The 55,321-nt window shown below is 58.9% G+C and carries 61 protein-coding genes; 38 read left to right on the top strand and 23 right to left on the bottom strand.

Features of this window, described 5'->3' with window-relative positions:
• Positions 1–150: 150 nt before the first annotated feature.
• From PTE31013_RS19220 to PTE31013_RS19205, 4 genes are all read right to left on the bottom strand, one after another.
• Positions 151–450, bottom strand: coding sequence for a flagellar transcriptional regulator FlhD (locus tag PTE31013_RS19220; RefSeq protein WP_150609338.1), 300 nt, complete (start codon positions 448–450; stop codon positions 151–153).
• A gap of 154 nt (positions 451–604) precedes the next feature.
• Positions 605–1,285, bottom strand: coding sequence for a ribonuclease III (gene rnc / locus PTE31013_RS19215; RefSeq protein ID WP_150609336.1), 681 nt, complete (start codon positions 1,283–1,285; stop codon positions 605–607).
• Between the two features lie 93 nt (positions 1,286–1,378).
• Positions 1,379–2,245 (bottom strand): hypothetical protein, encoded by an 867-nt coding sequence (locus tag PTE31013_RS19210; RefSeq protein ID WP_150609334.1) that lies wholly within the window; start codon positions 2,243–2,245, stop codon positions 1,379–1,381.
• A 175-nt stretch (positions 2,246–2,420) separates the two neighbouring features.
• On the bottom strand, positions 2,421–2,714 hold the full coding sequence (locus PTE31013_RS19205) for a hypothetical protein (RefSeq protein WP_150609332.1): 294 nt from the start codon (positions 2,712–2,714) through the stop codon (positions 2,421–2,423).
• Positions 2,715–3,208: 494 nt separating this feature from the next.
• On the opposite strand from PTE31013_RS19205, the gene PTE31013_RS19200 reads away from it, so the two are divergent.
• Positions 3,209–3,529, top strand: coding sequence for a hypothetical protein (locus PTE31013_RS19200; protein ID WP_150609330.1), 321 nt, complete (start codon positions 3,209–3,211; stop codon positions 3,527–3,529).
• 36 nt (positions 3,530–3,565) lie between these two features.
• A complete protein-coding gene (locus PTE31013_RS19195) occupies positions 3,566–4,000 on the top strand; it encodes a hypothetical protein (protein WP_150609328.1) in 435 nt (144 codons plus the stop codon).
• Positions 4,001–4,160: 160 nt separating this feature from the next.
• Here the strand turns inward: PTE31013_RS19195 and PTE31013_RS19190 are convergent, their stop codons facing one another.
• The gene (locus tag PTE31013_RS19190; protein WP_150609326.1) at positions 4,161–4,643 is read right to left on the bottom strand and encodes a hypothetical protein; all 483 of its coding nucleotides are present in this window, start codon (positions 4,641–4,643) and stop codon (positions 4,161–4,163) included.
• A 627-nt stretch (positions 4,644–5,270) separates the two neighbouring features.
• On the opposite strand from PTE31013_RS19190, the gene PTE31013_RS19185 reads away from it, so the two are divergent.
• Positions 5,271–5,954, top strand: a complete 684-nt coding sequence (locus tag PTE31013_RS19185; protein ID WP_150609324.1) for a sigma-70 family RNA polymerase sigma factor — start codon at positions 5,271–5,273, stop codon at positions 5,952–5,954.
• Positions 5,955–6,174: 220 nt separating this feature from the next.
• Here PTE31013_RS19185 and PTE31013_RS19180 read toward each other — a convergent pair whose 3' ends face one another.
• The 5 genes from PTE31013_RS19180 to PTE31013_RS19165 all read right to left on the bottom strand — a co-directional run bounded on the left by PTE31013_RS19180 (position 6,175) and on the right by PTE31013_RS19165 (position 8,019).
• Positions 6,175–6,630 (bottom strand): hypothetical protein, encoded by a 456-nt coding sequence (locus PTE31013_RS19180; protein WP_150609322.1) that lies wholly within the window; start codon positions 6,628–6,630, stop codon positions 6,175–6,177.
• Positions 6,627–7,106: a hypothetical protein gene (locus tag PTE31013_RS19175; protein ID WP_150609320.1), complete on the bottom strand. Its 480-nt coding sequence runs from the start codon at positions 7,104–7,106 to the stop codon at positions 6,627–6,629. Before PTE31013_RS19175 ends, PTE31013_RS19180 begins: the two co-directional genes overlap by 4 nt.
• Positions 7,107–7,197: 91 nt before the next feature.
• Positions 7,198–7,512 carry a hypothetical protein gene (locus PTE31013_RS19170; RefSeq protein WP_150609318.1) on the bottom strand — a complete coding sequence of 105 codons (315 nt, stop codon included), beginning with the start codon at positions 7,510–7,512 and terminating at the stop codon, positions 7,198–7,200.
• A gap of 26 nt (positions 7,513–7,538) precedes the next feature.
• Positions 7,539–7,694: a hypothetical protein gene (locus tag PTE31013_RS24890; protein ID WP_174966673.1), complete on the bottom strand. Its 156-nt coding sequence runs from the start codon at positions 7,692–7,694 to the stop codon at positions 7,539–7,541.
• A 73-nt stretch (positions 7,695–7,767) separates the two neighbouring features.
• The gene (locus PTE31013_RS19165) at positions 7,768–8,019 is read right to left on the bottom strand and encodes a hypothetical protein (protein WP_150609316.1); all 252 of its coding nucleotides are present in this window, start codon (positions 8,017–8,019) and stop codon (positions 7,768–7,770) included.
• A gap of 333 nt (positions 8,020–8,352) precedes the next feature.
• Here PTE31013_RS19165 and PTE31013_RS19160 point away from each other — a divergent pair, with 333 nt between their 5' ends.
• The 6 genes from PTE31013_RS19160 to PTE31013_RS19130 all read left to right on the top strand — a co-directional run bounded on the left by PTE31013_RS19160 (position 8,353) and on the right by PTE31013_RS19130 (position 12,950).
• Positions 8,353–8,676, top strand: a complete 324-nt coding sequence (locus PTE31013_RS19160; RefSeq protein ID WP_150609314.1) for a hypothetical protein — start codon at positions 8,353–8,355, stop codon at positions 8,674–8,676.
• A gap of 143 nt (positions 8,677–8,819) precedes the next feature.
• Positions 8,820–9,470, top strand: a complete 651-nt coding sequence (locus tag PTE31013_RS19155) for an LPD29 domain-containing protein (RefSeq protein ID WP_174966672.1) — start codon at positions 8,820–8,822, stop codon at positions 9,468–9,470.
• 350 nt (positions 9,471–9,820) lie between these two features.
• Positions 9,821–10,153 (top strand): hypothetical protein, encoded by a 333-nt coding sequence (locus PTE31013_RS19150; protein ID WP_150609312.1) that lies wholly within the window; start codon positions 9,821–9,823, stop codon positions 10,151–10,153.
• 213 nt (positions 10,154–10,366) lie between these two features.
• Positions 10,367–10,777 (top strand): hypothetical protein, encoded by a 411-nt coding sequence (locus tag PTE31013_RS19145; RefSeq protein WP_150614341.1) that lies wholly within the window; start codon positions 10,367–10,369, stop codon positions 10,775–10,777.
• A 361-nt stretch (positions 10,778–11,138) separates the two neighbouring features.
• Positions 11,139–12,131: an IS5 family transposase gene (locus PTE31013_RS19135; protein ID WP_150614340.1), complete on the top strand. Its 993-nt coding sequence runs from the start codon at positions 11,139–11,141 to the stop codon at positions 12,129–12,131.
• Between the two features lie 351 nt (positions 12,132–12,482).
• Positions 12,483–12,950: a hypothetical protein gene (locus tag PTE31013_RS19130; RefSeq protein ID WP_150614339.1), complete on the top strand. Its 468-nt coding sequence runs from the start codon at positions 12,483–12,485 to the stop codon at positions 12,948–12,950.
• A gap of 184 nt (positions 12,951–13,134) precedes the next feature.
• Here the strand turns inward: PTE31013_RS19130 and PTE31013_RS19125 are convergent, their stop codons facing one another.
• A complete protein-coding gene (locus PTE31013_RS19125) occupies positions 13,135–13,560 on the bottom strand; it encodes a hypothetical protein (protein WP_150614338.1) in 426 nt (141 codons plus the stop codon).
• Positions 13,561–13,685: 125 nt separating this feature from the next.
• Here PTE31013_RS19125 and PTE31013_RS19120 point away from each other — a divergent pair.
• Positions 13,686–14,848 (top strand): IS3 family transposase gene (locus PTE31013_RS19120; protein WP_150609532.1). Its coding sequence is split into 2 segments (ribosomal slippage): positions 13,686–13,950 and positions 13,950–14,848, totalling 1,164 coding nucleotides; the frame shifts between segments, so codons are not numbered across the junction.
• Here the strand turns inward: PTE31013_RS19120 and PTE31013_RS19115 are convergent.
• The gene (locus PTE31013_RS19115; protein WP_150614337.1) at positions 14,841–15,179 is read right to left on the bottom strand and encodes a hypothetical protein; all 339 of its coding nucleotides are present in this window, start codon (positions 15,177–15,179) and stop codon (positions 14,841–14,843) included. The genes PTE31013_RS19120 and PTE31013_RS19115 overlap by 8 nt on opposite strands.
• Before the next feature lie 142 nt (positions 15,180–15,321).
• Here PTE31013_RS19115 and PTE31013_RS19110 point away from each other — a divergent pair, with 142 nt between their 5' ends.
• Positions 15,322–15,999 carry a thiol:disulfide interchange protein DsbA/DsbL gene (locus PTE31013_RS19110; RefSeq protein ID WP_150614336.1) on the top strand — a complete coding sequence of 226 codons (678 nt, stop codon included), beginning with the start codon at positions 15,322–15,324 and terminating at the stop codon, positions 15,997–15,999.
• Positions 16,000–16,003: 4 nt separating this feature from the next.
• On the opposite strand, the gene PTE31013_RS19105 is transcribed toward PTE31013_RS19110, so the two are convergent.
• Together PTE31013_RS19105 and PTE31013_RS19100 are read right to left on the bottom strand one after the other, a co-directional pair.
• The gene (locus PTE31013_RS19105; RefSeq protein ID WP_150609306.1) at positions 16,004–16,762 is read right to left on the bottom strand and encodes a hypothetical protein; all 759 of its coding nucleotides are present in this window, start codon (positions 16,760–16,762) and stop codon (positions 16,004–16,006) included.
• 66 nt (positions 16,763–16,828) lie between these two features.
• Positions 16,829–18,820, bottom strand: coding sequence for an ATP-binding protein (locus tag PTE31013_RS19100; RefSeq protein ID WP_150614335.1), 1,992 nt, complete (start codon positions 18,818–18,820; stop codon positions 16,829–16,831).
• A gap of 295 nt (positions 18,821–19,115) precedes the next feature.
• Here PTE31013_RS19100 and PTE31013_RS19095 point away from each other — a divergent pair, with 295 nt between their 5' ends.
• The 3 genes from PTE31013_RS19095 to PTE31013_RS19085 all read left to right on the top strand — a co-directional run bounded on the left by PTE31013_RS19095 (position 19,116) and on the right by PTE31013_RS19085 (position 21,010).
• A complete protein-coding gene (locus PTE31013_RS19095) occupies positions 19,116–19,580 on the top strand; it encodes a hypothetical protein (protein ID WP_150609302.1) in 465 nt (154 codons plus the stop codon).
• Between the two features lie 77 nt (positions 19,581–19,657).
• On the top strand, positions 19,658–19,906 hold the full coding sequence (locus PTE31013_RS19090; protein ID WP_150609300.1) for a hypothetical protein: 249 nt from the start codon (positions 19,658–19,660) through the stop codon (positions 19,904–19,906).
• Between the two features lie 120 nt (positions 19,907–20,026).
• Positions 20,027–21,010, top strand: a complete 984-nt coding sequence (locus PTE31013_RS19085) for a DUF932 domain-containing protein (RefSeq protein ID WP_150609298.1) — start codon at positions 20,027–20,029, stop codon at positions 21,008–21,010.
• 299 nt (positions 21,011–21,309) lie between these two features.
• Here PTE31013_RS19085 and PTE31013_RS19080 read toward each other — a convergent pair whose 3' ends face one another.
• The 6 genes from PTE31013_RS19080 to PTE31013_RS19055 form a co-directional block, all read right to left on the bottom strand.
• The gene (locus tag PTE31013_RS19080) at positions 21,310–22,329 is read right to left on the bottom strand and encodes a putative bifunctional diguanylate cyclase/phosphodiesterase (protein ID WP_150609296.1); all 1,020 of its coding nucleotides are present in this window, start codon (positions 22,327–22,329) and stop codon (positions 21,310–21,312) included.
• An 87-nt stretch (positions 22,330–22,416) separates the two neighbouring features.
• Positions 22,417–22,917 carry an AAA family ATPase gene (locus tag PTE31013_RS19075; protein WP_150609294.1) on the bottom strand — a complete coding sequence of 167 codons (501 nt, stop codon included), beginning with the start codon at positions 22,915–22,917 and terminating at the stop codon, positions 22,417–22,419.
• A 14-nt stretch (positions 22,918–22,931) separates the two neighbouring features.
• Positions 22,932–23,225: a hypothetical protein gene (locus tag PTE31013_RS19070; protein ID WP_150609292.1), complete on the bottom strand. Its 294-nt coding sequence runs from the start codon at positions 23,223–23,225 to the stop codon at positions 22,932–22,934.
• Positions 23,226–23,469: 244 nt separating this feature from the next.
• Positions 23,470–24,003 (bottom strand): polymer-forming cytoskeletal protein, encoded by a 534-nt coding sequence (locus PTE31013_RS19065; protein ID WP_150609290.1) that lies wholly within the window; start codon positions 24,001–24,003, stop codon positions 23,470–23,472.
• Between the two features lie 16 nt (positions 24,004–24,019).
• Entirely contained in the window at positions 24,020–25,420 is a 1,401-nt protein-coding gene (locus PTE31013_RS19060) for a hypothetical protein (protein WP_150609288.1), read from the bottom strand.
• 27 nt (positions 25,421–25,447) lie between these two features.
• Complete coding sequence (locus PTE31013_RS19055) at positions 25,448–26,605, bottom strand: carbon-nitrogen hydrolase family protein (protein WP_150609286.1); 1,158 nt, start codon at positions 26,603–26,605, stop codon at positions 25,448–25,450.
• Positions 26,606–26,889: 284 nt separating this feature from the next.
• On the opposite strand from PTE31013_RS19055, the gene PTE31013_RS19050 reads away from it, so the two are divergent.
• From PTE31013_RS19050 to PTE31013_RS19035, 4 genes are all read left to right on the top strand, one after another.
• Positions 26,890–27,189, top strand: a complete 300-nt coding sequence (locus PTE31013_RS19050; protein ID WP_150609284.1) for a hypothetical protein — start codon at positions 26,890–26,892, stop codon at positions 27,187–27,189.
• An 83-nt stretch (positions 27,190–27,272) separates the two neighbouring features.
• Entirely contained in the window at positions 27,273–28,160 is an 888-nt protein-coding gene (locus PTE31013_RS19045) for a hypothetical protein (RefSeq protein ID WP_150609282.1), read from the top strand.
• The gene (locus PTE31013_RS19040; RefSeq protein ID WP_150609280.1) at positions 28,157–30,049 is read left to right on the top strand and encodes an ATP-dependent helicase; all 1,893 of its coding nucleotides are present in this window, start codon (positions 28,157–28,159) and stop codon (positions 30,047–30,049) included. Before PTE31013_RS19045 ends, PTE31013_RS19040 begins: the two co-directional genes overlap by 4 nt.
• Positions 30,050–30,095: 46 nt before the next feature.
• Positions 30,096–30,542, top strand: coding sequence for a hypothetical protein (locus PTE31013_RS19035; RefSeq protein WP_150609277.1), 447 nt, complete (start codon positions 30,096–30,098; stop codon positions 30,540–30,542).
• 160 nt (positions 30,543–30,702) lie between these two features.
• Here PTE31013_RS19035 and PTE31013_RS19030 read toward each other — a convergent pair whose 3' ends face one another.
• Entirely contained in the window at positions 30,703–31,275 is a 573-nt protein-coding gene (locus PTE31013_RS19030; protein ID WP_150609275.1) for a hypothetical protein, read from the bottom strand.
• A 523-nt stretch (positions 31,276–31,798) separates the two neighbouring features.
• Between PTE31013_RS19030 and PTE31013_RS19025 the strand changes: the two genes are divergently transcribed.
• The 15 genes from PTE31013_RS19025 (at position 31,799) to PTE31013_RS18965 (ending at position 47,973) form a co-directional block, all read left to right on the top strand.
• Complete coding sequence (locus PTE31013_RS19025) at positions 31,799–32,227, top strand: ATP cone domain-containing protein (RefSeq protein ID WP_150609273.1); 429 nt, start codon at positions 31,799–31,801, stop codon at positions 32,225–32,227.
• 498 nt (positions 32,228–32,725) lie between these two features.
• Entirely contained in the window at positions 32,726–33,148 is a 423-nt protein-coding gene (locus PTE31013_RS19020) for a hypothetical protein (protein WP_150609271.1), read from the top strand.
• 149 nt (positions 33,149–33,297) lie between these two features.
• Positions 33,298–33,618 carry a hypothetical protein gene (locus PTE31013_RS19015; protein WP_150609269.1) on the top strand — a complete coding sequence of 107 codons (321 nt, stop codon included), beginning with the start codon at positions 33,298–33,300 and terminating at the stop codon, positions 33,616–33,618.
• A gap of 230 nt (positions 33,619–33,848) precedes the next feature.
• Positions 33,849–34,142 carry a hypothetical protein gene (locus PTE31013_RS19010; protein WP_150609267.1) on the top strand — a complete coding sequence of 98 codons (294 nt, stop codon included), beginning with the start codon at positions 33,849–33,851 and terminating at the stop codon, positions 34,140–34,142.
• 29 nt (positions 34,143–34,171) lie between these two features.
• On the top strand, positions 34,172–34,306 hold the full coding sequence (locus PTE31013_RS25285) for a hypothetical protein (protein ID WP_281351832.1): 135 nt from the start codon (positions 34,172–34,174) through the stop codon (positions 34,304–34,306).
• A 181-nt stretch (positions 34,307–34,487) separates the two neighbouring features.
• Positions 34,488–35,381 (top strand): hypothetical protein, encoded by an 894-nt coding sequence (locus tag PTE31013_RS19005; RefSeq protein WP_150614334.1) that lies wholly within the window; start codon positions 34,488–34,490, stop codon positions 35,379–35,381.
• A gap of 207 nt (positions 35,382–35,588) precedes the next feature.
• Positions 35,589–37,013, top strand: a complete 1,425-nt coding sequence (locus PTE31013_RS19000) for a recombination directionality factor (protein WP_150609263.1) — start codon at positions 35,589–35,591, stop codon at positions 37,011–37,013.
• 126 nt (positions 37,014–37,139) lie between these two features.
• On the top strand, positions 37,140–38,489 hold the full coding sequence (locus PTE31013_RS24885) for a metallophosphoesterase family protein (protein WP_174966671.1): 1,350 nt from the start codon (positions 37,140–37,142) through the stop codon (positions 38,487–38,489).
• Positions 38,374–39,048 (top strand): phospholipase D-like domain-containing protein, encoded by a 675-nt coding sequence (locus PTE31013_RS18995; protein WP_174978638.1) that lies wholly within the window; start codon positions 38,374–38,376, stop codon positions 39,046–39,048. The genes PTE31013_RS24885 and PTE31013_RS18995 overlap by 116 nt, the downstream gene beginning before the upstream one ends.
• 686 nt (positions 39,049–39,734) lie before the next feature.
• Positions 39,735–42,161 (top strand): AAA family ATPase, encoded by a 2,427-nt coding sequence (locus tag PTE31013_RS18990; RefSeq protein WP_150614332.1) that lies wholly within the window; start codon positions 39,735–39,737, stop codon positions 42,159–42,161.
• A gap of 110 nt (positions 42,162–42,271) precedes the next feature.
• Entirely contained in the window at positions 42,272–43,048 is a 777-nt protein-coding gene (locus PTE31013_RS18985) for a hypothetical protein (protein WP_150614331.1), read from the top strand.
• The gene (locus PTE31013_RS18980; protein ID WP_150614330.1) at positions 43,045–44,199 is read left to right on the top strand and encodes a hypothetical protein; all 1,155 of its coding nucleotides are present in this window, start codon (positions 43,045–43,047) and stop codon (positions 44,197–44,199) included. Before PTE31013_RS18985 ends, PTE31013_RS18980 begins: the two co-directional genes overlap by 4 nt.
• Before the next feature lie 103 nt (positions 44,200–44,302).
• Complete coding sequence (ssb, locus tag PTE31013_RS18975; protein ID WP_150609246.1) at positions 44,303–44,854, top strand: single-stranded DNA-binding protein; 552 nt, start codon at positions 44,303–44,305, stop codon at positions 44,852–44,854.
• A gap of 133 nt (positions 44,855–44,987) precedes the next feature.
• On the top strand, positions 44,988–46,148 hold the full coding sequence (locus PTE31013_RS18970; protein ID WP_150614329.1) for a DUF7146 domain-containing protein: 1,161 nt from the start codon (positions 44,988–44,990) through the stop codon (positions 46,146–46,148).
• Between the two features lie 766 nt (positions 46,149–46,914).
• Positions 46,915–47,973 carry a tyrosine-type recombinase/integrase gene (locus PTE31013_RS18965; RefSeq protein ID WP_150614328.1) on the top strand — a complete coding sequence of 353 codons (1,059 nt, stop codon included), beginning with the start codon at positions 46,915–46,917 and terminating at the stop codon, positions 47,971–47,973.
• A gap of 28 nt (positions 47,974–48,001) precedes the next feature.
• Here PTE31013_RS18965 and PTE31013_RS18960 read toward each other — a convergent pair whose 3' ends face one another.
• The gene (locus PTE31013_RS18960) at positions 48,002–48,793 is read right to left on the bottom strand and encodes a tetratricopeptide repeat protein (protein ID WP_150614327.1); all 792 of its coding nucleotides are present in this window, start codon (positions 48,791–48,793) and stop codon (positions 48,002–48,004) included.
• A gap of 430 nt (positions 48,794–49,223) precedes the next feature.
• On the opposite strand from PTE31013_RS18960, the gene PTE31013_RS24880 reads away from it, so the two are divergent.
• Positions 49,224–49,397: a hypothetical protein gene (locus PTE31013_RS24880; RefSeq protein WP_174978637.1), complete on the top strand. Its 174-nt coding sequence runs from the start codon at positions 49,224–49,226 to the stop codon at positions 49,395–49,397.
• A 20-nt stretch (positions 49,398–49,417) separates the two neighbouring features.
• On the opposite strand, the gene PTE31013_RS18950 is transcribed toward PTE31013_RS24880, so the two are convergent.
• Positions 49,418–50,229, bottom strand: a protein-coding gene (locus PTE31013_RS18950) for an IS5 family transposase (protein ID WP_150614326.1) whose coding sequence is annotated in 2 segments (ribosomal slippage) — positions 49,418–49,890 and positions 49,890–50,229 — 813 coding nt in all. Because the reading frame shifts where the segments join, the coding sequence is not laid out codon by codon here.
• Between the two features lie 188 nt (positions 50,230–50,417).
• Between PTE31013_RS18950 and PTE31013_RS24875 the strand changes: the two genes are divergently transcribed.
• The 4 genes from PTE31013_RS24875 (at position 50,418) to PTE31013_RS18930 (ending at position 55,281) form a co-directional block, all read left to right on the top strand.
• Positions 50,418–50,783, top strand: coding sequence for a hypothetical protein (locus PTE31013_RS24875; protein ID WP_174978636.1), 366 nt, complete (start codon positions 50,418–50,420; stop codon positions 50,781–50,783).
• A gap of 758 nt (positions 50,784–51,541) precedes the next feature.
• Positions 51,542–52,846 (top strand): O-antigen ligase family protein, encoded by a 1,305-nt coding sequence (locus PTE31013_RS18940; protein ID WP_174978635.1) that lies wholly within the window; start codon positions 51,542–51,544, stop codon positions 52,844–52,846.
• A 301-nt stretch (positions 52,847–53,147) separates the two neighbouring features.
• Positions 53,148–53,435 carry an H-NS histone family protein gene (locus PTE31013_RS18935; protein ID WP_150614324.1) on the top strand — a complete coding sequence of 96 codons (288 nt, stop codon included), beginning with the start codon at positions 53,148–53,150 and terminating at the stop codon, positions 53,433–53,435.
• Positions 53,436–53,541: 106 nt separating this feature from the next.
• Positions 53,542–55,281, top strand: a complete 1,740-nt coding sequence (locus tag PTE31013_RS18930; RefSeq protein WP_150614323.1) for an acyltransferase family protein — start codon at positions 53,542–53,544, stop codon at positions 55,279–55,281.
• The last annotated feature ends 40 nt before the right edge of the window (positions 55,282–55,321 follow it).

The raw sequence follows: 55,321 nt of genomic DNA, 5'->3' as shown, positions 1-55,321 counted from the left end.
GGCAGGTGGAGGCAAGCACCCTGCACAGCAATTCCAAAGAGTTAATTCGATAAGTTAAGTTTGTCCAAACAAACTTTTGACGGGAGGGCGTCAGCTATACGCCGCGCGGGGTGAATAGATCAAAACTATGAATAAATGGAACAGCAAGTGCTAGGCGGACGAGGCCTCTTCGGACTCGATCTTCTGCGCGATACCCGGTCCGACCTTCGCTGCGAGCGTGCGAAGGAACTGCACGTCGTTGAACCTGACGCGGAGAAGCAGTTGAGGGGTCCGCGCAAGCCTGGCGAGCTTGTCAGGCTTGCTATTCACTATTGCGGCTGCAATTTCTTCGGACAGTCCGAATGTGTCAACCGCCGTCGCGAAATCCGCCAGGAGGTTGCGGTGCAGCATCGTCAGGTACGCCAGATTCAGCCGGTAAATCTCGCCGAGTATCGTTGAATTTTGCAGCATGCTGGTTCCATCTACATGGTCATGACGGGAATCCACGGATCGTGACAAAGGGCGCGCAGGCCGCTAAATGAGGGGAAGGGTCCTTGCGATGAAGCGGTTGCGTGAGAATGCAAACCGGCGCGAGGAGGTTTTTTTGCGCGGGAGTGACCCGTTGTCAGGCCGCTGTGCGCGTCTCGAGAATGGAGAGCATACGGTGGGCTGCCTCGCGCTCGGCGACCCGGCGATTTGGGCCAATGCCGGTTGTGCGCAGACCGCGGGAGGTAATGACACACTCGCTCTCGTAGCGTCGAGGCTGTTCGTCGTCGAAGATCGCGACGATGCGGTACGTCGGTACAGGTACACGCTTCGCCTGCAGTAACTCCTGCAAGCGTGTTTTAGGATCCTTGCCGAAGTGGCGGATGTCGATCGTGTCGAGGACCGGCGTATAGATCCGGCGCACGAGACGCTCGGCTGGTGGAAATCCGCCGTCGAGGAACACACCGCCTAGCACTGCCTCGAAGGCATCTGCAAGGATCGAAGGACGTACAAGTCCGCCGGCACTGATCTCCGCGTCGCTCAATCGTAGCCACGAGCTGAGATTTAGCGCCACAGCGATCTCATGGAGCGTCGACTCTCGCACAAGATTCGAGCGGATGCGCGACAGCCCGCCTTCGGAAAGTCGTGGGAAGCGTTTGTAGAGAAGGGCGGTGACCGAACCACTGAGGATCGAGTCGCCCAGGAGCTCAAGGCGCTCGTTGTGATCCTCGGAAAAGGACCGATGCGTCAATGCCAGCTCGAAAAGCGAGCGATCGCTGAACGTATAGTCCAGAAGCTGTTCGAGGGCCGTGGGAGTCATGCGGCGAGTATAGAGGGCGGTCGATGCTAGTACCGCACGAATATGGCAGGGCGGGACCACAACATTTGGGTGCCGTGGTACCAAACCGCGCGCTCAATCCCGAGGGCCGGCAACCAGTGAGCCGAGCCAAGTTGCCATCGTGCCTACGGACGCGCGGATCACGCCTGCCTCAAGGAAATGCCAGAAGGCCGGGTCCTTCACCTGTATCAAGTCCCATTTGGCGTGGACGGCGCCATGATCGGCCGCCGACACAGGCCAGCAGATGGTGACGGCGGAGAGCTGCACGCCCATCTCCTTGGCGAGGTACTGTCGCACGGTGGCCGCGGTGTCGGGCATCACCACGAGCACATGCGCGAAGCCGGCCAGCTTGTCCGCGACTCTCTGCGCGTCGAGGTGCATAGAGTCCTGGATAAACCGGTTGAAGAGCAGAACAGGAAGGGTGCGTGTCGGGGAGGCGAGCAGGTCCAATACCGGCGCCACGTCTAATTTCGTCACCATGCGCGGTTTAGTCTGCACCTGCGTCTTGTCGTCGAGCAAGGCGCAGTTCCGCACGAGCGACGAGATCACTGACGAACGCCTCATCGGGACAACCATGTTGCGGCCCGGGGCGACGCTCACGCGCACGCCGATCACGTCACCTGAGCCGTCGTCCCCCACGAAGACTTCGTGCCGCCATATGCGGCCATCAATCTTCCGATCGAAGCTATCGCGACGCATCAGCCACAGGCCGGTGTCGATGCCCCGCAGCACAGACACCACCCCTCTCTGCAAATGAGCTGTGAATACGGCGCCAGCGGGCGCTGCTGGCGGGAGTGCGCGCCAATCGAAGGAACCATCAGATCGTCGCGGGAGCGTCCACCGCAGAGCGATTTCGCGGCACAGCGCGCGACTCTCAGCCCCGTGGCGGTGGCTACGGAAGCGAATCTGGTGGAGGGGGAAGAAATGTTCAGTATCGCCCATGAGCAGGATTCCTCTTCAATGAAAGGAGCCGGCGATCGCGCCAGCCAAAATCAGGCTATGGGAGCGTTAGTGAAATGCAAACGCAGGTCAGCGAAGCGGATATTCTGGCCTTCAAAACGACGGCGGGCAGCCGTTTGACGGGCTGCCCGAGCGATGTTGATGCGAGGATATGCGATTAGGTCGGATCTGCGTAGCGGCGATCAAGCGGCCCGTTCTCGCCGAAGTCGTCCGTGTGCTGAGGTCGCCTGCGTGCGATGTTCGGGTGACACACCTCACCATCAGCACAACCGCGCATCAGCATGTGCTCGGGGCGATCCTTGTGATCATCGTAGTAGCGGGACTCAGAGTGCTGAGCCAGCGAGGTGATTGAGTGAAGTGCATCATGGACGAGCATGTCCACGAGCGACGTGCGGAAAATGCTGCTGAAAAAGTATACCAGCAGGAACGTCAGGAACGAGAAGCGAAACATACGGACTCCGGAAAAGGACGGGGCATGTCCGTAGGCTATGGGGCCGGATAGATATTGCAAGTCGATAGGCGGCTTATGGCGCCGCGGGAGAATAGGTGATCATCCGGCGACTCTTTTGTCCACAAGCGTGGGAGGGCTCCGTGGCACTATCCTCCCCGGCTTGGGTCTTCTGGCATGTAGATCGGGCCTGATCAAGTGTCGTGGTTTTTCACGTCTTCAGCCATGCGTCCGCCCCGGCGCATGGTTTTTTTTTGCCGGTGTTCGGTCGTGACGCGACCGAAACTGGAAGCATCTGATCCTATGAAGTAATTTCATTCCCGAGTCGTCAATTTCGGAATCGTGCAAATTGCGGAGAATGGTTCAAGAGGTTGACCATGCGCGAATGCGTCTCCGTGACGGGGTGCTTTCTGATCGCGAGCTAGTCCATTTGCACAGAAAATTTCAACGTTCTGTCCCGGCCTCGAAGGGCTATCTCGAATTCTACGGAGTCACCCATGACGCGAGTTGGGCCGATCCGCGGTGCAATTATCATCGCTACCATACTGACCGCCGGCGCGGCGAGCGCCCAACAATTGCCCACGGCATCACCTGGCGGCACCTGCAGCACACCCGGGGTAGCCGCCACTTACGGACAGAACGGCATGCTGATTTGCAGCGCCTCGCTGACCTGGAAGCCCGCGATCACGGCCTCGACGCCATCCAACGACGGCGGCCTGGTATCGACCGTTGGTCAGCGAATGGGACGTGCCATGGCCACAATCGTCGACGGGACGGCCAAGTTCGTTCACGACATGCTCTCGCCGAGCTCGAACTGAGCTCGCACTGCTTTGCAAAACCACCGGAGACACTTCATGAATAAAGCCGTGACCGGCGTGTCGGACACTGCCGAGCGGAGTGAATCAGCCTCGCGCAAAGCGATCACCGAACTCGGTGTGTACTTTCACGGCAACCGGGGCAAGCTACGCGTCGCCAGATTCATCTGCCAGGTGCTCGTTGCCTCGACGATCGTGTTTGCCCTCATATCGTTGATCGACCTAGGCAGTCTCTTACTGGATGCAATCCTGCTCGTAGCGAACTCGCCGTCCGTAGGCGGCGACCACGCTCAGCGCTTTATGATGGACCTTCCGACCCGGAACTTCATCCTCTCCGCCTCCGATGTGTTTGTGCAGCATGTAACCTTCAACGCAATCGCCTCACTGCTCCTGACAGCCACGGCTGAGATCTACTGGACAATGCGTCGCGCGAGCCGTCTGATGCCGCCGGCTCGAGCTTTCAAGCGCAACTGACGGGGAGAGTAGGAGGGGAGGTTTTCAGGCCTGTTGGTCTGAGTGCGCGCCGTTTCACAACCCCCTCCCACTGCCTGCCGACAACATGTGCGGGCCCGCATCGAAACCTGCCGGGTCGGGTTCAATGGTTCGACTTGGGCGGTGGCGACTCGGCCAAGAATCACTTTAGCGTCAGCCAAAAAATGCCGCGCGCGTTGCTCGAGGCGGCATAGAGGTCCAGTTCGTGGCGAAGCCAGTCGGCGTGACGGCTGACTGTCGCGATCGAGAACGGGCGACCCCGCTCGCCGAGGTGCTGCATGATCGTACGCCAAGCGTTCGGGTCAAAGCTTCGTGGACCGATGAATTTCAGTGCGTGGGTTCCCTCCAAATCCTCCAACGAAGGCGAATATGTCGTCTTTCCTCCCCCCGGATTTGCATTCGGGCCTAAAGTTTTTCCAGAAATAAGCGTTAATACCGTATTCGCCCCAGAGTCAGGCGTGCCGGTTACAACAACGTTTCGGCCCAGTTTGATTGCTCTGCGGGCAACGAGCGCACAGAAAATCAAACTTGCCCAAGACAGCAGGGCAAAGCGTCCTTTCTTGTGACCGTAACCGGAACGAGAAATGTCATTTTTGCGCAGGGGCAGGTTGTTCCAGTTGGACATAGCGCTAATAGTGGTAGAGATGCGATCCGGAACCGGCGAGGACGTGCACCGCCGACTTGTATGCCAAAAACAACACAACCGTAGCGACCAGGGTACGGAGGATGCGGACGCGCAAGCGGCGGCGGCCACCGTAGTAGTGGTGGTGGTGGACAGTTTTGTGGGATGAATTTTTGCGCCGCATGGTGCCTCGAATTTCCCTTCGGGACTGCGAAATGCAAACGTTAGTATCAACGACAGCGTTCTGGTCGGTGAGAGAGTGTGTTTTGGATGGCGAAACGTATGGCGTTTTCTCAAATCGAATTGTGCGGCCTTTGCATCAGATTCTCGAATTCAATTAACCCCGAATTAACGTAATTTTTTAGTTGCGAGCCTATTTGCAAGCATCGGAAAATTGATAAGATAAGCAAGTACTTCAAACCTCCTCGTGCAGACGAGGTTGTGTCAGGTCCCTCTAGCGGGGAGAGGATCGCATAAGAGGAGGGTGAAGCGCTTGTGATTGACGAGCATTTCGGTGTAGTCCGGTGAGCACTGAACTGACTCGTCAACCAAGCCGAGTTCGGCTGCCACGTATGGCGATGCAATGAGAACAATGAAATAAGCAGTTAGACCACGACGAGCCAAAGAAGAATGGATCACCGAGTTTCAGATTTGAGCAAGGCACAGCTCTGTAGCCTGTTTGCGGACAAAATTCCGCGGATGGTGAAGCGGCTTTGCGGCGGGTTTGGCCAGACCCTCGACGACCGCATGCAATCGGCATGGACCGAATTGATCCAATACGCCCAGACCAACCAGGATTTGGAGGTTCAGGTATTCATCCCGCGGGCCATGTCCCGCATCCGTGGCGCCGTAATCGACGAGATGCGCGCGGATGATCCACTCTCTCGCACACAGCGCGTTCAGGCGAAGAAGATTAGCGCCGCAGCCAGCGCGGTGTCGGGGCGCACAGGTAGAAAACCGACAGCGAAGGAAATTGCACAGGAGTTGGGGCTGACGGTCAGCGACGTGCACGACATGATCCACCGCCTGCAGACTGACGTCATCATCTACTCCTGCGAGGAGATCGAGGAAGCCAACATCGAGAGCTTCACGGACACAGCCCTAGACAACCTCATCCTCGAACAAAGCATCCAGAAGCTGCTGGACGCAATCGAAACACTCTCGGCACGTGACCGGGAAGTCATCGAACTTCGCTACTACCATGGCCTCACGAACCGCGAGATCGCCAAGCGACTCAACATCGGCGATAGCCGCGCAACTGCACTGCATCAGCGTGGCGTAGAGAAGCTGCGCAAATTCCTCGTTCCCGCCTAGGGCTGTTGCCGGCCGCTGGCGTAAGCCTCGGCCGGCCTACATCACTTCGCCTTTGACTTCAGCGACGCGATTGCGCGGTGCTCCAACGCCCTGGCTGCTGTGAACTTCTGCGTGCGGCACGGACGGCGATGCCGAACGAACCGAAGCTGACCTGAACCGAGTTGCCGCCCCCGATGGCGGCCAAGATCGTCTCACGCGCCCCCTAGATCGCGCAGGGTAACTAGGGGAGTGGGACACGAGCCTGGAGGCAGGCCTGCGTAGGCGTCATGGCCAGATCCAGCGGATGCTGCAAGGCAAGCGCGGCTGCATAAAGCTCGCCAGCATATATGGCGGGGTTCGACGCGATCGTGCGTTCGAGCGCGGCGACTGCACCGTCGAGATCGGAGACACCGGCTTCGGCCAGCTGCCCACGAAAGCAGATCTCGGCGATGCCAGCGCGTTGGGTCATCCCCTGATCGTATTGTTGCGTTTGAGCCGTCGCCAACCACAACTCGCCGGCAGTCCGTGCGTATGTCATCGCGGCCGCGGCGAGGGGTGTTCCATTTCCGTACTGCTGTACCACGTAGTCGATCACGCGCTGTCGGTACACTTCCTCGTCGTCCCGCTGGCCCGCTCGCGCGGACGACAGGACCGCGAGACCCGCCAGGGTGACCGCGGCCAGGAATGAGTACTTCATTCGCCGCCGCGAAGAGACTGCTCCGTCGGCGCCCACCGGAAGGCGCTCGCGGCATCGAGCATTTCGTCGATACGATCCGGGTCAGGCGAGAAGGCCTGGCACAAGACGGGGTAGGCATCGTCGGCATCGTCACGCAGCCAGATCTCGGTTTGCGTGGTGTGAAGTGAACGCAGCTTAGCGGTCCGCGCACCATGGACCGCCAAGCGCCACGACGAGCGTTGCATGAACTCGCCTAGCATCGGGGTTTCCGGATGGACCGGCAAACGCTCACCGCGATAATCGGAGAGGGCCTGCGTGAGCAGATCCTTCACACGGGTAGGATCGAGGCGCTTCTCGCTCATCATCACCAGTACCACGCGATTGGACTCTTCCTCCTCAAGTTCCCCCACGCACGGCGCGAGGGTGAGATTGAGCGCCAGCGCCCACAGGCGGGGCGATTGTTCGAGGCGAGGAAGCTGGAAAGCATCCGTGATCATGCAAAGTTCCTGGTCTGGGTCTGTGGATCGGTTGGCGCAATGTCGTCCCATCAATCCCACATTACGGCAGAAACGATGATAGTTTTTCCCCTTAAAACAAAAAAAATTTGGCTCTATTCGTGTCGGTTGGGCCAGAGTGGAAGCACATGACCTTGAAGGCGTCGTGCGGCACGTGCATCAACTGGCCGTTGGGCAGGATGACGGCCACCTCGCCATTCGACTCCACGAAGCACGGGTAACGTGTGCCGATGTAGGCGATCGGATAATGCTGAGGCTCGACGCACAAAGGAGCCTCTGGCACACACGTGCGCAGCATCAGCACCGTAGAGGGGACCTTTTCGCCGAACGGGTAGGCGGCAGAACGAGTTTCGAGGGCAGGGCTGTCGGTCGGGGCAATGGCGAACAAGCGGTGAAGCTCCGGTAGAGGCTAGGTCACTCGAGAACTTTGCGGACGGCGTGGACGGCGCACGCTGCAGCCAGCAGAGAGCCGCCTCCCAGCAAGATCAGCACCTCGTCGGACCAGTTCGCGAAAAGTGCGTCGAGCACGGTCGGGGTGTTGGAAGCACGCCAGAATACTGCAAGCGACATTATGAACGCCGCCGCGACAATAGTCGTGCATGCAATCACGGCAAGCATTCGCACAAGCAGACTGTACGACGGTTCAGATGCGTCGCAGCGCGTTCGCTGGCGCCAGCGGGAAAATCTCGCGGATCGAATGGGCAATTGACCTCCGGAAATGGGAAGCGAGTCGTCGAAACTCTACCACCCAAAGCGCGGTCAGCAATACGCTGGCCGAATGTTCGGGTGAAAGCGAATTCAACTGCATAGAGTCTGACGCCCGCTCCAACAAACGCAAATTCGAGGCGATTGCATTGCCCGAAATCCCATGATAATGTCCGTTCCAGCCGTTCACTCGGCATCTCTTCACTGGTGCGGCCTCAGGGCTCTAACGCACCGCGGGGCTACTCTCAGGCCCAAGAAATCTCCCAATCTTGTCCTCGGCAGGGCACATCCATGCCTCGCACGCCTTCGCTATTTACTCGGCTGCCTGCCCCTAAAACGCGTCGCGGCTCCTTCAATGCCGGTAGCCAATCTCTGGCTGTTCAACCACCCACTTGGCGCACGCTTGAGCAACCAGATGGACGCCTCCCTCCTCACGGAGGGCTCACCTGAGTATCTCGCTCAGGTGAGCTCGGAAACGACTCGATCTTTTCTCAACGCCGATGCCGGTAGAAAAGGACGAACGATGAAAAGCAACGAAAAGGCGGCGCTGACCGCTTCCCTCATATCGGGCAATCTCGTCTGGTCGGTGCAAATGCACCCGATATACGACGCGGTCGCCGAGGTCCGCTTGATGGGGGATGGTCGATACCAGATCTGGCATCACTATGGTGAGGGTTCGATCGCCTGGGCCGATGATATCGCCGCCCCTACTGCACGATTGGATCAAGCAATCGAGATCGTGAAGGGCTACCAGAAAGTATTCGCCTGCAACCTTGGGCACGCCGCGGCAGCACGCGCAGAGAGCATCAACCAGTCCGCGGGCGGCATGCGTATGTCCCTCAATTAATCAGGAACCATAGCAGACGTCGTCCAACGGGACGCGTCTGCCCCCCCCACGTCTGCCCATACTCCGCGCATCGGCAGGTGATCGAAATGATCGGTCACGGCTCCTGTTTCACCACCGCCGGCATTCCGGCATAGGAGCCAACCATGAACAGCAACCTCTCCGTAGCTTCCGCGTCGAGCCTCCCGGCAACCTCGAATCGACGCGACCTGAGCTGTACCGAAACGGCCAAGATCCTGCGGCAAAGTCTGAAGGAGGCCTTCCCTGGGATCAAATTCAGCGTCCGCAGCAGTAAGTACTCTGGCGGCGCGTGTATCGACGTCAACTGGGAAGATGGTCCGAGCGAGGCGCAGGTCGATCCGATCGTGGACCGATTCCGCGGTGCGTACTTCGACGGGATGGAGGACTACAAGGGCAGTCGCTTTGCGATGATGACGACCGGGGCCGGCCTCGAGCAGGTTTCATTCGGCGCCGACTTCGTCAAACTTAGTCGCTACCACAGCGATCAGGCTCTCCAGCGCGCGATCGGTGCGGTATTCCGCCGTTATCGTACGAACTTCCGCGAAGCTAGCATAGAGATGCCGGCCGTTCGGGAATACCGCGACGGCAGCCTCTACAACGTTCGCCTGCGGGGTGTCCACGGCCAGCATGGTGGCGACTCGCTGCAGGACTCGATCCGTCTCGCCGCCGGAAAGCACACCTTCGTGCTCAAAGTCGAGAAAAGCAAGACTGCCGCCTCGATCTTCGTGACGCATACGGACGGGCGCCCCCACGCGCCTCCCGTGTTGAACGATTAAACGCAACCGAACGCCGCCCGCCCCGAAGGTTTGGGGGGGGCGGCGCTGTTGTTCCTCTCGGCGAATTTGCGGTATAGTCGGTGCACGCCTGGCTGCAGGCATCCGCTTTATAAACGCGCTTTCGTGCGCCGTGTCCGGCCCCTTCGAAATCATCGCTCGCTCGAGCGCCCGCAATTCTCCAGTACGCATCGGGTTGTGCCGTGAAGGTATTCACGCCACAGTCTGCTTTCTTTTGCGATCGCGCGTGCCGATTTACCCGCCAGATCTCTGGCACAACTCTTTAATCATGAACCCACGCGGGGCACGTCTCCGTCGAGGGGCTGCTCCGTCATTCGAAAGGAGCTGGAGAAATGAATACCCAAGCAATCGAACATGTCGAAGCAGCATCCGCCAATGTCGAAGCCGGTGTTACTGTTTCCGTCATCGCGTGGATGTCCGCAGCAGGCTGGAGCTTCGAATGGTTCTACTCGTCCTTCAAGGCCGAGGAACTGTTCGGCCAGGCCAAAGTTGACTGCGAAGATCGTAATGAGTGCGGCACCCGCGTGGTGCTTTGCGATGTGGAAGTGTCCTCGTACGAAACTGCGTCGGAGGAAATCGAGGCTCACCTCGACCAAATCCTCGCGGGAGCGAGTACGTATCCGGCGCCGGACGCACGTCTGAAGGCGGACCGCACGCTGCATTAAGCGAAACCGGACGCGCGGCCACACGAAAGTGTGCGCCGCGCCCCACCATTACGCATTCCATGGTCTGCGACCACGGCATGCGGTACGCGACGGCTGCCAGATGGCGGCGCTGGTGCGAACTACTCCAGATTTTCACCGCCGATACCGGCATTTTTTCAACCCTGTGTGGGCACTCCCACCAGGGCGTGCTCCACGTTGAATCTGGAGCATGTCATGACATCGCAAACGATTGGCCTCGAAACGAAGATCCTCGCGGATTTCCGTCGATACCTTGGCCAGACCGTTCGTGTGAGCCGCATCATGGTGGAAGAGAGAGGCTACTCAATCTACCGGACTCTCTCGCGACCCGCGCTGGTCAAAGTGATGCCGACGGATCGCGCAAAGATCCTTCACTATTCCACCGCTGATCGGATCACCCCGGAATGGAACGTCCGGCTCGTCGAGCGGCACGAAGAGATTCCACCAGGGGCTTCCCTGCAGGTCTTCGGCACGACTCGGCAGGCGGATAGCGAATCGTTCCTCGGCGACGTTGAACTCGTCACGATGACTGCCTCGCTGATGACAAAGATGGCGATGCGTTCGGCACGCAGCTTCGTTGGCGTGTACCGCAAGATGTTTGCATAAACATCAACCACAGCAACACCGGGGCGCAGTCCCCGGTGTCCCTCCCAACTAACGTTTGAGTGATCTGGCCGCGGCGCCCCACCGCGTATTCAGTACCAACGACCTGGCGATCACGAGGCCAATCGCGAAGATCTCGCCGAGCACCTTTCCTCGAAAGGGATGACGCCGCGATCATCGTGGACTAGGCTGAAGTAGTGGCTGCCTATGTGTCTGGTCTCATTGGGGATGAACACGGCCCTAACTTCACCCCACCAGGGGAAATTAAAACACCTAGGGAAACACTGATTTATTCAGCTCGGTGGTCATCGCTGCCCCTGCCGAGGGCGTTGTAGAAGATAGTTCACGGAATGGACCCACGACGATGAAGCGGCAGATGAGCTTTGCGGAAGCGGAAAGCGCTGGCAAGAGGCGCCTGACCAGGCGCCAGCGTTTTCTGGACGAGATGGAGAAGCTTGTGCCGTGGTCGCGGTTGCTGACGGCCATCGAGCCGCACTACCCGAAGGGGGAGCGCGGCCGCCCACCGATAGGTCTGGAGCGGATGCTTCGAATCTACTTCCTGCAGCAGTGGTACAGCCTGTCGGACGAAGGGCTGGAGGACGCGCTGTACGACAGCATCGCGATGCGGGCCTTCGCCGGGATTGATCTGGCCGTCGAGAACGTGCCGGATGCGACCACGCTGCTGAAATTCCGGCGCCTGCTGCTCGAGCATGACCTGACGCGCAAGCTGTTCGACGAGATTGGTATCTCGCTGTGCGAACGCGGGCTGATGATGAAGGAAGGCACGCTGGTCGATGCGACGATCATCGAAGCCCCGCCGTCGACCAAGAACGCGGAGAAGCGTCGCGATCCGGATATGAATCAAACGAAGAAAGGCAACGAGTGGCACTTCGGCATGAAGGCGCACATCGGTGTCGATGCCGATTCGGGGCTGGTTCACAGCGTGGTCGGCACGTCCGCCAACGTGTCGGATGTTTCGCAAGCGCACGCGCTGTTGCACGGCCACGAACAGGAAGCGTTCGGCGACGCGGGCTATATCGGCGTAGACAAGCGCGATGAAATGAAAGGCCGGTCGGTAAAGTGGCGCATGGCGGCCAAACGCGGCAAGATCAAGGCGATGCAGGACGGTCCGCTGAAGGATCTGGTGATCGAACTCGAGCGAACCAAGGCGCAAATCCGCGCGCGGGTTGAGCATCCGTTTCATGTCATCAAGAACCTGTTCGGTCATCGCAAGGTGCGCTACAAGGGGCTGCTCAAGAACACGGCGCAACTGTTCAGTCTGTTCGCCCTGGCGAACCTGGTGATCGCGCGAAACCGGCTGCGGTCGATTCATGGGAGCAATCCGTCATGCGTGTGAAAGATGCGGGAAATGACGCGCATCCTCGGTTCAAACTTCTCCGAATGAGTGCCGCTTTACTTCGGCATCCGGAAATTCCGCGCCAGCGTCGTCGACGACATCGCGCGAACGCCTTTTAATCAGCGATTCCCTAGGCGCCAGTGCAATCGTATCCGCTTGCAAATCCGCGCGGCGGCGCCACATCGCAAGACACGAGAAAGCCAGCAACCATGCGGGTTCCCGTCAAATTCGGCCCGCTCGCGCAAGCGCCTCTTTATGTTCCACTAGGAAGCCTGGTGGCGTGGTCCCGACCGGCACCAACGGTGGCGCCGGCCGGCGACGCAACAAAAAACTTACAAGAACTCCACACCGATGCAACACCGTGCAACGTTTTCTCTACATAAAACCTACATGGGGGATGCAGTCTGGATGCAAAGCCGCCAAGCCGTATTACAAATCCCGGCCAAAGCCTATCCTGCCTCGGGCAGGCACAATCTCGGGAAGCTTGGAAGTACCAAGCCGGTCAGCGCCGAACTGCGCCGACCGGCTTGTAATACGAATAGTGGCGAAAACCTATCCTGCTTTAGATCAGTGCAGGCGCGAAGTCTTGGAAATACCAAGAAGATTCACGCCACGAACACAATCGAAGCCCCGATGCTACGGGCAAAACTTGTCGTGTACCGCCTTGTCGATGACGATCTCGAAATGGTCTTTGTCGCGCTTGACTACCGGGGACACGGACCGAATCAATTTGACGTCAATGAGCTTCCCGCAGACCTTGATTTTCTGGCGGTCGAATACCGCCAACTTCTTTTCGTCACTGCCATTGGCAACATGTGACATGAAGATTTGGCGATCACTCTGCCCGCTCTGGACGACATGAGGACAGGTCTCAGCTTCAAAGTCCTCGCAGTAGGCTATTGGCGCCGTTAGCTTGTTTTCAATACGCAGTTCATATGGAAAATCCTGTTCCATGTTCTGCGCCAGCGAACAGCCGGACAACGCCGCCAGTAGACCCAGCGCCTTAATGGCGTTTAGAGATATAGATAAGATTTTTGACATCGCTCTCACTCGCAATAGATCGGGCATATCTCATGTTGACTGACGCGTCCTCGTAGTACTTCATCAGATTCATTTCGCCAGTCTTTGGCACCGGGGCATACGTGCCGTTATCACCACCAAGGGTTCCAGAAGTACCTTCATGGCTCCAAGAGTATTCACGGCCGGCAGCCAACGTAAGGATCGGGTGTCCGATTTCGTGCGCCGAGACAAGTTGGTAGTCCTTGTCAGCCCAGTCCAAATTCCCGCCGCTGAAACCTTGCTGGTAATTGATGGTGGCGCCTGGAACAGAGAATGGGAAGCCAGCGCCGTTCGTATTGAACGAGCGCACATACTCCTTCCCGTTGTCGATCTTAAGTCGAACGGGCATGCCTTTTTCGTCTTCGCTCACGTTGACATTAACGGCATAGGTATCGCCATTCAGGTCAATGGATCGGCTCCAGAACTGAGACTGTAGTGGTCTAATCTCCCCGGACACCAATTTAGGCGAGAATACTCGCCATGAAGAGGTGTCTGATGAGCAAGCAACGTCGTACGTTTTCCCCTGAGTTCAAGCGCAGTGCTGCATCTCTAGTCCTCGACCAGAGCTATAGCCACGTCGATGCCAGCCGGTCGGTCGGCGTCGCGGAGTCGGTTCTGCGCCGTTGGGTTCAACAACTGCACCAGGAGCGCCGCGGCATCACGCCTCAGAGTCCTGCAATGACGCCAGAGCAGCAGCGCATCCAGGAGCTGGAAGCGCGGATTGAACGCCTCGAGAGGGAGAAGATCATTTTAAAAAAAGCTACCGCGCTACTGATGTCGGAAGGGATAGAACGTACGAAATAATCGACCAGGTCGGCGACGGCGTTCCGGTAGCCATGTTGTGTGAGTTGTTCGATATACCTCGGTCGTGCTTTTACGCATACAGAAATCGTCGAGCGCGAGTTGATGCGGCACGAATGGCACTGCGCAGTCGCGTGCACGAGTTGTTTGTCGAGAGCCGAAGCTCAGCAGGCAGCCGCAGCATCATGGGCATGCTGCGCGAGCAAGGCACGACGATTGGGCGCTTTAAGGTCAGCCGTCTGATGGACGAGCTCGGCTTGATTTGCAAGCAACCTGGCAACCACGCATATAAGCGCGCTACGGTGGAGCGCATCGACATTCCGAACGTCTTGAATCGCGAGTTCGATGTGGCGGCACCGAATCAAGTCTGGTGCGGCGACATCACGTATTTATGGGCACAGGGGCGCTGGCATTATTTGGCCGTGGTGTTGGACCTTTTCACTCGCCGCGTTGTCGGCTGGTCATTCTCGACGAGCCCCGATGCCGACCTGGTGGTGAAGGCATTAGACATGGCATTCGAGCAACGCGGTCGGCCTACGGACTTGATGTTCCACAGCGACCAGGGCGGTCAATATGTCAGCCGGAAATTCCGTCAGAGACTATGGCGCTATCGAATCAAGCAGAGCATGAGTCGGCGTGGAAATTGTTGGGATAACAGCCCGATGGAACGCCTGTTCCGAAGCTTGAAAACGGAATGGGTGCCGAGCACTGGATACATGAGTGCCGGAGAAGCCCATCGAGACATCAGCCATTACCTGATGCAGCGGTACAACTGGATTCGACCGCATCAATTCAATAACGGTGTGGCGCCGGCAGTCGCAGAAGAAAAACTTAACGCAGTGTCCGGGATCAGTTGACCACTACAGACACCCCATCTTGGGTTAAGGACATCAACCTAGTCGCCTGAGCACCCGTCAACGTACTGGTATCGTACTTCACGTTGACGTTGACCGAAATCGTCTTGTTGACTGGATCAATCGTGGAATCGAACCAATCCGACGGCTTTGCCTTCCCGAGCAGAACCTGATTATCTGTGAGGCCAATGTCGTTCACTTTTGGCTTGGCTGGGCCGGTTGATCCAACGCCAGTCACGGAACTGGACGAACTTGCCGCAGCACCGCTGGCATCTGGTGCCAAGGCAGCTTCGGAATAGGCTCCAACGTAATCCTGGCCACTGCCGGACTGCATCGGACGTGCCCATTCAGGAACGCTATTCTTCCGCTCCTCCCTAGCGGCGGATAATCTCCCCTCAGTTCCCCCCTCATTCGGGCTTCCAATCCCCAAGCTCTCGGGCACACTCAATCCATCCCAATCCCATTTGAGGTCAATCTTGATCCACTGGACCAAAGGCTGGAAAGTGCCGGCTATCTCGGCGTCTGTAGGAGCGCTGATAGCCGTAGGCGTAGCTGGCTGGATGCACCCAAACGGTGACTACAAGCGCACCGACACAGGCTACGATCTCGCGCAAACCCGGTCCGTTCTTGCCACTGCGACCGCTTCCGAGCGCAACGTCGTGGTGGACTATTTCTACTACGGCTGCCCGCATTGCCGCGCGTTCGAGCCCATGCTTGAGGTATGGGCAAAGCAGCTGGGGCCGACCGTCATCCTGAAGCGCGTCCCGGTCACTGGCGGCCGTCCGGAGCTGGCCCGCGAGGCCGCGCTCTTCAACGCGCTCGACAGCCTCGGCGCGATTCCGCGCTTGCAGGAGGCCGCCTTCCAGGCCGTCGCGCGTAAGGCCGACTTCCCGGCGTCGGACCATGATCTGGCCGAGTGGGCAAGGGAGGAGGGCATTGAGGCTCAGCGACTGGTGGACGCGTATCACGCCCCCGACATGCTGGAGCGGATCGATGCTGGCGACAAGGCATTCCGCGCGATGGACCTTTCTGCAGTTCCCGCGATAGCGGTACGCGGCCGCTGGATTGTCACGCCCGCCACGGCCGGCAGTATCGAGGGCATGGTCGGCGCCATGACTGGAGCCCTGGGCGCGGCGGAAAGTCCTGGGTCCTGATCTCTCAGACGGCCACTTCCACCTCACGCGGGAAGCTGGCGGGGTCGATGACCTGCATGCGAAGACGGACGTGCTGGACACTCAGGGGATCCCGCCCGCGCGGGTCGAAGTGGAACCGCTGGTGGTCCAGCATTCCTAAGGCACTGTCCACCAACGCACGGAGAAAAACCGTTTCGATGGACACGCCGGCCTTCTTGGACAGTACCTTGGCCAACTCCAACGTTGGCCGGCTCATCACGACCGGATGTTGCTGTGCCGCGTCGAGGCGCAGCAGACGCGTGACCTGGTCGACGTCCTTTCGCAGCAACTTGTAGCCGAGCGACGCAGCCAAGTTGCCGATGCTCGCGCGCGTGAGTGGCCAACCTGCGCTCTTGGCCCGCAGGTCAGCCAACACTTCGTCCGTAATCGTGGTCGTTTTTCTGTCAACCACATGCAGATATACCCCGATCCGCTGGCGGTATGTCAGAGACAACCCAAGCTCGTCCGCGACGAGCCGTATATTCGGCTTCGTCGGCTTACGCTCGCCGAGCTGCGCCCGCACTTGAGCAAGCAGTTCGGCGGACGGCGCGATGGGAGTCCGTCGCAAAGCCAGCGCGAGCTTGTCGAAATCGCCGGCACGAAGTACAACCCCTATGTCGCGCAGCTTAGCGCGGATCTGGCTGTCAGGAAATCCCGCATTCGGGTTGTTACGGTCGCGGAACCGCTTGAGGAGAAGCGGCACTAGTACGTCGAGATCAACGGCTTCGGATTGGTCAATGGACATATCGAAAAGATCAAACAATAGGCGAGCAAAGGCCAAGGAGAGGGCGACGCCTGACCCCGGTCACGATCACATCGAACCTGCGGGAGCACGCAGCACAGCCTTCACGGCCTGCCCCACGTCCGATTCCCGAATGTCGGTGGTGTTTTCGCGCAGGCGGCGAACCGCGGCGGCGTCGATCGCCTTCTGGATCACCGCGTCGGCATCAGCAATCGAGTGGCCGAGGAGGTGCTCGCAGAGCAGCAATTCGACCGATGCTTCGACCGTCCAGTCGCTGAGGCGATCCAGCTTGGCGCGGATATACGCTTGCATATCCTCGATTTCAGGCACGTCGAAAACGATCTTCTCCTCAAAGCGCCCCCCGCGCACCGCCGCGCTGTCGATCCGGTCGTAGTAGTTCGTCGCGGCGATGAACAGCAGGTCGCGCACTCGGCCACCCGCGCCGTCGATGGTGGTTAGGATCTTCTCGGTCAGCATGCCGTAGCCGGAATACTGACGGTCGCGCAGAATTCCGTCCGCTTCGTCTAGGAACACGATTGCCGGGCGAATGTCGCACGCCGTCTTATACAGTTTGTCCCATGCTTCGGGCTTTGCCGCGATTTCCGAGCCGATGATCTTGAGAAAGGCCCAATCTGCTTGCTTGGCGAGCGCCATCGCGGCCTGGGTCTTGCCCGTACCCGGCGGGCCAACGAAGATCAGACCAGTCGGCAAGCGGCTACCCATCTTTTCGAGCGAATACACGTTCGCCATCTTGAAGGCCATGTCCTTGAGGACATTACGCGACTCTTCCGGCATCAGAATCTCGTCGATGCTCTTCACCGTCTCCGGAAGCTTCCCCTTGCGGCCTTGAACCAGACGCAACGCACGCATGCCTATCTCGAAACTGAGTTTGCCAGCGAATTCGCCGCTACGGCGCATTTCGCCGATCTGCTCGCCTACAGCGGTCAGACGTGCCGCGCTGTAACCCGCCCAACGCTCTGCCAGCGTCGTGATCACGGCAGGCTCGGCCACATCGTAACCAGCAGTGCCACCGATCGCACGACGCAAGATGGCTTGGCGAGCCTCCTGATCCGGCGCCGGGATTTCCACCTTGAAGTCGAAGCGCTTTTCGCGAACACCGGCACTGTCGAGGTCGTCCAGGTGGTTCGTCGCCGCGACCAGCACGATCTTCGTGCCGCGCAGATTCACGATCTCGGTCAACATCGTGTTGGTCAGATCGCGGTCCATGTGGTGCGAGCCATTGCCGCTACGCTCCTTTAAGAACGAGTCAATCTCGTCGATGAAGAACACACCGAAGCCCGTCTTGCGGGCCGCCGCGAATGCTGCCTTCACCTTCTGCACTGACTCGTTAACCCACATAGAAGCGATGTCGCCGTAAGCGATCGAGAAGAAAGGCACGTTAAGTTCGCCAGCAAGCGCCTCGGCAAACAACGTTTTCCCGTTCCCTGGATCACCGAACAGGAGGATGCCGTTGCGTGGTGTCGCGCGCGCGGCGATCACATCCTTCGCTGCGGCGAGCAGGCGCTCCTTCGTCTCGGCCATACCGACCACGTCCGCGAACTTGTAGCGCGGAGTGCTCATACTGTCCGAAAAGTCATAACTCGGTGCAGGCGGTTGCGGCGGCTGATTCTGAATACCATGGCGGGCCTGGCGCGGCGCTGAGGTGGCAGCCTGAGCCGGATTCATCGGCTGAGACGCACCTCCGTTAAGCCGCGCCCGAAAATTTAGGAGCGCCGGGCGGATCCGCGGGTGTGCAAAGAGTAGAAACGTCCAGATGCCCAGTACCGTCAGCACAGTTGACCATCCCGTGTGCGCCAGTCTGACAACAGTGATGGCGCCGGCCGCTACCAAGGCGTAGGCCAGCAAGAACTTCCAGGCCTTGTAGAAGTCTGGGAGCACGATCAGAACCGGCACGACGATCGTCGCGAACATGAGTTTGTCGATGTCCGTCGGCGTGACCAGGCCACCATGCGAGACGTGCGAGAAGGCGACCGCCCAGACGCACATCCCGATGATGCGGATCAGCCACCCAACTGCGACCAAGGGCATAAGTGGATTCATAACCACCTCGTTCATCACGGCAGGCCCGATTGCCACACCGTCTTCATACGTTAATTGTCTCGCCATTCTACGGAATGCAAATGAACGTGGAAATGGTAGTTTCGCGAATGGATAGTGCATACCCCCGAACTGGATTTGAGAGTTTGCCGAATGCCTGGAACGAGCAACCAGCTTGAAGCATGTGTGTTTTCACCAGCAAGTTCTTGGGGTATGATCCGTACATCCATCCAACGGATGGCGTCCTCTTTCTCAGCAGCCGCGCTGGCGGCATCAGGTGAAAAAAAGGGAGGACGAAATGGAAATTCCCGTTCCTGACATAGGGAACCGCTCCTACGAGCGAATCCTGAAAGTCATTCAAGTGAAAGAGGTCGTAGGTCCGGGCCAAGTCACGAAGTTTGTGGCCCCGAGACATCGGTACTCCGATCCGATCAATGCCCCCGGTCAGCTCCTAGACGTCGGGCAACTGCAACAGCGCGACCTTCGCGAGATTCGAACACAGCACGAGTTTGAATATCCTGACTTCATCGCGCGCACTATCCTCAAATCTCCACAGTTCGATTACGACGAAGCGCGTGTATTCCAGTTTCACCGGAAGACGTCAAACTCGCAGTTCGTCTACGGCACTGTCATCACAGACAGTAGCCTGAACCTGATCGACTACTGCATCGGTGGCCCGCGTCTTGAGCAACGTCGCACGGTGCTTCATCCGCTGCTGCGTGCCCTGTGCACTCCCGGATCTCTCGAGGTCCGGCTGCACTGAAACGTCACCCTTCAAGCAACCTTCCATCGCAACACCCGGCTCCGTTCTGGTCCGGCGCTCACCCAGGAAGTTTCATCATGGCAAAAGCTAGCAGGATCGTCGAAACGATCCGGGAAGCGGACGCGAGCGGGGGCGGATTCCTGCTCCGCGTCCGGCTTCATTCCGGAGAGGCCATCCGCGGTGCGGTCATGGGCCATTCGCTCGACGACATGGAGCAAACGATGACGGTCGACCTCGATCTGTGGCATCTGGATCGAGGCGGCCCCATAAATGCGAAGCGTCTCGTGCGCTTCGACGAGATCGCGAACTTGGAAGTTGAGTGGTAATTCACAGAGTCCCACCGGGACTCACCGCAGCAAGCAATCAACAAGGCAGCCATCGGAAACGATGGGCTGCCTTTTTTTCATTATCAAGGGCGCAATCCCGCGCAACAATGGAGAACAGCAATGCATCAACTCACCATCAACGAACTTGGTCGCGCGGAAATGGCTTGGACCGGTGACAAGCCTTGGCACGGTCTGGGCCAGCAAGTCCAGCGAGGAGCTTCGATCGAGGAGTGGCGTCAAGCCGCCGGCCTGGAGTGGTCGATCTTGCGACGGCCGGTGCGCTTCAATTCCTCGGAAGAGGAGGGTGGCGACACGCTAAAGCTCGACGGCCACGACGTACTCGTGCGAAGCGACAACCTGAAGGGCCTGTCGGTCGTGACGAAGAAGTACCGCGTCGTCCAGCCGGACTCGGTTCTCGAGTTCTTCCGCGATCTGACTCGGAGCGCCGGCTTCCAGATCGAAACGGCCGGATCGATGCGAGAAGGCCGGACGATCTGGGTTCTCGCGAACACAGGTCTGAAGCAAGACATCGTTCCGGGTGACAATGTGAAGGGCTACTTGCTCCTCGCGACGTCATACGACAGTGCGATTGCGACGACGGCGATGTACACGAGCACGCGTGTGGTGTGTAACAACACCCTGCGTTTCGCGCTGAACCGGGACGTCGAGAGCCAAGTGCGTATTCGTCACGACGCGGAGTTCGATCCGGACGTGGTGAAGAGCCAACTCGGCATCCTGGCCGGCGAGTCGTGGAGCACCTTCGTCACCCGAATGAAGTCGTTCTCGAGGACGTCGATGGGTAGCACCGAAGCTGGCATGGTGCTGGCAGGCGTGCTCGCAGCGCAACAAGCTGAAAACGTCGCGACTATCGTGACCGAAACGCGGGGCTACAAAAAGATCATGGAGCTCTTCAACGGTTCGGGCCGCGGATCGGAAATGAGCGGTGTGCGCAACACTGCCTGGGGTCTGGTGAACGCAGTCACGCAGTACGTGGACTTCGAGCGCCAGGCGCGCAACAACGAGACCCGCCTCAACAGCGCGTGGTTTGGTCCAGGGGCTCGCCTCAAAGACCAGATCGTTTCGCAGTTGCTCGAACTCGTGTAACCCCTGAAGAAATTATCCCTCCCGCCGCAAGGCGCGGAGGGATGTCCCTCACGCAGTGCCGGCCAGCGCCGCCCCGCCGAGATATCTTGCGCCCCATTTTAGCCGCTCATAGCAAGCTGCGGCCAAAGCGTCGTGCGGCCACATTTACCGAATGGCGATCGCGGGCAATGACGCCCGGAGAGTTACTCGAGTCGATATTGCGATGTGCCGATGCTGAGATGTACAGGATCAAGCAGGCGAGACGCAATTCCTTCCAAATCGCGGGAGCGATTCTAGGCGGCGAGAGGCGGCCTCAGCCGTCAAGCCGCGATCGCCACGAGCGGCTTCTTCGTGGCCAGACGCCCCTCGTCAAACTCACGCTTCAGGGCAGCAGCCGGCAGTGCAGGGCTTATCAGCCACCCCTGAATGAAATTGCAGCCAAGCTTGACGAGCGCTTCCTTCTGGTCCTGTGTCTCAACGCCTTCCGCAATTAGGTCCATACCCAACTGGCGAGTGAGCTGGGAGATCGCCTTGATGATTTCCAGATCAGTGCGGGAGGAAGGTAGCTTCGACACGAACTGCCTATCCATCTTGATGGCCGAGAACGGCAGGTTCTGCAGGTACGTCAGGCTCGAGAAGCCCGTTCCGAAGTCGTCGATCATGATCCGGACGCCGCGATCACGCAGCTCACGAAATGTCTTCTCGACGGCGTAGCTGTTGTGCAAGAGGTTAAGGCTCTCGGTCACTTCAAGCACCAAACGCGACGGAGTCAGGCCGCTGATGATCAGCGCCTCGTCGAGATAGGCGAGGAATGCTTCGCGATTGAGCTGGAGCGGCGAGACGTTCACCGACAGATATGGGATGGACAGGCCTTCCCGATCCCACGCGACCATCTGCTCGCAGCCCTTCAAGAGAATCCAGCGACCCAATGCGTGGATGGAGCCGGCGCGCTCGGCGGCCGGGATGAACACGACTGGCGAGATGCTGCCTCGCTTCGGATGGGCCCACCGCGCGAGTGCTTCAACGCCCACGACCGCGTGCGAGGCAAGTTCGCAGACTGGCTGGTAGTCGACTGAAAAGTGACCTTCGTACAGGCCCGTCAGAAGCTCATGCTGGAGTTCAGGCCAAGGCGAATCGATGTGGGGTGGCTGCTTGTCTGATCCGCTGGCACTGGGCGCCATTTCCCGCAGGTAGTCACGCGCGAAACTGATGGCTTCCCAGCATGATCCATCCCGCGGCTCCGCGGACGAGGCGGCATACAGGATCGCATACTCCAGAAGGGTCTCGATCAGCTTAGTGCTGCTGCGGATATCCTGCTCTACGGGGAGGGAAGGCGTCACAGAAGTTGGCTCTCGATGTAGGTGGGATCGTGAAGACCTTCGACTTGCGGAGGTGTGCCTTCGCCCATAATTACATAATCGAGCGTGTCAACCGTTCAAATGTCGAAGGAGTTGGCCGTTCGATCGTAAATGCCAGCATAGCGAGGGAAGAAGGCTATCGCGGACCGATTTAAGACCGGGAGACCAGCCTCGCTTCGTGGTCTCTGCGCGTGCCCTGAGCCGTTGTTCCCGAATCTGACGGGGCGTCAGCACGTATACGAACTTCCACCGCTCGATGTCGTTTAGAAGGGCGAGGTGTTCGACGTGGGCTGGGAAGCCATCGATCACGACCCGATCGAGACTGCGAGCGTAGTCGAGGATTTCGGTAGCGGCGCGCGGATCGAGCGCTTCACCCGGCACATGGCGTGCCATCACCTGAAGCACGCGCACTGGTAGGTCGGCCGGGCGAGCGCCACGGCGAGCGAGACGGCCAATCAGGCCAATGCTCAAGTGGACGTATCCCTGCGCAGCTAGATGGCGTCCAATGGTGCTTTTGCCGCAACCATGCGGGCCCAGCAGGAAGACGTGGGAGCCGACATTCATGTTCATCGTATGGGAGTCGATCACGCTTCGACCGACGGAACACCGAAAAGGAAGTTCGGTTGCGGCCAAGCGCTCCGCACCTCGGGCGTGTGCGATACGTAGAAATCGGAGCGGTCTTGTTCGACGAGTTTAATAGCCTCCTGGATCAATGCGATGCGCTGTTCCAGATTCGCCTTCACGTCAACCGCCGGGGTGCCCCGGGCTGTACCCGGCACCGCGTGTTGCACCTCCTTGCGAAGGGTACGAACTGCTTCACGCAGGCAATCGGTCACGTCGCCGAGGTTCGCGTAGACACTTTCCCAGTTGCGACTCATTTTTGCCTCTGCTGATTGGATTGCGGATCGGTCTGGGAGCAGATAGCGGCTGCACTCGCTCCGTTCGTGATTGCGCACTTGATTCCGGAAATCACGCGGGGCAAGCCGGCCTGTTCAGCAACCTCATGAAACAAGTCACGGTGATGCCACGAAAGGACTGCCCACCAGACCAGCACAGCCATGGTCGCCGCGCGGCGCGACCATGGCGAGAAGAGGCCCGGGAAGAGCATACGGAGAACGGTGATCAGTTCGCGATCTGCTCGACCATGCCTTCGATGCGGCCAAACGATTCGAGAGCGCCATACATGTACTCGCCCTTGATCACGCCCATGTTGATGAGCGTACCCTGCACGGTGGCCTTGCCCGAGTGCTTACCTAGCACGATCAGCGTTTCACATTCGATATCGATTGCGATATCCGCATCGACGTCGATGACCACCGTACCGGCTGACTTGATCAGCGAATCCGAGCTTTGCAGCGAGCCCTTGAAGATCGCGCCCGCGCGTGTCTTGATCATGCCCTGCAGTTCGAAGTCGCCCGAGAACGTCGAACGGATATTGTGCTTTTCATGGTCAAGGTAGAAGACGCCGTCATTGTCGCGGCCGAAGATGTTGATCAGGCGATCGAACATCGTACGCAGGTTCGGCAGCGCGGTACGTGACCGAGGGATTGCCTGCTGTTGTTCGGCTTGAACCGGTTCCGGCGAGCGAAACTTGTCGAGATAGGAAACAGCTGCTGCGCCGTCAATAACCTCGTTGTGCTGTGCTGCGTTCTGCATGGAATACTCCTAGTCTTCAGTAGGCGACATAGTTGCCGCGGGAGGTAGAGAAGCCGCCGCCGCTCTGTTGGACGGTAAGCAGCGTCGAACCGTCGGGCAGGGTCTGTCCGACAGAAATCTGTTTCATCTGGCCGTGATCCATAACGACCAGTGCGTCACCGTTCTTCGTGACGACATTGAATTTGGGCGTGGCAGGGACGTCTGCCGAAGTGGTCTGATGCTGTGGTTCGCTGGCGTCGCTTTGGCGCGGCGTCACAGTCGGTGCGGCCTGCGTCACAGTCGGTGCGGCCTGCGTCGCAGTTGGCATAAGCTGCACGTTGACCGTGTCGCGGCTCTGCTGCTGCGGTTGCTGCTGAACTGGTTCAAGGTGGGGTTGCGGCGTCGGATGATTGACCGCGCGTGGCGTGACTGGCTCACGAGCAGAGTGCACCGCTAGGACGCGAGGCCCATGCACCTTCTTCGGAGCGATATGTCCCGAATCGGGTCGAGGCGGCGCAGCCACGGGGGTGGGAGTTGCTCCGAGCAGCGCCACTGCATCGCCGCTATCCTCCCCATCGCCATAAGCGTCAGGAGAGGTGAACGTCGGCGGGTGGATCGTGAGGTTGATCGGTCCCTTCTGGCCGTCGTCACCATAGGCTGGCATGTTCATGGGGAAAGGGCCACCGCCCGGCAGCGGAATCCAGCCCTTGGCCGCGTCACGGACGATGTGATCCTTATCTCGTACCTGAGGCGAGTTGTCGCCAGATGGGGGTGTCGAGAAGGTGCGTGGCGTGATGCTCGGGTAGTACGGAATTGCGGAGTATCCGTTCGGTTGCCCATGCAACGCCCTGTCGACGGGATCGTTTGCTTCACGCCAAGGCGTAAGAAAGTGCGGAATGCCGAAATGGACCGATTGAAAGACGGTTTGTGCGTCGACATGCACGAACCGAGTGACGCCCATCAGCGCCATGAATCCGAGAAAGACGATCAGAGAACTTCGACCGACGGCAATAGAGACCGCCACCACGCTGGCACGCATGCGGCCCCTGTACTTGGCTCGCGCCGCAGCGCGCGGGCGCGATGCGGCCGGCCTGGCGGAAGTGCCGTTGTGGGCCGTAGGCAAGGATGCAAACGAGAACTTCATCGGAGGGACATACCACGTTGCCCGACGCGAAATGAGCCATTGGTTGATGCGATAGCGAAGCCGATCCGCGATAGACAGAATCGGCATCTCGTCCGGGTGCTTGGGGTACACGAGGACATATTTCCCGTCCGTAAACTCCAGGAAGGGCTTGCCGGGTGCCAAGTGGCGAACAACGAACGGCCCAGCCTTTACCATCGTGATGGTGGGCTGTAGTTTCGCTGCGCCGTGCGGAAGGATCGCGTCACTCATGATGAGTGTGACGATAAGTGAGAAGTCCTCGAGCGCGGCGCTCAAATACCTATGGAATTACGGAGCCTTTCCCTAAAGTGGAAAACCGCGTGCAATCGCGATTGGATCGTTGAAGAGACGGGCCCACGCGCGTGCGAGAGATACCTCGATATCCATGATTCCGCTGCGGTCCCACCAACCGTTGCCGAGCAGCAGGACCGGTGTTCGGTAGTGCAGATGATAAAGGGGAAGAGATGTGACTGCCTCGAAACACACGAGCAGCGAATAACGTTCATCCCCTATCTTCGCCGTGCGCCCGATAGCGCTCCAGTGCGGCTTGAGTCCGTCCTCAATAACAGGAATCGGCTGAATAGCGGGGTAGAACACACGATCCGGCAAAACCCACACGCCTTTTTGAAGATGCTCCGCCCACGGGACTGCTCCCGATCCGCCCGCGATTAGCCGGACGGCCGACGGCAATTGGAGTGCGTCGACTAGCCCCGGCGAGACAGGGCCAAGCACGTTTTCCGGAAGCATGACAATCGGAGTCGGCGCACCGGACGCGATAGGCACCGCAGCGGCCCCCCGCACGATCGGTCCGTACGACAGTGCGGCACGGATTGACTCGTCGAAGTCCACAGGTGGCTTACCAACCGGCAGGCTCATGGCGATTACACGGGACTGCATGGCCGGTACGAGAACAGCGTAGACGTTCAATAGTACGGCGCAGAACGTCGGAACGAAGAGCGGTCGCCACGACGGGCGCTTGACCGCCTCAAGCACGGCCGCCGCGGTCCAGATCGTGAACAGTACACCCAGTACGCTAGTCGACGGGAACCACCAGCCAGCCGCTGCGGCAGGCGGCAAAGGGGCAACCAGGGCCAGGGGGGGCAGCGACAGCGGGATGAATACCCATGCCGAACGCTCGACCGGCGTCGCCCGGCGGCTGAAGGCCGGCGCCGTGAAGAGAGTCGAGAGCAGGGCGAGCGCGAGCCAAATCGTAAGGGCCATCGGGCGGCCGGCGCCCACGTCGAGCACTCCGATCGCCACGCTACTGAGTGCGCCAAGGAACCATCCGAGCAAGTACAAGAGGGACGTCTTGCCGAGCTCGCGCAGACACCAAAGAGCCGCGGGCAGCGCGACGTAGCCCGCTGCCGCAGCCGGCGGCCGGGCGCATAGTACGCCGCAGAAGAATAGGCAGGCGAAAATGAGGATCGGACGAATGATTCGGAAGCGAGATACGTGAGCCATGCCGGGAGAGTAGGGAGCGAAGCAAGTTCTCCCGAGCCAAATGACTTGGCCACATTCGGCAATATTCGACCTCCCTCGCATTCATGAATATGCGATCACTGCCAATTATTGAGCGTTGGGAATGAAAAAAGCACATTACGTCAATGGTGTGCAATCCCGGCGGCGTCCGCCCCGAACGCCTGGTAACCATACATTCCCCATACACCTCGCCCGATATTCGACTCGACGGACGCTCCTCGTCCGGCTAAGGTTCTGACATCGTCCTCATTTTGAGCAATGCCCTCGTGAGCCTAGAGTTCAGTGTAAAAGAGATGGTGGTTGCCCTGGGCTTCCGCCACAGGAACAAGCCAGTCGAATTGCGCGCACTCGGTAATGCTATCGACACGATGCGCCGCCGAGCCACCTTCCGTTTTGCAGTGCGTTGGGCAAAGGCTCCATCGGCCGCGCTGCTTGACGACATGCGGGTTGGCATGAGCCCCCAACGCCCCACCACGCAGGCATACGCCGGCGATGTAGACTTCATCGACATCCGACTCGAGTTGGCACCGAACCAGGTTCCTCAGCGTACCGGCGTCGCTGAATAAAGATGCAGACGGTCTGATATTCCATTCTGGTTGTGATGCGGTCGGGGCGAAGCTATCGGGACTTCCAACAGAGTGAGGTCAGTATGAGCGCCGATAACATCGTAGCCGGTAGTATCAGCAAGATTGTGTCCGCCGGACTCGGCGGTCAGGACAACGTAGGCGACACGGCTCTCCAGCCGAAGAGTGCCGCAGAGCTCGAAGCGGAGGCGGCTCTCCGCGATCTGGATGCGGCAGTCGAGATGTCCATGGCCGACGGCAACAAGAGCGGCCGTACGAAGGCTCCGACTCCCGCCGACGACGAAAGTCCGGAAGCCACGCGCGCCCGCCTGATGAAGAAGGCGGCCAGTCAGCGTGAGAAAGGCCGCAAGGCGCTCACGACCCCGGAAGCCGGCATCGTGATGGCCTCGCAACAGGTCGTCGTGAAAGATCGTGTCGTTGGCTCGGCGCTGGAGCGCTATCTCGGCGCAATCGACTACTGCTCGCACAACCTTCAGCGCTACGGCGAGATGGTGCTCGGCAAGAAGTGTCAAGAAGTCGTCGAGCAGCTGCACACCCTGGTCGAGGAGTTCTACACCGACGCCGATAAGGAACTCGGCCGCGTTACGATGCTGGTGACGGAAGGGAAGATCCAAGTGGAGGCCGAAGGAATGCCGTGGATCAAGCCGGAAGTCCTGTCGCCGGCCGTCGACATGAAGGCGCTGTTCCGCTCGCGTCTCGGCATCAAGATGCTGAGGGGCGTGATGAAATACGACCAGTCGCTGGAGCTGATGGCTGGCCTCGAGTGGAACGAACTCATTGGCCACGGCGAAACCGAAAAGCGCCAACTGCTCGCCAAACAGGCTCTCGGCAAGATCTACGGGTTCGCGTCACACGTGAATCAGTCGCTGCGCGGCCGCGCCTTAGCGAAGGGGAAGCCGGTGGGCGCAAAACCCCTCCAAGCGGCTCACACTGAAGAAGCCGTGGCGGCATGAATGACGCGATTGCGCGAATCCTCGCGCCCCTGAACGACGAGCAGATGGCCGTAGCCAACTGCGAAGGTAACTGCCTCGTCATCGCGGGCCCGGGGTCTGGGAAGACCAACACTATCTCGCGCAAGATCGCGGCGACTCTGCAAAATCGCTCTGAGCGCATCGCCGCGGTCACGTTCACGCGAGAAGCTGCTCTCGAACTTCGAGCCCGTACCATCGCACTCGCTGGCAAGCAAGCCGCTTCCCGGATCCTGGTCGGCACCTTCCACTCGGTCATGAACCTAATGTCGTTCCCGGATCTGGCGACCGACAACGGGCGGGAGGTCGTATTCGGTCGAGACATCATCGCCGGCCGGCCATGGCCGTTCGGAAAAACTAAGTGGAAGATCGTTAAGGAAGGGATGCGCCGTAGCTTTATCCTGCGCGCGCTATCGGAGCTCGCGATCGAAGACCTAACGCTCGAAGAGGCAAGCCGAATCATCGAGCAAGTGAAGTCGGGCCGGCCGGCGGCGGAGCTCCGCCATGAGCAGATGACCCAAATCTACACGGACATCATGAGCCGGCAGAAGGTTATCGACTTCCAGGACATCCTTCTGAAGACTAACGCTGGTCTCGAATCGGGCGCGGTGCCGCCGCTCAACGTCACACGCCTCTTTATCGACGAGTACCAGGACACCGATAAACCACAGTTCGACATGGCGGCCGCGCACCATCGCGCAAATGTCATTTTGACCGGCGTGGGTGACGACGACCAGTCGATTTACGGCTTTCGGAACGCGCTCGGCTACGAGGGCATGCAGATGTTCGAGCGCAGCTTCAACGCCGAGCGCCTGATGCTGGGCAACAACTACCGAAGCCATGCCGAAATCGTTAGCTCGGCCACGAGGGTCATCAACCACAACCTCGACCGTGTCGACAAGAACCTCGTCGCTATGAAGGGGCCGGGCGGCAAGACGGCATGGAAGACCTTCAAGACACAAGAGGAGGAAGCTCACGCGGCCGCGCGTTACGCCGCTGACGCACTCCGCTTTGGCAGCGATGTGGCCATCTTCGCGCGAAATAACCGTCGTCTTGATGAAGTCGAGGCCCGACTCCAGTCGCTAGGCATTCCGTACCGCCGCCCGCCAGGCGAGTCGATCCTGAATAGTGTTGAGGTAATGATCTTCTGCGCGGCAATACAGGCTGTAGTGAAGCCGGAGAAGAAGGTAATAGACCAACTGTTGTCCTGGTGCCGTGTCGACGAACAGAGCATCGTCAAACTCGAGAAGCTATTTCGCGGCGCATTCCTGCTCGGTCAGTCGGAGGACTTCGCCAGGGCGAAGATCGAAGACTCGGTTAAGGAGAAGTGGCGCGGTTTTGTGAAGCTCTTCACGGGCTGGCAGTCGTCGCTGGTGATCGGCGCGGACACGCTGCTCATCTACGGCATCAGCGACTGGCTTTCCTCCTACGCTCCGGACAAACGCAGCCAAAACGTCATTCAGATCGCGCGAGACATGTTCATGCCGCGCCGCGCGGACCCGGAACGGGGGATTTTGGCTCAGACCGTTCAAGACCGCCTGACGGCCATCAAGATGGCGCAGAGCAAGCGCGACGAGAAGAAGCCCGAGGGCGCAGACGCACCGAAGGTCGTCGAGTTGATGACGGCCCACGGGTCAAAGGGACTCGAGTTCGATCATGTCTGGGTTGTTGGCGCCGAAGATGATGTTTTCCCGGCGAAGGATGGAACGCTCGAAGAAGAGCGCCGCCTGATGTTCGTCGCAATGACGCGAGCGCGTAAGGACCTGATGTTGTCTACTGGCGGTGGGAAGCCTCCCAGCATGTTCCTCAAGGAAAGTGGAATCGAGCGGATCGTGGATCAGGACAACGCCTACGCGAACCTCGTGGATGCGTAACATGGCCGGGACCTGACCAAGCAGGATAATCAATGAGGAGTGGACGATGGTCGAATTGACCGAGAAGCAGACGCAGGCCTTGCACATTACTCAAGCTGCCCTGGTCCAGATTCGGTGCTTGGCGAGGCAACCCCTTACCCCGACGACTATCGCCGCCATCCATGACCTGGCTGACGCGCTGCACAACGTCCCTCGCTGGCTTACGTGGCGTCCGAAGGGTTTGAATCCCGAGAATGTCTTTGATGAGGAACTGAATCGGGACCTCGAGACTGCGGTTGGCGTATTCGAGCGAGAGGGATTTCCGATGTTCGCTTTTCCACCAAACATTCAGCCGCGCGACGTGAATATCAGTGCCTACGTGGCGTCAGGTGCCCGCTTCTGGATCCCGCCGGGAATCGCGAACCAGTATGCAACGTCTGCAGACGCGGGGTCGCGTAGGGGTGGTGCAATCACTTTGGCCTTGACGCAGTTCTTCCGACGCCTCTTCAGCTAGCGAGAACGCGAGTCGCGTGGGAGCAAGACGAAGTCCGCGGGGAGCCTTGGCCGGGCTGGGAGGGACTGCAAGGCTCTCCTTAATGGCTGCATTTGCGCGGCACGGCGCGCTCACGAATACGCCACTAATGACGCCGGAACACGGGCGAACAGTTGGGGTGTCAGCTGATCTGCAGTTCTTCCGCAAGCTCAGCCATCGTCTTGGGCACAATGCCCATAGCATGCTGCTTGATTGCGACGAGCGCCAGGTGCAGCGGTTGAAGCATGGCTTCGCGCTGCTCGTAGGTGATCTGCTTGTTGTACTCGGACATGTACAGCTGAGCGATGGCCAGATCCGCCCGCTGCAGTTCGCGGTAGAGCGTCGAAAGCATCGGCAAGAGGAGAATCAGATCGAACCGCGTCTTGCGAAAGATGGCCTCGTTCAACTCACCGTCGTAAGCCTCGGCGTCCACCTGGAGGCCCAGCGTCGCATACTTGAGGTCCTTGACCAGCCCGGGCAGTGCATTGCCAGTTGCCGTGCGCGTCTTCAGTCCGCGGCTGCGGATAAACAGTCGCTCGGAGACGAAGTAGAAATCGCGATCCACCCAGCGGCGAATGAGCGGGGAGTAGACTCGCATCTCGGTGCGCGATACGACGTTCGTCCGGATCGCCTCGACTCGGTCGAGGTTCTTGGGGATTGTGAAGGGCACGTCGGCCCAGGAATCCTCCTGTTGGGACTGCTCGGCGGTATTCAAGGCTAGTGGTCCGTTTGGTGAGCTTGCTGCACGCGACGCGCGCCCAAAGTATCTTTCCGGATTCTCCCCGCAGGGATCAGGCGGGTCGGAATGAATGCCGGTGTTTTCCAGCAAATTTTCGCAATTCGCCGCTTCCGGGAAGTTCGACTATTATCGATACACGCCGAGTCGTCGGCATCGCCGCTCCAATCGGTCCATATTATTGGCCGCCACAGCAACCAGAGCACCGGTTCGCCTCCGTAATACCGCGCCCATCCGGGTGTCGTGATTTCCCATTTCCGAAATCGGTAAAGAACGTCCGCCAGAGGACACGAGGCAGCGTAATGCGCGTTCGTGCGCCAGCCCCATTCAGACCGATTTTTCAAACGCGCTCGGAAGAACGTGGCCACCGGAGAAATCCGGCTCCCCGTCTGCGAGCGTTCCAGCGTGCTCTTACCCTGCAGGTCATCCCTGCCGAGTAACAACGCCTGTTACGACCTTCCCGCTTTTCAACGACGCAAAGCGTCATCAATAGGAGAAGTTCATGAAATCGGAAAAAATCATCAACAAGACCGTCGTAAAGCGTAACGGGGAAGCGGTCGCCTTCGATCCGTCGAAGATCCGTGCCGCGATCCTCTTGAACGCGCTGGATGTCAGAGGGGTGAAGGAAAAGGGCGAAGGAGAGCTGTCGCAAGCTGACCGCGATCTGGTCGACTCGGTCGCAGATGCGGTGGTGGAGCGTATCGCGCGAAAGCTGGAAGCAAGCATCCCGATCGAGGACATCCAAGATCTGGTCGAACTGTCGCTCATGCGCGTCGATCACGCTCTGGCTCGCGCCTACGTTTTGTATCGCGAGAAGCGCACGGGACTGCGTAATCTCAATGCTGTCCCGATTGAGGAAGAGCCGCTCGGCCTCGTGTGCACGCGCCGCCCCGGTGATGAGGGCGACCAGCCATGCGACGCTTGTCAGTGAGTTGAGTTGGGGGGGGGGAGGGCCGAAAGGCCCGCCTCCCCAAATTTTCGGTTTGCAGGAACCGATAGATATACGTAGAATGAGTTACGCCGCATTGGCGGCAGCACGCGCAGATCAGTAGGCGCCTTGGCAATTTCTGCAATCTTTCGGGTTGCAAAAGTAGCCAAACCAGTGCCGTTCCAGTATTTCGCGCCTTCCTGGCACGACTGGAAAATCATCAACAGCAATCTGAATCCACGTCTCTCGCCCCGTCGCCGCTGTCCGTGATTTCGGTCCGAATAGCCGTCCGGTACGCCAGAGATTGGACCCACGTGATCTTGATCACGCCGGCCTCAACGTCAATCGCGACCAAGGAAGACTCGTCCGAGTCTTCCTCCCTCCCTCTGTAATTTAACGGAGTCCTTCCTCGACAGCTTGTCCGGAAAGGGCGGGGCGATTTTCGCCCCCAGATCCGCTCTCCAGGTTTCTACGCGCCGATACGGCAAAGGAGAGTTAATCATGAACGTGAAATCGATCTACGCTACTCCGTCGAACCTCGACCGAGTCATCGCCGCTTTCGACTCCGCCGTGTCTGAGTTTTGCTGCGGCGTATGGATTCCCTTCGCAGTTTGCTGGCTCGCGGGGATCGTCGTTTGGTTCATCGGTATTGCTCAGGAAACACAGGGTTGGGCAGAACTTTTCCAGATCGGTGGCCAAGCCGCTCTGGATGGTTACTTCGCTACGGTTCACGCCGAGCGTCTGACCATGCTTACGATGATGTCCGATGCATTGGCGGGACACTCGGTCGTGATCGGGGGCGTCCTGCGAGGGTGGGGCATCTTCATAGCCGTTGGGATCGTGCCGCCGGCATTCATTTTGAGCCTGGCGGGCGCAACGATCTCGGCTTACCTCAAGTCGGGCGATGGCTACCGTCGTCGATAATCGCAACCAGGAAATCCGCTCTCCTTAAGGGGACGCGGATTTTCACTTCATACGGTTCTCTGCTGCGGGTGTCGCATCCGCACCAGGCACACCATGAGCCAGGACCGCATCTCCGGTTTCACGCGCCGCTACGGCATCAGGAGATCGCCATGAACCAGCAACAACAGCATCTGAACCAACAGCGTCGTCGGCCTAAGTGGATTCACCCCTCATTGGGAATTCTGAATCTTCCCATCGCCGCGATCGTTCTATTGGTCGGAATGCTTCGCTACGCGTTCCGAGGAAATCTGACATTCCTCGCGATCGCTATCGTGATCAGCGTGCTTTGCATTGCCTTCCACACAAAGCTGACCATCCTTGAGATCGTGGCTTTGGCAGGCTTGCTTCTCGTCGCCCTTCCTGTAATCAAGGCAAGTAACCAAGCCGTGTACCGCTTCGCGAGCCGCCTTGAGCAATGGGCTCGCAAGTAATCATCCCCCGCGACCTGTGCAGCGGCAGCTTCCTTACGGATGCTGCTCGCTGCAGCTAAACAATCCTCGTTGTCCGCCTGACTATGGGCGGCGCTCCGCAAGACTCTGCCCTATCGCTCAAGGACAAGTTCCCTTGTCCTTGCTCTTTTGGGCTTCGATTTTTCCAGCCGTTCACCGGCATCACGTCAGGTGGTTCAAATGACTGGAGCAACTTAAATCGGGAGAAGTCTATGAGCCAGGAACATCAGCTCAAGGAAGAAATCCGAGAGTCAGTAGACGAGGGGCTGATCGTGTTCGTGCGGTTTCTGGCGGACGTGGTTCTCATCTCTGCGCTGTCTCTCGTAATCGGTGCATCTGCCTTGCTCCTCAACGGCGTCTTCGCCGGGGTGGAGCATGTAACGCATGATCCGTTTCAGGGCTACGTCCTGCTTGCGTTCCATGCGCTGATGCTCGCCCTGCACCTTTCCGCTGCCAGTTGGATTGGCGTTCGCGGCCTGAAAAGGTTCGTGAAGCGGTTTGGTTGAAAGGCCCACAACTCTAAAGGAGAAGCAGCATGAGCACGTACACGAAAGCGTTTGTCGGTGAATTGATCGATTTTGCGCACGAGTTGTCCGAGCCGCTCAAACCCGTTGCCCGTTGCATCATGGGCATGCTGGGTCTGGGGGCGCAGCCGCATATTGCGGACTAAGCCTCTGCATTCAGTCGTCACGGCATCCTTGACGAGACGGTGTGCGGACCTGCCTTCGGGCGGGTCCGTCTCACAGCCACTCTCTCAAAAGCTCGCTCGCGCACTGCCATGTCTCCAACATTGCAGTGCCAACGGCACTCCGGTTTTTCCCGCCAGCAATGGCACTAACTGGAGATCAATCATGAGTATCATGTCCTTCCCGGACCGCGGTCCGTGGGGCAACGCAAAGTGGCGCGGCAACTGCAGCGGCCACGTCTACCGGCAACTGTTCGAGCAGATCCTCGGCCGCCTCGAGCGCCCGGTGTTCATCGATCCGATGATGGGGTCTGGCACCAGCATCGAAGTCGCCAAGGAGATGGGCATCACGGCCTATGGTCTCGACCTGCACCAGGGCTTCAACATCCTGCGCAACTCGATCGTCGAAGCGACTGGCGAGCAGGGTAACCTGGTGCTGTCGCATCCGCCGTATCACGGGATGATTCGCTACTCGGGCGAGGTGTGGGGCAAAGAAGCGCATTCCGACGATCTGTCGCGCTGCGTGGACGACGAGGACTTCCATCAGAAGATGCATCTCGCCATGCTTAACCAGCGCGAGGCGACCTTGCCGGGCGGCTACTACGGCTGCATCATCGGTGACTGGCGCCGGAACGGCGTGTACACGTCCTACCAGGCCGAGATTATCGCCCGGCTACCGGCACAGGAGCTGGCCGGCGTGCTCATTAAAGCGCAGCACAATGCGACGAGCAACTTCCAGCCGTACGGGAAGATGGATCTGCCGTTCATCATGCACGAGTACATCGTTTTGTTTCGTCGCAAGACGGGCACGATTCTCGCCGTCCTGGGCGCCATGGCATGCCAGGCGCAAAGACGACTTCAGGGAACGTGGCGCAACATCGTCCGCTCCGTGCTGATGAAGCTTGGCGGCAAGGCCCCGCTATCGAAGATCTACGAAGCCGTCTCGGCGTCGACTGATCGCATCAACACCAACAGCAGCTGGCGCGAGAAGATTCGCCAGACCCTTCAACTCTATCCGGACTTCACATCGGAAGAGCGGGGCGTCTGGGGGCTCGCGTAATCCCAATAGGAACAGCGGGCAATGTGCCCGCTGTCTCCTCTCCCCCCTCGAAATCGCACGAGCACGCTGCGGCTGTACGGCAATGCCACACGCATTGCCGTGCGCGCTGCGCACGCCTTCCTTCAATCGCCAGTACTGGCATGAGGATCGAAAAGGCATCTCGCCATCGATAACCCGAACGGACGTAAGTCCAGGAAGGCAGAAACCATGAAACCGACGAAATCGATTCTGTCCGAGCGCACGACCACCAATTACGGCGGCCCCCGTGCATCTGGAAAGATCCGCTGCGGCACCAAGGTCTTAACCCGAACCGCACAGGAAAACGCAACGGCAGTACAGATCTATCAGGATGGCATCGCTCAGCAGCGGCGTGCCTCTGTGATTGAGAAGGACATCACCGCCAAGACCGGCATTAAGAATCCGATGTATCCGGTCAACACGCAGGCGTTCAACCTCTCGGTCGACGACTTCGTGATGTCGGTGCTTCCGAATGCGATCCTGGATCTATACGGTGAAGACGTGGACGGCAAGCGCGAGCTGCGCCGTTTCCCGGTCTTCTTCCACAGCAACGACCTGTTCGACTTCTTCCCGCACCGTTTCGAGAGCAACAAGGGCGAGGATCGCTACCACTCCGCGTTCAACGATCGCGGAGAACGGGTCTGCGAGCGCTTGCCCGGGCTCGATGCAAAGAAGGTCGTCGAGCAGCGCCAGGCTGGTGTCAAGCGTCTTCCTCCGCGTGACTGGGAGGTTAGGGGCTTGTGCGAGCCGCGGGTGTGCAAGCAGTTTCAGTCCGGTCTCTGCCAGTTTCGGGGGCAACTGAAGTTCTACATCCCAGGTGTAGTCGGCCTTGGCATCGTTGAAATGGAAACCAGCTCGGAGTACGCCGCGGAAAACATCTGGTCGACGCTTGATCAGATCCGCAGCACGCTGGGGCATATCCCGACCTTCAATCCAAACGCTCCCGGCAAGCCAGTCTTCTGGATCACCAAAGTTCAGGAGGAGCGCAGCTACTTCGACGGCGACGGAAAACGCAAGACCGGCCTGCAGTGGGTGCCGCGGATTGTGCCTGCCATCGACATCGCTTCGATGCTCCAAATCGGGCGTAACCCGGTTGGGAATGTCGCTCCTGTGGCGTGGCTTGCTCAAGCACCGGCTGACGAGGCTGAGGCTGCTGCGGCGCCGACTCAGGAAGCGGGGGTGATCGACGCCGAGCACGTGACGGGTAACCGAGCGCGTGCAACGCAGCTTCGCGCCGCGGTTGAAGATGTATTCCGATCGGGGGGCTGCGACAAGGCACTCGCTCTTCGATATCTCGACCACAAGTACGGCGTCGGCTGGGATATGCAGGAAGATCTACTCACGAAGGCAGTGGAGGGCATCACGCAGTTGGCCCGCTATGGGGCAAATGCAGACGCGTACCTCGAGTCTCGCTTGCTGACCGCGGACTACCGGATTCCTCCGGAGCTTTTCGCGCAGTACGCCAGACACGTCGTCGGGGACTGGGAACGAAACTTCCCGAAGATGCGCGATCTCATCTCGCATATCAAGCAACTTTTCGCCAATGGCGAACAGGCGGGTATTGCTGCCATGGAATCCGCGTGCGGTGCCATGCAGCAGGCTGCTACCTGCTAAGCGAATACGGCTCATGCCGTGGGCAACCTCCCTGTACGGGGGGGCTTCCCGATGCGCCTGTTGTGAGGCATCGGGAAGCTGTTGCACTCCCTTCATACCGCCACGTAGTGGCAGAAGGAGTCGCTCATGAACCAGGAACAGACAAGGAGAATCAAGGTCGCGCATCTCAGCGACCTGCATTTCTCGATCGGGAATTTGCTTGAGGCTGGCCAGTGTTTCGGCAGCGCCGTGAGCACCGCGATTAGTGAACGTGTTGACGTCGCCATCATCTCCGGCGATCTAACGGACCACAAGCAGGACGCGCACTCGGCGGCGCTTCATCAGCTTATGCAGGAACTCAGGCGCCTGGCGGATCACTGCCCAGTCCTGATCCTGCAGGGTACGTTCTTGCACGACTATCCAGGAATGCTTGCCATCTACCGCTTTGCTGGTGGCAAGTATCCCGTGGAGACGGTCGACAAGATCGGACAGGTGGCGTTGGTAGGCACACAGTGGCGTTACGTGTCGCCCGGAGACTCGCTCGACGATGCACGACTGCTGGTGTCTTGCGTACCGACAGTCAACAAGTCGGATCTGGTCTCGTCGGTCGGCGCAGAGCACGTGGCGCAAGCCATGGGCGATGTGCTTGCCGGGTTGATGCAAGGGGTCTTTGCGCCGCAAAACATAGCAGCAAGCGCCGCCGGCGTGGCCACCGTCACGGTCGGGCACGGCACGGTGAGTGGGGCGTTGACCGAGCATGGGGTTCCCATGGCCGGCAAGGACCACGAGTTCTCACTTGGCGGGTTGTACGCAGCGCAGTCGACGGCAACGATGCTGGGGCACATCCATCGGCATCAGTCGTGGGATCGTGAAGTCGGCGGCTTTGTCCAGCGTGTGGCGTACCCGGGTTCGATCGGGCGCTTCCACTACGGCGAAGAAGGGAAGAAGGGGTTTCTCATCTGGAACATTGGGCCGCGTGACTGCGACTTCGAGTTCCGCGAGACACCGGCACGCGTGATGGTCGACTTTTTGTTCGACGGCGTGCCCGACATGGCCTGGCTCGAAGAGCAAGCCGCTTCATGTGTCGGGTCGTTCGTTCGTGTTCGCTACTCGGTCGATGCCGAGCTAGCCGTCACGGTTGACAAGCAGGCGATCGAACAGGTGTTGGCGCAGGCGGCGGAGGTTCGCATCGAGCCGAAGTTGCTTGCCTCCCAGCGTCAGCGTTGCAGCGGGATTTCGACGCTGTCGACGTTGGCGGAGAAGGTGGAAAAGTGGTGCAAATCGACGGATAACGATGCGTCGGTTGTCGTGCCGAGAGTGCGTTTGCTCGGGACGAGCGACGCCAGATCAATCGCAACAAGCCTTATCAAGGAGTTATTTCATGAAGCAGAAAGTCGTACTCACGAGCATCGCGATGATGCTGGCCATGCCGTGGACCCTTTTGCACGCGCAGAGCGTGGACTCGATCATTCGGCCGGTCGAGAACTTGCTCAATAGCGCGCCATCGCACGTGGCGCGCTTCATTCGCACGTCTTCCACTGGGGATGGCGGCAAAGGCGCCTCGGAAGAACAAGCGTTCGAGACGGGCGCCACCTGGGACTGTGGTTTCTCACCGGAAGGTGGCGCTAGCGCTCGCGTGATCCGTGCGATCAGCGAGGTTCGTCCGCGTGCCGGTAGCGAGGCCACGATCCTAGTTGCGACCTACGCGTTCACCTCTCTGCCCATCGCTCGCGCGCTCATCTCGGCACACACGCGTGGCGTAAAGGTGGCTGTGGTCGCGGATACTACCGAAAATCAGAAGTCGTCCTCGAAGGTCAGAATGCTGATGGAAAGTGGTATCCCGGTGAAGTTCGACAACCGCTTGAAGATGCTCCATCATAAATTCATGGTGCTCGACGGGACGGCTGTCGAAACGGGAAGTTTCAACTATACGAAAGCGGCTGCGTCAGACGAGCATGCGGAGAACGCTTGCGTGTTTCGACATTCGCCGCGTATGGCAGCCCGCTTCACCGGGGCATGGCAGCGTCTCTGGCGCGAGTCGGACTCCGCTTCGTGATCGGAATGTCAACGTAACATCGAACCAACACCTCCTACGGGGGTGTTGGTCGATCTTTTGAAGGTGGGCGATGTCCGCGCACTCACCTGCGATCTCGGTACTCGAGGCGTTTGGAGGAGCTACGAAACCTTCCGCTCGACCGCCAGGGCGATCCCCCGCAGGGTAGCCTCATCGGCCGTTTTGGGGAAGTACACCTGGGCGGACGGGCGCACCAAAGTAACTTTTCGGCTGTTCATGAACAAACGCACGCTGCGGCGCCTTCGGGCGGCCTCGACAGACCTTCACATCTGTCCGGGCCTTGCGGTCCATCTCCTATCAACCGCTCGCAATGAGCAAAAAGGAGAACGTCGTGAATAGAAAAGTATCAACAAATCAACACCCAACAGCCTCTGATGCTGTCAAGACCGGACACCAGCCTGAAAAGTGCGGTGTTTGGCAACAAACCAAAGTCGCAGGGACGAGCTCCACGACAGATTGGTGCTATCGCAACGAACGTGTATTGCATCCTCTGCCTGCCTCATGTATCGTCTCAGCTGTAAGGCCGCGCTGGCGGCAACCATAAATTTAAATCGCAGAAGCTTATTCCCCATGCCCCCTGGCATGAGCGATAGTTCTGCGTCGATCCCTTCGGACACGCGGCCCTGCGCCGATTTCTGAATAGCCGCTCCGCGGCATGGAGATCGAAAATGAATCCCTCAAGGCTTTTTCTGAGGGGGTTTGCTGGAATCCTTTCCGGCTGTCGAAAATCCCAACTCACTCTCGACCTCTCGGTCATCCCCGAATGGGCAACCCTTGTTGCGCTTGTGGGGAGGAACGGGCAGGGCAAGACGACGATCCTGGACAACCTGCATCCGTACCGGCTCATGCCGTCGCGGTGTGAAGGCCTCAAACCTTCCTCGTTTTCCTACTGGGACGAAATCGCGGAACCCCTCGCACAGAAGCAACTGGACTGGTCGCACAATGGCGTAAGCTATCGCTCCGATCTGATCTTTCGAGTTACCGGCAAGACCCGCAACCAGCAAGCCTTCCTGCACCGTTGGGATGGCGAAGGCTGGGCGCCGGTAGTCCTGCCGGACGGAACAACGTCCGACGGTAGCGCCGCCACCTACGATCGCTGTATCGAAGCTATCCTGGGCCGGCCAGAAGTGTTCTTCACCACGCAGTTCGCGGCTCACCGGCGCAGGATGCTGGGGGACTATGAGCATGCCGACGTGAAGGCACTTTTGAGCGCCTGGCTCGGCCACGACGAGTTGCTGCGCGACAGCGCATCGGCGGGCGAAGTCGCAAGCCTGCTTCGCGAGAAGCTCGCTGAGGTACAGGCCCGCATCCGCGCCGGCGCAGAGCTTCGCTCTGCCGCTAACGCAGCCCGGACCGAAGTGCAACAGCTGATTAGCCAGTCGCGGGCAAAGGCAACAGCGCTCGTTCAGGCGCAGAAGGATGTGCAAAAGCTGCGGGTTCGAATTGTGCAGCTCGACACGGAGGCTGCCGGCTTCCAGCGTGTGGATGAGCAGCGCAAGCAATGGCGCGAACTGATCGAGACCGAGAATCGCCGAACCAACGTGCGTGTATCGGAACTTCGCGATCAGGCGGCCAAGCAAATCCACTCCCTGAGACAGAGCGACGCCGAAGCGAACAGGTCGATCAAGGCACTCCAGAAGGAGATCACGGACGCCGAGACCCGGCTGACGACGATCGACACGAGGATTGCCGGAGAGAAGACGGTTCGAGAGGCCGTCGACCAGGTGGCTCCGCTGCAGACCAAGCGGGCGGCGCTGACTGGCACCCTCGACGGCATCCGACAACAGGTCTCGGCGCTTCGTCCTTATCGGACAAAGACCATGACACTGACGGCGGATCTGGCGAGGGTCGCGAGCGAAGGAACGGCAACTGGCGATCGAGTCACGCAACTGAATACTGTTGCCGCGCTCGCAGATCGGGTGCCATGCTCAGGCATGGAGCTCGCTGCCGGTTGCGAACTCCTGAAAGATGCTCGCGAAGCTCGGGCGAAGTTGACCAAGGTCACCACGGACTTAGCCAATCAGCGCAGGCAGTACGCGACCCTCAACAATGAGCTGAAGTCGGCCGGCGTCGAGGTTGCAAAGCTCGACGCACTGGAATCGCAGCATGGCCAGGTCGGACAGGAACTGGATGCAGTGATCCGCAGTCTGGATCGTTTCGTTCCGCTCGCATCGCAATCGCCACTGATCGATGAAGCCAAGGCAGCCCGCGCCGGCGTCGTGAACCTCCTGACCACTAAGAAGGCGGACTTGGAGCGACACCACACCACGCGGAACACCATCAAGGCAGACATCGACGCGGCCACACACGCGTGTGACACTGCGATCGCACAGGTCCAGAAGGCACAGCAGCAAGCGGTTGCGGGTTATCAGGAAAGGCTGCAGGCTCTGCCCACAAGCGCCGATGCGTCAGTTCGTGAGGGTGTCGCAAAGTCACTTTCTCAAGCTGAGGCACAGGTATTGGCACTCAATGGGGAGATTGCTCAGCTCCAAGCCAAACAGGCGCAGGTTCACGAGCGTGTCGGTAGGGCAGAAGCCGGGGTTGCAGAACTCGGGTCCCTGTCGCAAGTAGCTGAAAGGCTTGGCCAAGAAATCGAAGCATGGGAGCTCGCTTCCCAAGCGCTCGGCAGGGATGGTCTGGTGGCCTTCTCGATTGACGATGCCGGTCCCGGTATCGCATCGATCGCGAATGACCTTCTGGCTGTCTGCTACGGCGGCCGGTTTTCGGTGCGTTTCGAAACGCAACGCGAACTGCGGTCCGGTGCCATGCGTGAAGGCTTCGAGATCATGGTCCTCGACGTCGAAGACGGGAAGGAAAAGCCGGTTCAGAAGCTGAGCGGCGGACAGAGCGTGTACATCAACGACTGTCTGATGCGCGCAGTGGCTCTCTACCTAGCTGGCGCCGCCCAGTTCCGCTCCGATACGCTGTTCTCGGACGAAACTGACGGACTCCTGGATGAAGAGAAGAAGCGGCAGCTCATCCTTCTCAAGCGTCGTGTCCTCGATCTCGGGAAATACTCGCGTGAGTATTTCGTAACTCAGACGAAAGAAATACAAGGGTTGGCCGACTACGTGATCAACGTAGCCGATCTCTAAGCCCCCCTGGAAAGACCCTCTCGGGCCTTTCCCCTGCCGAACGGCAGGGGAAAGAGTCCGGCTTCGCTTCCCGGTTTTCAACGGCCTCTCTGAGGCAAAGGGGAAGCATCATGAACCTGGAACTGTTTGGAGTAGCAGTAGATCCTCCATCGATGGCGTTATCCCCCATGGTCGCCCAGCATCCGCTGGATGACGCTTGGCTCGGATACGCCACGGAAAAGGGAATAGATCGACTAATCGACGAAGCGCTCCTCCGTGTTGAGGTTCCGCGAGTCGTGGAGGCTGCATCCGGTGTGTGGGATGTCCTGATGAAGGACGCACGCCGCCGGGTGTACGAAAAGAAAGTGCCCACGGATCCTCGGCCGGCTCTGGCCCTCGAGGAGAACGCGGCTGACAACGACGCGCAGCAAGACCAGCCCGTCGGTTCGTTCGAAACACTTCTCTGCCGGATTGAGGAGACGGACGCACCAGAACTGGTGATGTGCAAGCTGATGGGCAACCTGCTGTGGAACGACCTGCGCGCGATCGTCAAGCGCCGCAACTTCGTCGAGGACTCGGGCCCGGACCTTTTTGGTTTCGAGGACTGCGATCAAGACGAGTTGCGCGTTTATGACGCGATGCAGTGGATCTACGCCTTTCAGGATGCTCGTCCGGACGAAGAGATCGACGGAGTCACGGTGGTTGACGTGATGGTGCCTTTCGAGTTCGTCTGCGAGCGTCTCGGATGGAATGCGGAGTGGATCAGGCGAGTTGCTGCCCGCTGTCTCCATCAACATTTCAAGGGATTGCTGCGCACGATCGAGGCCTTCGGCGACGAAGGCTTCCTGCTCAAATGCGAGCGCAAGCTCGAGGACTACGTCGACGTAACAGGTTGGAGGAATCAATGAATCAGAGCACGAACAACCGTGTCACGACCCCCGCGCTCGGGATTCTCAATGTGCTTCCGGTCGGCTTGCTGGTCGTTGTCAAAGTGTTGAAGCTGATGTTCATGGCCCTTCGCGGGGTTATGCGTTCGCTCCACACCGTCAAGGCGATGGAAGCAACTCAGCCGCAGGCTGAAGCAACAGTGGTGCGCAGGGAAGCAGCTCCTTCGAAGCTGAAGGAAGCTGTCGACGAGCCGTCCGCGCGAGTCGTCCGTCGATCGACCTCCGACCAATCGTCAGCCAATGTGGCCGGTGATGAATCGAAGCCCTCGATCTGGGACAACAAGCCGGTGATGCGAATCGCCGATCGACACTTACTCAAGGAGATCTCGGGCCGGCAGTACCGATTCTCGTCCTACCTAGCGGAGAACGAGATTCAGCGCATCGAGAACGGCCGCATTCGTAAGCCACTTGCCGCGTTCACGCGCAGCATTGCGGCCCGCGAAAAGGTCGCGTTCACCCTGGAAGAAGCGGTCGAGTACACCCGCCGGGAAATCGCAGCAGCACGGCGGCGCGGCCCCAGTCGCAAGACTGAGACTCAGCCCACTGCACAGCCAGCGCAACCCGATCAGTACACGGCTCTGCAGGAGAAGCAGTCGTCCCCGGCACAGGAAGCAGGCCCGCCGATGGACGAGGATGCCCCCTACTGGGCGGACACCCCATGCTTCGACGAGATCGACGCGCAAGCGCCCAGCCGTGGTCCCGCACCGGAACCACAACCGCGCACCCAGCAGCCGATCCGACGGGATCCGCCGCCCCCTCCTGTAGACGTTCGCCCCTCTGGGGAGAACGGCGTCGAGGAAGGACCGGTGGATTTCCGAGGGGCTCATCGTGTGGTCGGCAAGGTGATTGGCTTCGGTGTCGTCGATGTCAAAAAGCCGAAGAAGGATCCTTTCCAGATCTACGCGATCACGATGAGGACCCCTAGCGGCGAGGAAGCGCAGTTCAGAGGTTATGAGCTGGAACAGCACGTGGAAAAGAACCGCGTCGCCATCGGCGACACGATCAGCCTTAAGCGTGGTCGCCAGCAGTTCTGGGTGACTCGAAACGGTGTCCGCAATGAGAAGACGCGCAACATCTACGAGTTTCAAGTTGTAGATCGAGAACGTCGATAGATGTCACGGAAGCAGTAATGGAGGAGCCGGCGCAGCATCCGCTGCCCGGTTCGTTTAAGGAAGGCTCACGCGCCGGTCTCCAGAGAGACCATCGGAGAAGGAAATGGCATCAGTCAACAAAGTCATCCTCGTCGGCAACCTTGGTGCAGATCCCGAAGTTCGACATCTGCAGAGTGGTGACGCGGCTGCGAATATTCGCATGGCGACCACGGATCGTTACAAGGACAAGGCCAGCGGAGAGTTCAAGGAAAACACTGAATGGCACCGTGTGGTCTTTTTCGGGCGCTTGGCTGACATCGTCAGTCAGTACCTGAAGAAGGGCATGTCCGTGTACATCGAAGGCAAGATTCGCACGAGGAAGTGGCAAGCGGAGGACGGTACCGACAGGTATTCGACGGAAATTGTTGCAGACCAGATGAATATGCTCGGCACCCGTCGTGACAACGACGGCAGCGGCAACTACGACGGTGAACGTCGTGCGGGCCAACCCGCACGTCAGTCGCGCGGTGGCGGCGCTGAAGGAGATGGTAAAGGTGGTCGTCCAGCAACGGGCGCCATTGCAGCTGGCGGCGGCTTCGACGACATGGATCGAGACATTCCGTTTTGCGGCAACGCAAACTATCTCGACATGCGACGCGCATTTGGAACCATGTAAAACGGACCTATAACGGTCCAGGATCGCCCCCTTCGGGGGCTTTCCTGATGTGTGCTCCGGCATCCATCAGGAAGGCTCATGGTGAGTCTTCAACGCCTTTATATCCGCCAATCGTTGGCAAGAGGCATACACCATGAATGATTCGAAAGAACGCGTCGACGTTGATTCGATCGACTGGAGAAATGTGCTGCCGTACTACGTGCAGGACAAGAATATCCTCAGCGGCAAATGGGGACCCTGTCCGTTTTGCACAGGCAGCGCGACGTTCAGAATTATCTGGGACCGTCGCGGAAAAGGTGGTTCGGGTTGGTATTGCGCCAAGTGCGACACCGGTGGCAACCTCGTGAGCGTCATCCACGAGATCACCGGCAAGCCCCTGGCCGAGATCTATGACGAACTGAAAACGCAGAGATATAACCAGGGCGCGGCGCCCTCTACCTTCATTCAGAAGGTGGCAGTGCGTCCGGAAAAGAGCCCAGAGGAACTCCGCACGATCTTGCGCAGAACCTGGGAGCGCAGTCTGGCCATCACGGAAGACTCGCCCGTCTGGACGTACCTGTGTCATCGCGTGCCCGGCCTTCGTCTCGAATGGCTTGGCCCCGATGTCCGTCATCACCCGTGTCTCACATATCGGGCGCACGACGGCAAGGACATGGGCAAGTTCCCGGTAATGCTGCAGCGGCTCGTCGCCGCCGGTGACAAGACGGCTCGAACGCTTCAGCGGATCTACCTGACTCCGCATGGCGAAAAGGTGCCGTTCGTTGATGCGAAGGGGAGGCCCGCAGCAAAGAAGCAGATGCCCTCACCGGATGGTCCAGCAGGTGGTTCGACGCGGCTGAACAATGCCGTGTCGCGAACGCTTGCCCTGACTGAAGGTGCTGAAACGGGCTTCGCAGTCGTTGCGAAATACGAAAACAAGATCGAAGTACGCAGCATGCTCGATTGTGGCAACCTGAGCCGTGCTGACCTCGACTGGAGCAAGTACGACACCATCTTCATTTACGCCGATCGTGACCGCGAGCAGGAAAAGCGAGCAGCGAAGGGCGAAGACGGCGGCGGCGGGGTCATCAAGGTTCGGCCGGGTGAGTATCACGCAGGGCTGCTCGCCGAGAAGTTGCGTGCGATAGGCAAGAGGGTGACGGTGATCGCGTCGGTTCAGGAAGGTGTGGACTTCTGCGACATCTGGAAACTGCAGTACGAACGTCGCGCGAAACGGCTTGTCGAGCGTGCCGCGCATCGGGAAGAGATTGAGCGTCTGCGCCAGCAGACGCGGACGTTTCGTCGTGCAGCATGACGATGCAATGTTCTAGGAAACGGCCACCCATCCGGTGGCCGTTTTCGTTTGTGCTTAGATTTTGCTCGAAACGAGCCGTACGGACGCGGAGAGTGGGGGTGCCGCGAGGCCCAGCGACTCGAACCACGCGTTGATCTGGGGACGCGTGACCTGACCACCGGACCGCGGCGCCGGCACAAGGAAGCGATGTGCGAAGTCCCGCGCGACCTCCTCGAAATACTCACGTGACCAAAACGAAGCCCTCCAGTCCGGCCGCAGGAAGCGAACGACGAGTCTGGCCAGCGCGTACGCGGATTCAGATGCCGAGCCCCACGGAAGGCCATCAGCGGCCCATACAACGGTATCGCTCGGCAGGTTGGTCCGCCCGACCTCTGCGGCCGCGCGGTCATTCTCCACACCCCTGATTCCGAAAACGAGCCCCCACGAGTGGAACGGAGGGAGTGGGCCGGTCGTGCACCGGCCAACGATCGAGTCGGGCTCACGCATGGAGCCGGTGGCAGTCACGGTTTGGAGGTGAGAACCAAAAATCACGATGGCACCATGAATTCGAAGATGCCCCAAGGATACTGGTCGCAGTTCGAGGCGCAAGTTGCAATTAGATAGCCAACTTAATATACGGACAGCCATTCATTTCCCACCCAAGCGGCCCTCCGGGCCGAACAGCGTCGTCAGGGGCGAGGCGGTCAATTTCCATGCCAGGCAAGTTCTTGTAAACAAATGATTTTTCCATTACCCTCCGGCTACGAGTGGTAATGGGAGGGCGATCATGTCTCAGCAAGGGAAGTTATTCGAGGATCTGGAGTCGGTCGACGAGCCAGACCTGACCGATCTCGCACCTTCGCGCGACCAGTGGCTGCGCGTCCCGGCGCTTGCGTTCGAGATGTGGGTGCAGAACGTCGCAACTTGCGACGGTCAGAACGCGTACTCAGACCAAACCATCCGCCAGTACCGGTCGATGTTCAACAGCTTCATTCGGTTTGTCGCCGAGCACCAAACGACGATTCTGTCGGTGGGACCTGACTTGACGCACGACTTTCTGATGTCCCTGCAGGGACGCGATCCTGGCGAGCCAGGTATGGCTGCTGACGCTCGGAAGACAACGACCTTGCCGGCGCATCGCTCGACCCTCAAACGCCATTCCGACTTAATCGACGACGTGATGAACCACCTCGTCGCACGCGGCTATCGCAAAACCAACCCTGTGCTCAAGGCAAGTCGTATGCTGGGCGGTTTCCATGACACTTCCCGAATTGTGTGCATGCCGACCGAAATTGACGCGCGGCTGCAGACGTACCTGCTCGAAGAAATGGATGTCGCGAGCTGGTCCTCGCGGCGCACTCGGGCGCTGCTCTTACTGCTGGCAGGTGGTGGCATCACGGCGTCGCAGGCAGCTGAAGCGCGACTCGACCAATTCGTCTTTAACGACGTCGTTCCGTCGTTTGACTGCACGCCGGAGAACGATCAAGACGGTTATCGAGCCGCGCTGGCACCGTTCTGCGTCCGCGCGATCCGTGAGTGGGTTCAGGAAAGAAGGGAAGGCGTTGGCCCAAAGAATGCAGAACCGGACGTCGTTTTTCCTGGAAAGAATGGCCAGGCACTGTCAACCGTTAGCGTGTACAAGTCCGTCCGAGACGTACTGCGTGCGATCGACTTTCACGGGGATGACATGGGACCGCGCGTGCTGCGTACGACGTACGCGCGTCGACAGCTGCTGGCCGGGGCAACCGTTTCTGAGGTGGCACTCCTGCTGGGTATTCAGAACACCCGCATGGTCGAGCGCCTGGTGCGCATGACCCCGACGCATACGGGTTACGTTCCGATCTGATGAAATCGAGACCTTATGGCCCCGTTATTTAATGACGGGCGAAGTCTTCGTGCACGTCATCGTGGTGCGCCGTCCCCCACGAGGCGGGGGGGGTTTCGCGATGTTGCGTCTGATCACGATCATCGGGCAAGGCACTCGAATACTGGAATTCTTCAGCCTCGCTCCCTTCATCGTCTGACGGCCCCGTAGGCTCATGTCGGCGCCACAATTTCCAGCCCTTTTCCTTCGGCTGGCCGTCGCCCTTCTTTTTGCGGCCGATGAATGACCACGCGATAGCTAGAATCGCGATGCCGGCCGTTGCAGCCGCAAGAATTTTGTTCTCCTGGATGGTCAACATGAAGCGGTCGTACGAGCTCATCTCCGCCCCTTGCAGGTGCGGCAAGAGTTCCGGTGCTTTTAGGCTCGCCGGCTGAGGAGGCCGAACCGGCGCCGGAGGTTGAATCGGCTGATCCAGCACGCGAGGCGCTTTGTCCTGCGGGCGCGGCGGATCTTCATGCGGGCGAATTCGCTCTTGTAGCGCTTCGACTTCGGTTGTGTTCGCGAAGGGCAACTGCGGGTTCAACCGCTTGGCGTCCAGTAACTCCTGGCGAGCTTCGTCTTCGCGCCCAGGCATGTGAGACAGCACCTGCGCCATCATGTAGTGAACCCGGGGACTCATCGGATGATTCGGAGCCACTTCCTTGATCATCTGCTCGGCTTGGGCATATTGCCCGGCCTGAATGGCTGTGTTCACGTCCGACACCGAGCGTTCAGCGTGCGCAAGCGCGCATGATCCGAGAAGGGCGATCGAAAGGAGGGAACTGCGAATCGGTCGAAGCATGGACTGATTCCTTGTGGAAACTTGTAGATTGTGGTCGCGCGAAAGTGCATTTCTATTGTCCGACGGGGGCTTTCGAATCAAACATTGAAAACTCGGCCGAGATACGTCGCTTTCGACCCATAACTCAATGTGCCGCGGTACCGGGGCAAATCTGTGAAAATGACATGTTCTGGCGTTGAACTGTCTGGCGGACGCCAATGAGGCTCGCAAACGCAGCGACGAGAAGCGCGCTGCCGAATGCGACGCCAAAAGCCGCGCTTGGTTGGATCGATTCAACCTGCTGACTGGGCGGAGTGACCGTCGATCACCCAAGCACTTACAACGGATATCTATGGGGCCGAAATCACCGAAACTATCACCCGCGCAATCGCGAGTAATGTCATGGCTGTCGCACGGTTGGATCGCGGTGCCTGGTGCTGGATCTGCTGTGATGTTGAACGGCACGCGCGTCGCCAATCTCGACACGATGCAAGCGCTGTATCGAGCTGGATTTGCGACGAGTGACGGCCAAGGCTGCTGGCGCGCTACGCCGTCGGGACTGGCCTTGCGCGATCACCTCGATAAAATCGATCTGGTCATGCTGGACGAAGAAGCTCGTCCCTAGGCTTAGAAGCTGTTGCGAAATTAGTTAAGCCAAGGCTTTAGGCGCGTCCAGCAAATCAAGGCGCAAGCTAACGAGAGGAAAGCCTCGTGGATATAAGCGTAGCGTTCATAGCGAATCTTCAGGCGTCGAAACGAGTGAAGCCAGGCAATCGAGCGCTCGACTTGCCAACGCGTTTTGCCGAGTCCGCTGCCATGGGGCGAGCCAGTTTTTGCGAGCAAGGGCGTGATGCCACGTTCGCGCAAGCGCTGCCGATGTGGCTCGGAACTGTAGCCCCGGTCGCCCTGAACGATTTGCGGCTTGTGCAGGGGACGCCCGCGCTTGCCCCGGATATGTGGAATGGCCTGGACCAGTGCATCGAGCTGCGTAATGTCGTGGCGGTTTGCGCCAGTCAGGATGACCGCGAGCGGGATGCCTTGCGCGTCGACGATGAGGTGGTGCTTGCTGCCGAGCTTGCGCCGGTCCGTTGGATTCGGACCGGTTTTTTTCCCGCCAGCATGGCGCGAACTGACGAGCTGTCGACGATGGCTCGCGTTAAATCGATTTCGCCACGGCGGCGCAGTTCGGCCAGCAGCGTTTCGTGGATACGTTGCCAGACACCGGCCTTCTGCCATGCGACGAGCCGTCGCCAGCAGGCCGTGCCTGAGCCACAACCCATTTCCTGCGGCAGCAGGTTCCATGCAATGCCCGAGCGCAGCACGAACACGATGCCGGTCAGCACTGCCCGGTCTGGCGTCGGTTTGCGGCCCGCGTACTGGCGATTGCGCGGTGCTCGCGCCGGCAGAAGCGGCTCGATGAGTGACCACAATTCGTCGTCTATGAGTTCTTTAGGCATTGCTTCCTGTCAGGCAAAACAAGACAGGAAGTTAACACCAAGTCGGAAAAGTTAACAGACCCAAAACATAATTTCGCAACAGCTTCTTAGCAATAGCCGGTGCGCTCCGGGTGCTTCAGGCGCGATTTCCCAAATGGCACCTTGCGAGGTGGTTCAAGGGCTACACGGAATTTTGTTGGAGATTTAGCATGAAGCAGGTACTTTTCGGCTCCGATCGAGCAGCCCACGTCGGACTGGCGCTCCGGGCCACTTTTTTCGCGGCCATATGTTCCGCCGGCTTCGTCGGCCCACTTCCGGCTTTGGCCCACGATCGCGACGCGCGCGTCGGATGGAATGTGCATCAGCCGATGCGGTTCATCGTATCCGGAGTACTGCGCCGAGATGGCACGACCGACGTCATCAAGCCGATCCATAGCGTCGTCACCGCCGACGATAGCGAGACGGCCGTGGCGAGCTTTTCGCGCACTGCCCGCGAGCAGTATCCTGGCTACACGCTTATAGCTACTCTCGCGTCGCCGATCCCTGCCGTGGGCATATGCGAGAGCAGCATCTAACCGGGAAGGTCGACGAAGACCAAGCCGCTTATGCAGGTAATCCCAGCAGGATAGCGCCGCCATTGGTGCGGCGGCGAAAACGGGTGCCTGCGCTCGTCGTAGTTACCCGCCGGTCGGAATCGAGCGGTCATTGCTGCGAAAATCATGTGAACGATGCGTGTCGGTGCCCCGGAGGACATCTCAGGGGCATTGTCGCCGTCCAAATCCGAAGTTGACGCGACAACGGTGATGAGGGTCATCAAGCCGCCGAAAGACGGGCTGTACATTGCCACGTGCAAACAGGCGACTATCGTGGCTGCAGCCGCTGTAGGTCACTTGAATGTTATCGGCAAGCACGTCTTTGGGCCTGTTCGACTGATTAGATCCCCCGCATCTCGGCAACTTTTCGACGACCAAGGATATTGATCCAGAGTCAAGGACGCGCCACAGGCTACAACCACGCTGTCGAATTGGTACTGACGCGTGCGAAACGCCCAGCTTTCGCAACGGACATCATCACTCTCCGCACAAGGGCCGGGGAATCTAGCGCGTCCGGATATCCCAGCGAGGTCGACTAGCGTCCCACCTTTGGAATTCCGGAAACGCCGGATGAATGGATCACTCGGGCAAACAGGCTTTTTGTGAGACACTTCGGGCCCAACGTCGTTGTTTGTATTTGCAGGTTACAGAGAAAACTTTTAGTTAGGCTTATTTACACAAGGCGTTTTCGTTGACGGGGCGACGCTCCGCGAATGGGATGCCTAGCTCTTAGCGCAACAATGAACAATATTCCGGCCAAAGTTTTTGCGACGCCACGCTGGTTCATGGTCTCATTTCGTGGACTGATTCAGACTTTTGTTCTCGCCACACCGACGGCATATGCGTTGGTTGAAGGCGGTACAAGCGCACTATTGCTGCTGGTAGCTGCCGCAACCTCATTCGCGCTGGCCTTGAATAATCGCGATGCCGTGGAGCGCTTGACTCGTGAAGAATGGGCATTGTGCTTAGCCCTTGCCGCCCCCCTGATGGTTGCCTTAGCTTCCGAGGTAATCCACGGCGAGATCATTTGGCGGACTCTGGATTCGCCGTCTAGGTTTTTCATTGGTATCCCGGTCTTCTTGGCCTTGCGGCGCACCGAACCACCCACGTTTCGCTACTTTGATTGGGCAATTGCATGCGGAGGCATCGCATGCTTGCTCGTGCTCGTTCCCCAATTTCACGAGTGGGGAAAGATGCGGATGGAAAGCTATTACATGAACGCCATCCATTTTGGTGACGTCGCATTGCTATTTGCGATCATGACGCTCATTTCGGTCAACCGGAAAGATGCGGCTGTTATCACTGCCCTTCGACTTACGGTGGTGGGCAGCGCGTTCTTCGCCTCCTTCCTAACTGGGTCGAGGGGTGGATGGATCGCCATCCCAGTCGTTGGACTTGTCTACATGGCAGTTCTGCATCGCAATCTTTCATGGAAATTGAAAGCCGCACTCGTCAGTGGCATGGCCTCGATCCTCCTAATGATCTTTGCCGTCTCGCCATTTGTGAGAGGCCGTGTGGATGAGATATACACCGACCTTACCGGATACGTTGCCGGTCAACGCGATACATCAGTGGGGGTACGACTGCAGCTATACGAAGCCGCAACCAGAGGCATCGCTCAGGCGCCGATGTTTGGGCTCGGCGCAGACGGCTTCAAGAGGTTGATGCCTATCGAGATCGAGCGAGGTGCCGTGACGAGGATCGCCGGCGTTGCTGGCGAAGGGGAGGTTCACAATCAGGTGCTGGCATATGGGGCTGACTACGGCTTACTAGGTCTCGGGGTAATGCTATCCCTCTACCTCGTACCGTCGCTGTTGTTCTGGCGCGCAGCTCGCGACCCTCACGCTAGTGAGTTGCGGCATAAGGCAGGGCTATTGGGGCTCTCGGTTACCGTCTGCTTCGCAGTTTTCGGGCTGACCGTTGAAACGTTCAACCTCAAGGCCACCGTATCACTGTACGTGGCGCTTATCGCTATCATCGCAGCAGCTTCAACTTTGCGCGACCATACCGACTCCCGCACACGTGAATTGTGTTCGAACACCTAGCCAACTCGCTGCACCCTAGACATCGTGCATTCCGTCGCACAAAGCGTAACTCCACGAGTGGAAGTGGCGCCGCGCGCTGTTCGAGCCCGCGTGAACGCCCCCAGAGGAAATTTCACTCGTCGTGGATAAATCCACTCATATTGAAATGCCAACAGAGTTGCGCGAAAAGCATATATTTTTTGCGATTAGCACGCTACCGGATATAATCCTGACTCCTTGCCGACAAGTTTTTCAGTTGTCCTACCTTGATCTAGCGACTGCAACCCTATTTACCCACCGACTTCATTGATCGAGCGATACGATGGCCACATATAAGGAACTTCTCGCGCAGAGGCTGCAGCTGGACGCACAGATTGAAAAGGCGAAGTCAGCAGAGGTCTCGAAAATCATTGCCGAGGTAAAGACGCTTATTGCGCAATACGAACTGACTGCTCGCGATCTCGGATTCGCTACAGGTCGGCAGCTCAAGCGCAAGGCTGAAGCCAGGTACATCGATGCGAAATCTGGCTCCACATGGAGCGGATTGGGCCGCGAGCCTGGCTGGATCAAAGGGAAGGATCGAAACCGCTTCCTCATCAAAGGGAAATAACCCTCTAAGCAGTGTCAACCTAATTCTTGATCAGATTTCAAGCGTCTCGTTGTCTTTGAGGCGCTTACGGGGCAATCAGGCGCAATAGACGCCTGATCAACAACGAATGTCAAAACAATCGTTTGGGGCTTACCGCCCCGACATCGACGGCCTTAGAGCCATCGCCGTAGCACTGGTCCTGTTGTGCCACGCCAAGTTTGCTCCATTTGCGGGCGGCTTCATTGGTGTCGACGTCTTCTTCACAATTTCCGGGTACGTCGTAGCGAGAAGCCTGCTGCGTGACATTGCTGACGGATCTTTTTCCTTTTCCGACTTCTATGTACGACGAGCCAAGCGACTCGTACCGACGCTTTTTACAGTCCTACTCGCGACATTCCTCTTCAGCGTATTGTTTCTGATTCCCGACGATGCGATGGAAGTGGCGAAGAACTTCGCGTATGCGACGGCCCTGGCTTCGAACATCTACCTCGCTAAGCAAACCGGCTACTTCGACGCGGATGCTGCGCACCAGCCGCTTTTGCACACCTGGTCGCTCTCGGTGGAGGAGCAGTTCTATCTTGTCCTACCGATCTTGCTGGTGTCACTTCGACGCATGGGATCGAGGGGGCGGGTTACCGTGGTTTGTCTGTTGGCGTGTGCGTCGCTGATTTGGGCAGAAATCGCCCGCGCTAAAGGGCTCCCGAGTAGCTATTTTTTCGCACAGTACCGTGCCTTTGAGTTTCTGATCGGCATCTTGCTGGCACTAACTGTTCATCGGTTACCCTGCGCGAAGGTCACAAAGTCGGCTTACCTCTGGGGCGGTCTCTGCGCGCTCGGAGCTTGTGCGGTGACCATGGGCGGGGCCCCATTCCCAGGCGTTTGGGCGTTGCTTCCGTGCGGGGCGACGGCTCTCATCATTGCGGGCGGTTCGGGGGCATGGGGCGTTAGTATCCTCTCCAATAAGCCGATGGTGTGGATGGGTCAGCGCTCATACAGCCTGTATTTGTGGCACTGGCCCGTACTCTTCGCATCGCACCGACTCGGGTTCTCCTCGACCTTGTCCGCGACGGTCTGCATAGGCATCTCGTTGATTCTTGCGCACCTGACGTACCTGCATATTGAGTCGAGATTCCGGTATATACCCATGAAAAAGGCACGGGCGGCGATCGCGTTCATTGCGATGCCCATGCTTGTCGCTATATCTCTCGTGGGCATCGGCCGTTCAACCGGCAACTTCTTGCCGCTCTTTCCCGAAGGATTTCGTAAAGTCTATGCTCAGGCTACTGATGCAGACTGGGTTGGCGGACGTGGTGGAGCGTGTTGGGATAAGACCGAAGTCAGCGCGCCGGAGACATGCTCAGTAGGCAACCCTCATGGGCGAAAGGCAGTGTTGTGGGGTGACTCGCACGCATACCAGTTTGTGTACTTTTTCGACCAGTTGGGTAAGGAGTACAACTACTCGATTCACGATCTAACCCGACCGGCCTGCCCACCCGTTGAAAACCCGGGCGTGGCAAACGGCAAGCAGCTTGACGTCGATTGCAGAAAATTCAATGCCAAAGTCATGAATTACTTGCTCAGATCGAACGACATCGATACGGTTTTTGTCTCAGCAACCTGGGCTTCGTATTACGGTTCTGACGATATCAATTCGCGGTTCAAGCCTGGCGAAATGACCACCGACATGAAGTCGACGTTTCGCAAGCTATCCGAAAGCGGCAAGAAGATCGTGTTACTCGACGATGTGCCATCCATTCCAGAAAAGCTAGTCAACTGCCAACTGTACAATCGCCTCGTTTTCAGCCCCGAGCAGCGGGATTGCACCTTCCCGGGGCGGCTTCAGAATTCGGAAAATATTGCCCGTTAAGACTTTTGTCCTATCGCAGACGTTGGCTCGCAGCCAGCAA

The organism is Pandoraea terrigena, from assembly GCF_902459705.1.
GTDB lineage: Bacteria > Pseudomonadota > Gammaproteobacteria > Burkholderiales > Burkholderiaceae > Pandoraea > Pandoraea terrigena.
This window is presented reverse-complemented; position numbering and strand designations above follow the sequence as displayed.

Bases quoted from the DNA above. Each gene is read 5' to 3' on its own strand.
- PTE31013_RS18990 (WP_150614332.1), top strand. From the start codon at position 39,735: ATGAATCCCTCAAGGCTTTTTCTGAGGGGGTTTGCTGGAATCCTTTCC.
- PTE31013_RS24875 (WP_174978636.1), top strand. From the start codon at position 50,418: ATGAAGCAGGTACTTTTCGGCTCCGATCGAGCAGCCCACGTCGGACTG.
- PTE31013_RS19045 (WP_150609282.1), top strand. From the start codon at position 27,273: ATGAGCGCCGATAACATCGTAGCCGGTAGTATCAGCAAGATTGTGTCC.
- PTE31013_RS18935 (WP_150614324.1), top strand. From the start codon at position 53,148: ATGGCCACATATAAGGAACTTCTCGCGCAGAGGCTGCAGCTGGACGCA.
- PTE31013_RS19000 (WP_150609263.1), top strand. From the start codon at position 35,589: ATGAAACCGACGAAATCGATTCTGTCCGAGCGCACGACCACCAATTAC.
- PTE31013_RS19070 (WP_150609292.1), bottom strand. From the start codon at position 23,225: ATGAGTCGCAACTGGGAAAGTGTCTACGCGAACCTCGGCGACGTGACC.
- PTE31013_RS18995 (WP_174978638.1), top strand. From the start codon at position 38,374: ATGAAGCAGAAAGTCGTACTCACGAGCATCGCGATGATGCTGGCCATG.
- PTE31013_RS19015 (WP_150609269.1), top strand. From the start codon at position 33,298: ATGAACCAGCAACAACAGCATCTGAACCAACAGCGTCGTCGGCCTAAG.
- PTE31013_RS19160 (WP_150609314.1), top strand. From the start codon at position 8,353: ATGAAAAGCAACGAAAAGGCGGCGCTGACCGCTTCCCTCATATCGGGC.
- PTE31013_RS18985 (WP_150614331.1), top strand. From the start codon at position 42,272: ATGAACCTGGAACTGTTTGGAGTAGCAGTAGATCCTCCATCGATGGCG.
- PTE31013_RS19190 (WP_150609326.1), bottom strand. From the start codon at position 4,643: ATGTCCAACTGGAACAACCTGCCCCTGCGCAAAAATGACATTTCTCGT.
- PTE31013_RS19210 (WP_150609334.1), bottom strand. From the start codon at position 2,245: ATGGGCGATACTGAACATTTCTTCCCCCTCCACCAGATTCGCTTCCGT.
- PTE31013_RS19135 (WP_150614340.1), top strand. From the start codon at position 11,139: ATGAAGCGGCAGATGAGCTTTGCGGAAGCGGAAAGCGCTGGCAAGAGG.
- PTE31013_RS18960 (WP_150614327.1), bottom strand. From the start codon at position 48,793: ATGCTTCGACCGATTCGCAGTTCCCTCCTTTCGATCGCCCTTCTCGGA.
- PTE31013_RS19130 (WP_150614339.1), top strand. From the start codon at position 12,483: ATGCAACACCGTGCAACGTTTTCTCTACATAAAACCTACATGGGGGAT.
- PTE31013_RS19100 (WP_150614335.1), bottom strand. From the start codon at position 18,820: ATGAATCCACTTATGCCCTTGGTCGCAGTTGGGTGGCTGATCCGCATC.
- PTE31013_RS19055 (WP_150609286.1), bottom strand. From the start codon at position 26,605: ATGGCTCACGTATCTCGCTTCCGAATCATTCGTCCGATCCTCATTTTC.
- PTE31013_RS19025 (WP_150609273.1), top strand. From the start codon at position 31,799: ATGAAATCGGAAAAAATCATCAACAAGACCGTCGTAAAGCGTAACGGG.
- ssb (WP_150609246.1), top strand. From the start codon at position 44,303: ATGGCATCAGTCAACAAAGTCATCCTCGTCGGCAACCTTGGTGCAGAT.
- PTE31013_RS19010 (WP_150609267.1), top strand. From the start codon at position 33,849: ATGAGCCAGGAACATCAGCTCAAGGAAGAAATCCGAGAGTCAGTAGAC.
- PTE31013_RS19105 (WP_150609306.1), bottom strand. From the start codon at position 16,762: ATGTCCATTGACCAATCCGAAGCCGTTGATCTCGACGTACTAGTGCCG.
- PTE31013_RS19035 (WP_150609277.1), top strand. From the start codon at position 30,096: ATGGTCGAATTGACCGAGAAGCAGACGCAGGCCTTGCACATTACTCAA.
- PTE31013_RS19020 (WP_150609271.1), top strand. From the start codon at position 32,726: ATGAACGTGAAATCGATCTACGCTACTCCGTCGAACCTCGACCGAGTC.
- PTE31013_RS19085 (WP_150609298.1), top strand. From the start codon at position 20,027: ATGCATCAACTCACCATCAACGAACTTGGTCGCGCGGAAATGGCTTGG.
- PTE31013_RS19150 (WP_150609312.1), top strand. From the start codon at position 9,821: ATGAATACCCAAGCAATCGAACATGTCGAAGCAGCATCCGCCAATGTC.
- PTE31013_RS24885 (WP_174966671.1), top strand. From the start codon at position 37,140: ATGAACCAGGAACAGACAAGGAGAATCAAGGTCGCGCATCTCAGCGAC.
- PTE31013_RS24880 (WP_174978637.1), top strand. From the start codon at position 49,224: ATGTTGAACGGCACGCGCGTCGCCAATCTCGACACGATGCAAGCGCTG.
- PTE31013_RS18940 (WP_174978635.1), top strand. From the start codon at position 51,542: ATGAACAATATTCCGGCCAAAGTTTTTGCGACGCCACGCTGGTTCATG.
- PTE31013_RS19175 (WP_150609320.1), bottom strand. From the start codon at position 7,106: ATGATCACGGATGCTTTCCAGCTTCCTCGCCTCGAACAATCGCCCCGC.
- PTE31013_RS19145 (WP_150614341.1), top strand. From the start codon at position 10,367: ATGACATCGCAAACGATTGGCCTCGAAACGAAGATCCTCGCGGATTTC.
- PTE31013_RS19065 (WP_150609290.1), bottom strand. From the start codon at position 24,003: ATGCAGAACGCAGCACAGCACAACGAGGTTATTGACGGCGCAGCAGCT.
- PTE31013_RS19090 (WP_150609300.1), top strand. From the start codon at position 19,658: ATGGCAAAAGCTAGCAGGATCGTCGAAACGATCCGGGAAGCGGACGCG.
- PTE31013_RS19185 (WP_150609324.1), top strand. From the start codon at position 5,271: ATGGATCACCGAGTTTCAGATTTGAGCAAGGCACAGCTCTGTAGCCTG.
- PTE31013_RS19040 (WP_150609280.1), top strand. From the start codon at position 28,157: ATGAATGACGCGATTGCGCGAATCCTCGCGCCCCTGAACGACGAGCAG.
- PTE31013_RS24890 (WP_174966673.1), bottom strand. From the start codon at position 7,694: ATGTCGCTTGCAGTATTCTGGCGTGCTTCCAACACCCCGACCGTGCTC.
- PTE31013_RS19200 (WP_150609330.1), top strand. From the start codon at position 3,209: ATGACGCGAGTTGGGCCGATCCGCGGTGCAATTATCATCGCTACCATA.
- PTE31013_RS18965 (WP_150614328.1), top strand. From the start codon at position 46,915: ATGTCTCAGCAAGGGAAGTTATTCGAGGATCTGGAGTCGGTCGACGAG.
- PTE31013_RS18930 (WP_150614323.1), top strand. From the start codon at position 53,542: ATGTCAAAACAATCGTTTGGGGCTTACCGCCCCGACATCGACGGCCTT.
- PTE31013_RS19115 (WP_150614337.1), bottom strand. From the start codon at position 15,179: ATGCAGTCCGGCAGTGGCCAGGATTACGTTGGAGCCTATTCCGAAGCT.
- PTE31013_RS18970 (WP_150614329.1), top strand. From the start codon at position 44,988: ATGAATGATTCGAAAGAACGCGTCGACGTTGATTCGATCGACTGGAGA.
- PTE31013_RS19075 (WP_150609294.1), bottom strand. From the start codon at position 22,917: ATGAACATGAATGTCGGCTCCCACGTCTTCCTGCTGGGCCCGCATGGT.
- PTE31013_RS19005 (WP_150614334.1), top strand. From the start codon at position 34,488: ATGAGTATCATGTCCTTCCCGGACCGCGGTCCGTGGGGCAACGCAAAG.
- PTE31013_RS19180 (WP_150609322.1), bottom strand. From the start codon at position 6,630: ATGAAGTACTCATTCCTGGCCGCGGTCACCCTGGCGGGTCTCGCGGTC.
- PTE31013_RS19155 (WP_174966672.1), top strand. From the start codon at position 8,820: ATGAACAGCAACCTCTCCGTAGCTTCCGCGTCGAGCCTCCCGGCAACC.
- PTE31013_RS19095 (WP_150609302.1), top strand. From the start codon at position 19,116: ATGGAAATTCCCGTTCCTGACATAGGGAACCGCTCCTACGAGCGAATC.
- PTE31013_RS19220 (WP_150609338.1), bottom strand. From the start codon at position 450: ATGCTGCAAAATTCAACGATACTCGGCGAGATTTACCGGCTGAATCTG.
- PTE31013_RS19205 (WP_150609332.1), bottom strand. From the start codon at position 2,714: ATGTTTCGCTTCTCGTTCCTGACGTTCCTGCTGGTATACTTTTTCAGC.
- PTE31013_RS19195 (WP_150609328.1), top strand. From the start codon at position 3,566: ATGAATAAAGCCGTGACCGGCGTGTCGGACACTGCCGAGCGGAGTGAA.
- rnc (WP_150609336.1), bottom strand. From the start codon at position 1,285: ATGACTCCCACGGCCCTCGAACAGCTTCTGGACTATACGTTCAGCGAT.
- PTE31013_RS18980 (WP_150614330.1), top strand. From the start codon at position 43,045: ATGAATCAGAGCACGAACAACCGTGTCACGACCCCCGCGCTCGGGATT.
- PTE31013_RS25285 (WP_281351832.1), top strand. From the start codon at position 34,172: ATGAGCACGTACACGAAAGCGTTTGTCGGTGAATTGATCGATTTTGCG.